The sequence below is a fragment of the Streptomyces sp. SM11 genome, from assembly GCF_002910905.1.
Lineage (GTDB): Bacteria > Actinomycetota > Actinomycetes > Streptomycetales > Streptomycetaceae > Streptomyces.
The window spans coordinates 1-47,458 of record NZ_NEUE01000162.1 but is presented as its reverse complement, the minus strand read 5'-3'; the positions used below and the strand labels follow the sequence as shown (position 1 = coordinate 47,458).

At 69.4% G+C, this 47,458-nt stretch carries 44 protein-coding genes, 1 tRNA gene, 4 pseudogenes and 2 riboswitches; of the genes and pseudogenes, 31 read left to right on the top strand and 18 right to left on the bottom strand.

Annotated elements, in window-relative coordinates; genetic code table 11:
* Nucleotides 1-187, bottom strand: a pseudogene (locus B9S58_RS14515) (hypothetical protein); the annotation flags it as partial.
* Nucleotides 188-611: 424 nt separating this feature from the next.
* On the opposite strand from B9S58_RS14515, the gene B9S58_RS14510 reads away from it, so the two are divergent.
* Nucleotides 612-3,014, top strand: a complete 2,403-nt coding sequence (locus B9S58_RS14510; RefSeq protein ID WP_103532522.1) for an immune inhibitor A domain-containing protein — start codon at nt 612-614, stop codon at nt 3,012-3,014.
* 124 nt (nt 3,015-3,138) lie between these two features.
* Nucleotides 3,139-3,543, top strand: coding sequence for a hypothetical protein (locus B9S58_RS14505; RefSeq protein WP_103532521.1), 405 nt, complete (start codon nt 3,139-3,141; stop codon nt 3,541-3,543).
* A gap of 22 nt (nt 3,544-3,565) precedes the next feature.
* On the opposite strand, the gene B9S58_RS14500 is transcribed toward B9S58_RS14505, so the two are convergent.
* Both B9S58_RS14500 and B9S58_RS14495 read right to left on the bottom strand, forming a co-directional pair.
* Nucleotides 3,566-4,156, bottom strand: coding sequence for an isochorismatase family protein (locus tag B9S58_RS14500; protein WP_103532520.1), 591 nt, complete (start codon nt 4,154-4,156; stop codon nt 3,566-3,568).
* 238 nt (nt 4,157-4,394) lie between these two features.
* Nucleotides 4,395-5,723 carry a nicotinate phosphoribosyltransferase gene (locus B9S58_RS14495; protein WP_103532519.1) on the bottom strand — a complete coding sequence of 443 codons (1,329 nt, stop codon included), beginning with the start codon at nt 5,721-5,723 and terminating at the stop codon, nt 4,395-4,397.
* A gap of 79 nt (nt 5,724-5,802) precedes the next feature.
* Here B9S58_RS14495 and clpS point away from each other — a divergent pair, with 79 nt between their 5' ends.
* The 9 genes from clpS to B9S58_RS14450 all read left to right on the top strand — a co-directional run bounded on the left by clpS (nt 5,803) and on the right by B9S58_RS14450 (nt 12,087).
* On the top strand, nt 5,803-6,120 hold the full coding sequence (gene clpS / locus B9S58_RS14490) for an ATP-dependent Clp protease adapter ClpS (RefSeq protein ID WP_103532518.1): 318 nt from the start codon (nt 5,803-5,805) through the stop codon (nt 6,118-6,120).
* Between the two features lie 64 nt (nt 6,121-6,184).
* On the top strand, nt 6,185-6,796 hold the full coding sequence (locus B9S58_RS14485) for a DUF2017 domain-containing protein (RefSeq protein ID WP_103532517.1): 612 nt from the start codon (nt 6,185-6,187) through the stop codon (nt 6,794-6,796).
* 215 nt (nt 6,797-7,011) lie between these two features.
* On the top strand, nt 7,012-7,434 hold the full coding sequence (locus tag B9S58_RS14480; RefSeq protein ID WP_103532516.1) for a Mov34/MPN/PAD-1 family protein: 423 nt from the start codon (nt 7,012-7,014) through the stop codon (nt 7,432-7,434).
* A gap of 77 nt (nt 7,435-7,511) precedes the next feature.
* A riboswitch (cobalamin riboswitch) is annotated at nt 7,512-7,630 on the top strand.
* A gap of 58 nt (nt 7,631-7,688) precedes the next feature.
* Complete coding sequence (locus tag B9S58_RS14475; RefSeq protein WP_103532515.1) at nt 7,689-8,687, top strand: ABC transporter substrate-binding protein; 999 nt, start codon at nt 7,689-7,691, stop codon at nt 8,685-8,687.
* On the top strand, nt 8,684-9,724 hold the full coding sequence (locus B9S58_RS14470; RefSeq protein ID WP_103532514.1) for an iron ABC transporter permease: 1,041 nt from the start codon (nt 8,684-8,686) through the stop codon (nt 9,722-9,724). Before B9S58_RS14475 ends, B9S58_RS14470 begins: the two co-directional genes overlap by 4 nt.
* A 31-nt stretch (nt 9,725-9,755) precedes the next feature.
* A complete protein-coding gene (locus B9S58_RS14465; protein ID WP_103532513.1) occupies nt 9,756-10,553 on the top strand; it encodes an ABC transporter ATP-binding protein in 798 nt (265 codons plus the stop codon).
* A gap of 69 nt (nt 10,554-10,622) precedes the next feature.
* Nucleotides 10,623-10,751 (top strand): putative leader peptide, encoded by a 129-nt coding sequence (locus tag B9S58_RS39070; RefSeq protein ID WP_018958487.1) that lies wholly within the window; start codon nt 10,623-10,625, stop codon nt 10,749-10,751.
* Between the two features lie 98 nt (nt 10,752-10,849).
* On the top strand, nt 10,850-11,137 hold the full coding sequence (locus tag B9S58_RS14455) for a MoaD/ThiS family protein (RefSeq protein ID WP_103532511.1): 288 nt from the start codon (nt 10,850-10,852) through the stop codon (nt 11,135-11,137).
* Nucleotides 11,137-12,087: a PLP-dependent cysteine synthase family protein gene (locus tag B9S58_RS14450; RefSeq protein WP_097870012.1), complete on the top strand. Its 951-nt coding sequence runs from the start codon at nt 11,137-11,139 to the stop codon at nt 12,085-12,087. The genes B9S58_RS14455 and B9S58_RS14450 overlap by 1 nt, the downstream gene beginning before the upstream one ends.
* A 138-nt stretch (nt 12,088-12,225) precedes the next feature.
* Here the strand turns inward: B9S58_RS14450 and B9S58_RS14445 are convergent, their stop codons facing one another.
* Nucleotides 12,226-12,747 carry a type II toxin-antitoxin system PemK/MazF family toxin gene (locus B9S58_RS14445; RefSeq protein WP_103532510.1) on the bottom strand — a complete coding sequence of 174 codons (522 nt, stop codon included), beginning with the start codon at nt 12,745-12,747 and terminating at the stop codon, nt 12,226-12,228.
* 206 nt (nt 12,748-12,953) lie between these two features.
* On the opposite strand from B9S58_RS14445, the gene B9S58_RS14440 reads away from it, so the two are divergent.
* A complete protein-coding gene (locus B9S58_RS14440; protein WP_103532509.1) occupies nt 12,954-13,706 on the top strand; it encodes an MBL fold metallo-hydrolase in 753 nt (250 codons plus the stop codon).
* A 289-nt stretch (nt 13,707-13,995) separates the two neighbouring features.
* Here B9S58_RS14440 and B9S58_RS14435 read toward each other — a convergent pair whose 3' ends face one another.
* Nucleotides 13,996-15,258 carry a PTS transporter subunit EIIC gene (locus tag B9S58_RS14435; protein WP_103532508.1) on the bottom strand — a complete coding sequence of 421 codons (1,263 nt, stop codon included), beginning with the start codon at nt 15,256-15,258 and terminating at the stop codon, nt 13,996-13,998.
* Between the two features lie 279 nt (nt 15,259-15,537).
* Nucleotides 15,538-16,797, bottom strand: a complete 1,260-nt coding sequence (locus B9S58_RS14430; protein WP_103532507.1) for a PTS transporter subunit EIIC — start codon at nt 16,795-16,797, stop codon at nt 15,538-15,540.
* Nucleotides 16,798-16,960: 163 nt separating this feature from the next.
* On the opposite strand from B9S58_RS14430, the gene B9S58_RS14425 reads away from it, so the two are divergent.
* The 4 genes from B9S58_RS14425 to rdgB all read left to right on the top strand — a co-directional run bounded on the left by B9S58_RS14425 (nt 16,961) and on the right by rdgB (nt 19,325).
* Nucleotides 16,961-17,251, top strand: a complete 291-nt coding sequence (locus B9S58_RS14425) for a PTS glucose/sucrose transporter subunit IIB (protein ID WP_258044502.1) — start codon at nt 16,961-16,963, stop codon at nt 17,249-17,251.
* A gap of 147 nt (nt 17,252-17,398) precedes the next feature.
* Nucleotides 17,399-18,136: a ribonuclease PH gene (gene rph, locus B9S58_RS14420; RefSeq protein ID WP_103532505.1), complete on the top strand. Its 738-nt coding sequence runs from the start codon at nt 17,399-17,401 to the stop codon at nt 18,134-18,136.
* Between the two features lie 123 nt (nt 18,137-18,259).
* On the top strand, nt 18,260-18,649 hold the full coding sequence (locus tag B9S58_RS14415) for a hypothetical protein (protein ID WP_103532504.1): 390 nt from the start codon (nt 18,260-18,262) through the stop codon (nt 18,647-18,649).
* A gap of 73 nt (nt 18,650-18,722) precedes the next feature.
* A complete protein-coding gene (gene rdgB, locus B9S58_RS14410; protein WP_103532503.1) occupies nt 18,723-19,325 on the top strand; it encodes an RdgB/HAM1 family non-canonical purine NTP pyrophosphatase in 603 nt (200 codons plus the stop codon).
* A 49-nt stretch (nt 19,326-19,374) separates the two neighbouring features.
* Here the strand turns inward: rdgB and B9S58_RS14405 are convergent.
* The 5 genes from B9S58_RS14405 to bcp all read right to left on the bottom strand — a co-directional run bounded on the left by B9S58_RS14405 (nt 19,375) and on the right by bcp (nt 23,101).
* Nucleotides 19,375-19,458, bottom strand: a tRNA-Leu gene (locus B9S58_RS14405).
* 62 nt (nt 19,459-19,520) lie between these two features.
* On the bottom strand, nt 19,521-20,183 hold the full coding sequence (locus B9S58_RS14400; RefSeq protein ID WP_103532502.1) for an HNH endonuclease: 663 nt from the start codon (nt 20,181-20,183) through the stop codon (nt 19,521-19,523).
* Nucleotides 20,180-20,839 carry an HNH endonuclease signature motif containing protein gene (locus B9S58_RS14395; RefSeq protein WP_103532501.1) on the bottom strand — a complete coding sequence of 220 codons (660 nt, stop codon included), beginning with the start codon at nt 20,837-20,839 and terminating at the stop codon, nt 20,180-20,182. The genes B9S58_RS14400 and B9S58_RS14395 overlap by 4 nt, the downstream gene beginning before the upstream one ends.
* Before the next feature lie 116 nt (nt 20,840-20,955).
* Nucleotides 20,956-22,452: a glycine betaine/L-proline transporter ProP gene (gene proP / locus B9S58_RS14390; RefSeq protein ID WP_103532500.1), complete on the bottom strand. Its 1,497-nt coding sequence runs from the start codon at nt 22,450-22,452 to the stop codon at nt 20,956-20,958.
* 181 nt (nt 22,453-22,633) lie between these two features.
* Nucleotides 22,634-23,101, bottom strand: a complete 468-nt coding sequence (bcp, locus tag B9S58_RS14385) for a thioredoxin-dependent thiol peroxidase (protein ID WP_103532499.1) — start codon at nt 23,099-23,101, stop codon at nt 22,634-22,636.
* Nucleotides 23,102-23,243: 142 nt separating this feature from the next.
* Here bcp and B9S58_RS14380 point away from each other — a divergent pair, with 142 nt between their 5' ends.
* The 3 genes from B9S58_RS14380 to B9S58_RS14370 all read left to right on the top strand — a co-directional run bounded on the left by B9S58_RS14380 (nt 23,244) and on the right by B9S58_RS14370 (nt 24,493).
* Nucleotides 23,244-23,561: a DUF3618 domain-containing protein gene (locus B9S58_RS14380; protein WP_103532498.1), complete on the top strand. Its 318-nt coding sequence runs from the start codon at nt 23,244-23,246 to the stop codon at nt 23,559-23,561.
* Between the two features lie 82 nt (nt 23,562-23,643).
* Nucleotides 23,644-24,018 carry a co-chaperone GroES gene (locus B9S58_RS14375; RefSeq protein ID WP_007450657.1) on the top strand — a complete coding sequence of 125 codons (375 nt, stop codon included), beginning with the start codon at nt 23,644-23,646 and terminating at the stop codon, nt 24,016-24,018.
* Between the two features lie 58 nt (nt 24,019-24,076).
* Nucleotides 24,077-24,135, top strand: a riboswitch (guanidine-III (ykkC-III) riboswitch).
* A gap of 37 nt (nt 24,136-24,172) precedes the next feature.
* The gene (locus tag B9S58_RS14370) at nt 24,173-24,493 is read left to right on the top strand and encodes a multidrug efflux SMR transporter (protein WP_018488630.1); all 321 of its coding nucleotides are present in this window, start codon (nt 24,173-24,175) and stop codon (nt 24,491-24,493) included.
* Between the two features lie 21 nt (nt 24,494-24,514).
* Here B9S58_RS14370 and B9S58_RS14365 read toward each other — a convergent pair whose 3' ends face one another.
* A complete protein-coding gene (locus B9S58_RS14365) occupies nt 24,515-26,860 on the bottom strand; it encodes a transglycosylase domain-containing protein (protein ID WP_103532497.1) in 2,346 nt (781 codons plus the stop codon).
* Between the two features lie 187 nt (nt 26,861-27,047).
* Here B9S58_RS14365 and B9S58_RS14360 point away from each other — a divergent pair, with 187 nt between their 5' ends.
* The 4 genes from B9S58_RS14360 to B9S58_RS14345 all read left to right on the top strand — a co-directional run bounded on the left by B9S58_RS14360 (nt 27,048) and on the right by B9S58_RS14345 (nt 30,617).
* Nucleotides 27,048-27,848, top strand: coding sequence for an ABC-2 family transporter protein (locus B9S58_RS14360; protein WP_103532496.1), 801 nt, complete (start codon nt 27,048-27,050; stop codon nt 27,846-27,848).
* Entirely contained in the window at nt 27,841-28,725 is an 885-nt protein-coding gene (locus tag B9S58_RS14355; RefSeq protein WP_103532495.1) for an ABC transporter permease, read from the top strand. Before B9S58_RS14360 ends, B9S58_RS14355 begins: the two co-directional genes overlap by 8 nt.
* A gap of 17 nt (nt 28,726-28,742) precedes the next feature.
* The gene (locus tag B9S58_RS14350) at nt 28,743-29,762 is read left to right on the top strand and encodes an ATP-binding cassette domain-containing protein (RefSeq protein ID WP_258044499.1); all 1,020 of its coding nucleotides are present in this window, start codon (nt 28,743-28,745) and stop codon (nt 29,760-29,762) included.
* A gap of 135 nt (nt 29,763-29,897) precedes the next feature.
* Nucleotides 29,898-30,617: a DUF1707 domain-containing protein gene (locus B9S58_RS14345; protein ID WP_103532493.1), complete on the top strand. Its 720-nt coding sequence runs from the start codon at nt 29,898-29,900 to the stop codon at nt 30,615-30,617.
* A gap of 97 nt (nt 30,618-30,714) precedes the next feature.
* Here the strand turns inward: B9S58_RS14345 and B9S58_RS14340 are convergent, their stop codons facing one another.
* A complete protein-coding gene (locus B9S58_RS14340; RefSeq protein WP_103532492.1) occupies nt 30,715-31,728 on the bottom strand; it encodes an SGNH/GDSL hydrolase family protein in 1,014 nt (337 codons plus the stop codon).
* Between the two features lie 142 nt (nt 31,729-31,870).
* On the opposite strand from B9S58_RS14340, the gene B9S58_RS14335 reads away from it, so the two are divergent.
* On the top strand, nt 31,871-33,361 hold the full coding sequence (locus tag B9S58_RS14335) for a DUF445 domain-containing protein (RefSeq protein WP_374935676.1): 1,491 nt from the start codon (nt 31,871-31,873) through the stop codon (nt 33,359-33,361).
* A 285-nt stretch (nt 33,362-33,646) separates the two neighbouring features.
* Here the strand turns inward: B9S58_RS14335 and B9S58_RS14330 are convergent, their stop codons facing one another.
* Nucleotides 33,647-33,949: a hypothetical protein gene (locus B9S58_RS14330; protein ID WP_103532523.1), complete on the bottom strand. Its 303-nt coding sequence runs from the start codon at nt 33,947-33,949 to the stop codon at nt 33,647-33,649.
* 136 nt (nt 33,950-34,085) lie between these two features.
* Here B9S58_RS14330 and B9S58_RS14325 point away from each other — a divergent pair, with 136 nt between their 5' ends.
* Together B9S58_RS14325 and B9S58_RS14320 are read left to right on the top strand one after the other, a co-directional pair.
* Nucleotides 34,086-34,913, top strand: a complete 828-nt coding sequence (locus tag B9S58_RS14325; RefSeq protein WP_103532490.1) for an alpha/beta fold hydrolase — start codon at nt 34,086-34,088, stop codon at nt 34,911-34,913.
* Between the two features lie 217 nt (nt 34,914-35,130).
* Nucleotides 35,131-35,640, top strand: a pseudogene (locus B9S58_RS14320) (hypothetical protein).
* Nucleotides 35,641-35,918: 278 nt separating this feature from the next.
* On the opposite strand, the gene B9S58_RS14315 reads toward B9S58_RS14320, so the two are convergent.
* Nucleotides 35,919-36,407, bottom strand: a complete 489-nt coding sequence (locus B9S58_RS14315; protein WP_103532489.1) for an Ig-like domain-containing protein — start codon at nt 36,405-36,407, stop codon at nt 35,919-35,921.
* Nucleotides 36,408-36,611: 204 nt separating this feature from the next.
* Here B9S58_RS14315 and B9S58_RS14310 point away from each other — a divergent pair, with 204 nt between their 5' ends.
* Entirely contained in the window at nt 36,612-37,616 is a 1,005-nt protein-coding gene (locus B9S58_RS14310; RefSeq protein ID WP_103532488.1) for a phosphotransferase, read from the top strand.
* A gap of 234 nt (nt 37,617-37,850) precedes the next feature.
* Complete coding sequence (locus tag B9S58_RS14305; RefSeq protein ID WP_181009309.1) at nt 37,851-38,966, top strand: hypothetical protein; 1,116 nt, start codon at nt 37,851-37,853, stop codon at nt 38,964-38,966.
* On the opposite strand, the gene B9S58_RS14300 is transcribed toward B9S58_RS14305, so the two are convergent.
* A complete protein-coding gene (locus B9S58_RS14300) occupies nt 38,883-39,836 on the bottom strand; it encodes an endonuclease/exonuclease/phosphatase family protein (protein ID WP_103532487.1) in 954 nt (317 codons plus the stop codon). The genes B9S58_RS14305 and B9S58_RS14300 overlap by 84 nt on opposite strands.
* Nucleotides 39,837-40,063: 227 nt before the next feature.
* On the opposite strand from B9S58_RS14300, the pseudogene B9S58_RS14295 reads away from it, so the two are divergent.
* The 3 genes and pseudogenes from B9S58_RS14295 to B9S58_RS14275 all read left to right on the top strand — a co-directional run.
* Nucleotides 40,064-40,753 (top strand): annotated as a pseudogene (locus tag B9S58_RS14295) (DUF4157 domain-containing protein); the annotation flags it as partial.
* 1,557 nt (nt 40,754-42,310) lie between these two features.
* Complete coding sequence (locus tag B9S58_RS14280) at nt 42,311-43,174, top strand: helix-turn-helix transcriptional regulator (RefSeq protein WP_103532485.1); 864 nt, start codon at nt 42,311-42,313, stop codon at nt 43,172-43,174.
* Nucleotides 43,175-43,184: 10 nt separating this feature from the next.
* Entirely contained in the window at nt 43,185-43,391 is a 207-nt protein-coding gene (locus B9S58_RS14275) for a DUF397 domain-containing protein (RefSeq protein WP_103532484.1), read from the top strand.
* A 312-nt stretch (nt 43,392-43,703) separates the two neighbouring features.
* On the opposite strand, the pseudogene B9S58_RS14270 reads toward B9S58_RS14275, so the two are convergent.
* Nucleotides 43,704-46,409, bottom strand: a pseudogene (locus B9S58_RS14270) (DUF3427 domain-containing protein); the annotation flags it as partial.
* A gap of 21 nt (nt 46,410-46,430) precedes the next feature.
* Nucleotides 46,431-47,458, bottom strand: a 1,028-nt coding sequence (locus B9S58_RS14265; RefSeq protein WP_103532483.1) for an IS630 family transposase, incomplete at its 5' end; no start/stop codon positions are given.

The window sequence follows — 47,458 nt, the reverse complement described above, 5'->3', positions numbered from 1 at the left end:
CCTCCGCCGCGCGGTGGCGGGGGCCGGGCAGCCGTACGGCGACCAGCAGGCCGAGGGCCAGCGCGGCCGTGCCGACGGCGGCCACGCCGATGCCGGACTCCGTGCGGAACAGCAGCAGCAGGGCGAGCGTCGCTGCGACGACGGTGGCCGAACCGTAGGCGAACTGTGCGGCAGTCGGACGCGGCATGGCGGTTTCCGTCCTCGGGACGTCGGGTGGGCGGGGCGGTCGGCACGGTTGATGGCGCCGAACGACCCTACGACGGTGGATGCCCGACCCGGACCGGCAGTAAGCGTGACCTAACCCACGGTACCGGTGCACAGGGGGCGCACGGAGTCACGTCTCTCATCAACCGGACAGGTGGGCGCGCCTGTTGAAGCGCGCAGGCGGCCTGGTCCGGGTCGCCTGCGTTCTTTTACCGTTCCTATGCGCTCCACATACCGTCCGCATACCGGAAGAACGCTCCGCATAGTGCACTTGGTCTGTTCAAGTCAAGGTCTGTCTTTTCTCTCATAACTCCGATCGAATGTCGTCACTTGTGACGCGTTCACGCGCACGGCCCACTACTCACCCCCCTGGCCGCTGCGCGGACGCCCGGGGAGGACTGCATCAAGTGACCAATCAGAGACAGGCACTTCGGACCGCCGCTGTTGTCGTGGCCATGGCTGCGACCGCCGCGACGGCGTCGACCTTCGCCACGGCTCAGGCGCATGACAACACATCAGGTTCCGGTGTCTCCACCGTCGACCGCCGTGACCCGGCGCCGGCCAAGGGGCATGTGGAGCACAACCTGGAGGGCCCCTTCAGCGAGCGGCAGGCCGCCCAGCGCGAGGCCGCGCTGGAGGAGGTGCTGTCCGGGGACAAGAAGGTGGCGAACCGGGGCGGCTCCAAGGTCGTCAAGCTCGACAACAAGAAGTACGTGGAGCTCGGCCGGGAGAAGACCGACAAGATCTTCACCATCCTGCTGGAGTTCGGCGACCAGGTCGACGACACCACGATGTTCGACCCGGACGGCGACGGCCCCAAGCCGCCGGTCAAGAAGTACGGCGGCGCCCCCGGTCCGGCGCACAACGAGATCGCCGAGCCGGACCCGGAGAAGGACAACAGCACCGCCTGGCAGGACGACTACAACCGGAAGCACTTCCAGGAGCTCTACTTCGGCGAGGGCAAGGGCGTCAACTCGCTCAAGACCTACTACGAGAAGACCTCCTCGGGCCGCTACTCGGTCGAGGGTGAGGTCTCCGACTGGGTGAAGGTCCCCTACAACGAGGCCCGTTACGGCTCCAACTACTGCGGCCAGTCCAACTGCGCCAACGTGTGGGACGCGGTGCGCGACGGCGTGAACGCCTGGGTCGCCGACCAGCAGGCCAAGGGCCGCACCGACGCCGAGATCAAGGCGAACCTGGCCGAGTACGACCAGTGGGACCGCTACGACTTCGACGGCGACGGCAACTTCAACGAGCCCGACGGCTACATCGACCACTTCCAGCTGGTGCACGCCGGCGAGGACGAGTCGGCCGGCGGCGGCGCCGAGGGCACCAACGCCATCTGGGCGCACCGCTGGTACGCGTACGGCACCGACGCCGGTGCGACCGGCCCCTCGGACAACAAGGCCGGTGGCGCCCAGATCGGCGACACGGGCATCTGGGTCGGCGACTACACCGTCCAGCCCGAGAACGGCGGACTGGGCGTCTTCGCCCACGAGTACGCCCACGACCTCGGTCTGCCGGACCTGTACGACACCTCCGGCGGCGGCGAGAACTCCGTCGGCTTCTGGTCCCTGATGTCGGCGGGCTCCTGGCTCGGCACCGGCGAGGGTGAGATCGGCAACCTGCCGGGCGACATGACCTCGTGGGACAAGCTCCAGCTGGGCTGGCTCGACTACGACACGGCCAAGGCGGGCAAGACCTCGCTGCACAAGCTGGGTGTCTCGGCGTACAACACCAAGAACCCGCAGGCGCTCGTCGTCGAGCTGCCGGAGAAGGCCGTCACCACCACCGTCGTCAAGCCCGCCGAGGGTGCGAAGCAGTGGTGGAGCGACATGGGCGACGACCTGTCGAACACCCTGACCCGCTCGGTGGACCTGACCGGCAAGTCCAAGGCCACGCTGGACCTTTCGGGCTGGTACGACATCGAGGCCGACTACGACTACCTCTACACCGAGGTGTCCGACAACGGCGGCAGCAGCTGGACCGCGCTCGACGGCACCGCCGACGGCAAGGCCCTCCCGCGCGACGCCAGTGACAAGCCCGCCCTGACCGACGTCTCGGGCGACCACAAGGAGCTCTCCTTCTCCCTGGACGCCTACGCGGGCAAGAAGATCGACCTCCGCTTCCGCTACCAGACGGACGGCGGCGTGAGTGGCAAGGGCTTCACGGCCGACGAGATCACCATCACGGCCGACGGCGCCACGCTCTTCTCGGACAACGCCGAGGGCGACGACAACGGCTGGACCGCGAAGGGCTTCTCGCGGGTCGGCGAGTCCTTCACCCAGGACTACCCGCAGTACTACATCGCGGAGAACCGCCAGTACGTGTCGTACGACAAGACCCTGAAGGTCGGCCCGTACAACTTCGGCTTCTCCGGCACCCGTCCGGACTGGGTCGAGCACTACGCGTACCAGACGGGTCTGCTGATCTGGCTCTGGGACACCTCCCAGAAGGACAACAACACCTCCGTCCACCCGGGCCAGGGTCTGATCCTGCCGATCGACGCGCACGCCAAGCCGCTCAAGTGGAAGGACGGCTCGCTCCTGCGCAACAAGATCCAGCCGTTCGACGCGCCGTTCAGCTGGTACCCGAACAAGGGCTTCACGCTGCACAACGCGGACGTTCCGCTCCGGATCAAGCCCGCGCTGGGCAAGCCGGTCTTCGACGACCGCAGGGGCACCTACTGGTACAAGGAGAACCCCACGGGCAGTGTCAAGGTTTCTGACACGAACACCCGCATCTCCATCCTGCACGAGCCCCGCAACGGCTCGACGATGAGGGTACTGGTCAGCCCCTCGGGCCGCTGATCAAGTAAAACCGCAGGTAAAACCATGATCGGCCGCCGCCCCCTAGCGGGCGGCGGCCGATCGTGTTTAGGTGCGTCTTGTCCACATCCTTATTGACACGACGTCTCACGGGGGAGCGCGGAGCATGGCAGGCGGAGGTTTCTGCAGGTTGCCGAACGGCACGGTGGTGGTCGCCCTGACCCTGACCAGACCGGCCGACGGAACAGGTCCCCGCGGCGGCACGGGAGCCGGGCCCGGAGCCCCGGTACGGGTTCTGGTGCACGCGGCGAACCGGGCGCGCGCCCTGACCAGGCTGCGCAACCTGGGGCTGCGCGCGGTCTACCTGCGCGGCAACGACCGGCCGCCCACGCCGGACGAGATCACGGCGGTGCTGCACCATCCGGACGGTCTGCTGTGGCGGGCCGCCCCGCAGGCGGAACCGGCCGGCCTGTCGGGCCTCGCACCCCAGTCGTGCCAGGAGCTGTGGCACCCGATCAGGGCCCTGCTGGGCTCCGCCGGGTACGCCGGCCCGGCCCGCCCGGCCGCTTAGGGGGTGTCCGGATCCGGTGGGGTCACGGCGCGACGACCGGCGTTCCGGAGAGCTTCACGCCCGCCGTACGCAGCTCCGCCAGGGCCCGTTCCGTGGTCGCCCCGGACACCCCCGCGGTCAGGTCGAGCAGTACGTGCGTGACGAAGCCCTCACGGGCCGCGTCCAGCGCGGTGGCCCGTACACAGTGGTCGGTGGCGATGCCGACCACGTCGACCTCGGTGACCTCGCGGTCGCGCAGCCACCGGGCGAGGCCGGTGCCGTTCTCGTCGGAGCCCTCGAACCCGCTGTAAGCGGCGGAGTACGCCCCCTTGTCGAACACCGAGTCGATCGCGCCGGAGGCGACGGCGGGCGCGAAGTTCGGGTGGAAGCCGACGCCCTCCGTACCGGCGACGCAGTGCACCGGCCAGGAGTGCTCGAAGTCCGGGTTGGGCGAGAAGTGGTCGCCCGGGTCGATGTGGTGGTCGCGGGTGGCCACGACATGGCGGTAGCCGGGCTGGGCGTCGCCGATCAGGTCGGTGATGGCGGCGGCGACATCGGCACCGCCCGCCACCGCGAGGCTGCCGCCCTCGCAGAAGTCGTTCTGGACGTCCACGACGATCAATGCGCGGTGCATGGCGGGTGTCCTTCGGTGGGGGCGGGAGCGGATGGAGCGGGATTGGAGCGGGAGCGCGGAGCGCGGAGCGGGGTGGGGGCCGGAGCGGAAGGGGGATGCCGGGGGTGCCCGGGTGTGTCCGCGGGTTCGAGCCTAGGCACTGGACCGCCACAATCAAGCCCGTCCGCCGAAACCCCCGGTTGCGGACCCGGCCGGTCCGGATCCCGGGGCGGCCGCCGCCGGGCCGCCCCGGCCGCTCTCAGGCGTACTCGGTCGGGATCACCGGCTCGCCCCGCGACAGCTGGAACGCCGACATCGGCAGCCCCGCGCGCGCGGCCACGTGCCGCTCCCGGGCGGCCTCCAGCGGCTCGCGGGCGACCACCTCGCCGCCCCGCACCAGCTCCACCAGCAGCGGCCGGCCTGCCGGCTCCGCGGGCGCGGGGCCGGTGCCGATCACCTCGGCCTCGGCGACCCCGTGCTCGTCGGTCCGGCGGGCGGCCCACTTGCGACCGCCCTTCGACGACTTCGCGCCGAGCGACTTCTTGGCCACCGGTACCAGCGGAGCGTCCGGCTCCGCCGTGCCGGCGCGGGCCACCAGCTTGTAGACCATCGAGCAGGAGGGGTGCCCGCTCCCGGTGACCAGCTGGGTGCCGACCCCGTACGCGTCCACCGGCGCGGCGGCCAGCGAGGCGATGGCGTACTCGTCCAGGTCCGAGGTCACCACGATCTTCGTGCCCGTCGCCCCCAGCTCGTCCAGCTGCTGCCGCACCCGGTGCGCGACCAGGAGCAGGTCCCCGGAGTCGATCCGTACGGCGCCGAGCTCGGGACCCGCGATGTCGACGGCCGCCCGGACCGCCTCGGTCACGTCGTACGTGTCGACCAGCAGTGTCGTGCCCCGGCCCAGCGAGTCCACCTGCGCCCGGAACGCGTCGCGCTCGCAGTCGTGCAGCAGGGTGAAGGAGTGCGCGCTGGTGCCGACGGTGGGGATCGCCCAGCGGAAGCCGGCCGCCAGGTCGGAGGTGGCGTCGAAGCCGCCGACGTACGCGGCGCGGGCCGAGGCGACCGCGGAGAGCTCGTGGGTGCGGCGCGCGCCCATCTCGATCAGCCTGCGGCCCCCGGCGGCGGCCGACATCCGCGAGGCGGCGGCGGCGATGGCGGAGTCGTGGTTGAGGATGGAGAGGATCACCGTCTCCAGCAGCACGCACTCGGCGAAGGACCCCTCCACCCGCAGGATCGGGGAGCCCGGGAAGTAGACCTCGCCCTCCGGATAGCCCCAGATGTCACCGCTGAAGCGGTAGTCGGCCAGCCATTCGAGGGTCGGCTCGTCCACGATGTCCTGCTGGCGCAGGAAGCCGATCATCTCGTCGTCGAAGTGGAAGTTCTCCACCGCGTCCAGCACCCGCCCGGTGCCCGCGACGACTCCGTAGCGCCGCCCCTCGGGCAGCCGGCGGGTGAACGCCTCGAAGACCGAGCGCCGGTCGGCGGTGCCGGCCTTGAGGGCCGCCTGCACCATGGTCAGCTCGTACTGGTCGGTGAAGAGCGCCGTCGACGGAACGCCGACCCGTCGCCCGAGGTCCGCTGAGTTCATGGCCGAGATGCTACCCCCTATTCGTCAAAGTGACGAGATGTGGGGTCCGTTTGTGCGCCGGGCCCGCCCGGGTGGCAGCATGGGACGGGTGAGCGTTGCTACCCCCGTAGAGATCGAACGTCCCGATTCGGCCGAGGAGACCTTCGCGGTCCCCGAGCCGGACGTCCCGTGGGTGACGCTCGTCCACAATGACCCGGTCAATCTCATGAGCTACGTGACCTATGTCTTCCAGGCCTACTTCGGCTACCCGAAGGACAAGGCCCACAAGCTCATGATGGACGTGCACCAGAAGGGCCGCGCCGTCGTCTCCAGCGGGAGCCGCGAGGAGATGGAGCGCGACGTCCAGGCCATGCACGGCTACGGGCTGTGGGCCACCCTCACCCAGGACCGCAACTAGAACCGCCCGGGCGGCTCCCCCGCCGTACCGCCCCCGCCCCGTTCGACCCACCATCGGAGAATCCATGGCCGGCCACTTCGAGGCCACCCCAGGCGGCGGCGCTGCCGTCGCGCTCGACGAGGTCGAGATCTCCATCCTGCGCTCCCTCGTCGTCCAGCTGCTCGAACTGATCGGCCCCGGCGACCAGCCCGCCGACGGCGAGGACCCGCTCGCCGCCCTCTTCGCCGAGGGCCCCAGCAAGCCGCCCTCCGACCCGGCGCTCGCCCGGCTCTTCCCCGACGCCTACGGCGGCCCCGACCGGCCCGCCGAGGGCGGAAAGCCGGAGGACGAGCTGCGCGAGCTGTCCGCCGAGTTCCGCCGCTTCACCGAGAACGACCTGCGCTCCGGCAAGCGCGAGGACGCCGTCACCGTCGTCCGTACCCTGGACGCGCTCGCGCCCGCCGGGGACGGCGGCGCCGTCCTCACCCTCACCGGCGACGAGTGCCGCAGCTGGCTCCGCTCCCTCAACGACCTGCGCCTGACCATCGGCACCCGGCTGGAGGTCTCCGACGAGGACGAGGGCGAGGAGGGCTCGCTCTACCGGCTCCCCGACGCCGATCCGCGCAAGCCCATGGTGATGGCCTACCTCTGGCTCGGCGCGCTCCAGGAAACGCTCGTCGAGACGCTGATGCCGTAACCGCACCGGGAGCGGGCCGTCTCCCCGCCTGCGCCGGATCGAGCGCCATCCGTTCGCTCAAGGGACGCTCGGATCCGCGGGCGGCTCCCCGCGTACCACCCACCGGCAGGGGGCCGCCTGCCGCAGACCGACCGGCAATGGGGGGTGCGGCGTCGCGGGGCCGGGCACGCACATCTGCCGCCCTCCCCGTCACCGGTCGGTCTTATCCTGGCGCCATGCTGACCATCACCCAGACGCTCTACGACCAGATCGTCGCCCACTCCCGCGCCGACCACCCAGACGAGGCGTGCGGAGTGGTCGCGGGCCCGGCCGGGACGGACCGCCCCGAGCGCTTCATCCCGATGCTCAACGCCGCCCGCTCGCCCACGTTCTACGAGTTCGACTCCGCCGACCTCCTCAAGCTCTACCGCGAGATGGACGACCGCGACGAGGAGCCCGTGATCGTCTACCACTCGCACACGGCGACCGAGGCCTACCCCTCCCGCACCGACATCACCTACGCCAACGAACCCGGCGCCCACTACGTCCTCGTCTCCACCGCCGACACCGACGGCGCGGGCCCCTTCCAGTTCCGCTCGTACCACATCGTGGACGGCGTGATCACCGAGGAAGACGTGCAGGTCGTCCAGGCGTACTGAGCAGCAGCGTCCGGCCGCCCCGCAGGACCCCCGCACGGGTCTGGCACACTGCCCCCAGAACCGATCAAGGCAGCGGGAACCAGGAAGCCGGTGCGAATCCGGCACGGTCCCGCCACTGTGACCGGGCCCCCTCCCACGCGGACGACTCCTCGACGGACGAACCCGCACCGGAGGGCGGCCCGGAAGCCAGGAACTGGCCCGCTGCCTTCCCGCATCGACCAGGGGACGCGGAAATCCCCCGGAGAGGCCCCGCCATGTCCCGGCGCACCCCCGCGCTCATAGCCGCCGCCGTGCTGCTCCCGCTCGCCCTCACCGCCTGCTCCACCCCACCGGACGGCGACGCCGCCACCGGGGACAAGGCCGCGGCGAAGAACGAGGGATTCCCCTACACCGTCAAGAACTGCGGTGTCACCACCACGTACCAGGCCCCGCCGAAGCGCGTGGTCACCATGAACCAGCACGTCACCGAGATCATGCTGGAACTGGGCCTGGCGAAGTCCCTCGTCGGCACCGCCTACCTCGACGACCAGGTCCTGCCGAAGTACGCGAAGGACTACGCCTCCGTCCCGGTCATCGCCAAGGAGTACCCCTCCTACGAGCAGGTCCTCGCCACCGACCCCGACTTCGTCTACGGCGGCTACAGCAGCGCCTTCGCCGCCGGCGACGGCCGCAGCCGCGAAGCGCTGAAGAAGTCCGGCATCGAGACCCGGCTCAACGCCGAGAGCTGCACCGAGGGCGACCAGCCCATGGACACCCTCTACGAGGAGGTCCGCGCGGTCGGCCGCACCTTCGGCGTCCCCGACCGCGCCGAGGCCTGGATCAAGCAGGCCAAGGCCGACAACGCCGCCACCGCGAAGAAGCTCGCCGGCCTGAAGCCCGTCTCCGTCTTCGTCTACGACAGCGGCGACAAGACCGCCTTCACCGCGGGCGGCGAGGGCATCGGCAACGAACTGATCGAGCGGGCCGGCGGCACCAACGTCTTCGCCGACCTCGACAAGCCCTTCGGCGACGCCTCCTGGGAGAACGTCGTCGCCCGGGGGCCCGAAGCCATCGTGATCTACGACTACGGCTCCACCACCGTCGAACAGAAGAAGAAGCGCCTCCTCACCGACCCGGCCCTCGCCGACGTCCCCGCCATCAAGAACAAGCGCTTCGCGGTCATGCCGCTCTCCGACGCGGTCCTCGGCGTCCGCGTCCCCGCCGCCGTCGACAAGCTCGCGGCCCAGCTCCACCCGGCGGCCACCACCCCGTGACCTGCCGCACCCCCGCACCGCGGCGGCCGCTCCGCTACACCCTGGTGCTCGGCGTCCTCGCCGCGCTCCTCGCCGCCGCCGTGCTCGCAGCCCTCGCCCTCGGCTCCGTCCGCATCCCGCCCGGCCAGGTCCTCGACATCCTGACCGGGCGGGCGGACGCGAGCCCCTTCCGCACGATCGTCCTGGACGTCCGGCTGCCCCGCGTGCTGCTCGGCATCGTCGTCGGCGCCGGACTCGCCGTCATCGGCACCGTCCTCCAGGCCCTCGTACGCAACCAGCTCGCCGACCCGTTCCTCCTCGGCGTCTCCTCCGGAGCCTCCACCGGCGCGGTCCTCGTGATCGTCCTCGGCATCGGAGCCACCCTCGCCACCACCGTCACGATCCCCGCCGCCGCCTTCGCCGGCGCGCTGCTCTCGCTGCTGCTCGTCTACTCCCTGGCGCGCGGCGGGGGCGGCCTCACCACCGGCCGGCTCGTCCTCGCCGGGATCGCCGTCTCCTACATCCTCTCCGCCCTCACCAGCCTGATCCTGGTCACCTCCGCCCGCGCCGACCACCTCCAGGAAGTCCTCTACTGGACCCTCGGCGGCCTCGGCGCGGCCCGCTGGGACATGCTCGCCCTCCCCACGGTCACCCTGGTCATCGGCACCGCCGTCCTCCTCACCCTGGCCCGGCCGCTCGACCTGCTCCTGGTGGGGGAGGAGGGCGCCACCGTCCTCGGCCTCGACACCGCCCGCTTCCGGGCCGCCGTCTTCGTCCTCGCCTCCCTCATGACCGGGGCGCTCGTCGCGTACAGCGGGGCGATCGGCTTCGTCGGCCTGATGGTCCCGCACATGGCCCGGATGGCCGTCGGCGCCGCGCACCGCGCGCTGCTCCCGGTCGTCGCCCTCGGCGGCGCGGTGTTCCTGGTCCTCGCCGACCTGGCAGCCCGGACACTCGCCGCCCCGCAGGACATCCCCGTCGGCGTCCTCACGGCCCTGACCGGCGGCCCTTTCTTCCTCTGGATGCTGCGCCGCAGGCCCGAAGGAGCCCCCGCATGACGACCGCACCCTTCCCCGAGAGGGCCCGCCCGTGACCACCCTGCGCACCGAGGGCCTCTCGTACGGCATCGGCGAGGGCCGCCACCTCGTCGACGCCGTCGATCTCACCGCCGCCGACGGTGAGACCGTCGGCCTCGTCGGCCCCAACGGCAGCGGCAAGACCACCCTCCTGCGCTGCGTCTACGGCACCCTGCGCCCCACCCACGGCCGTGTCCTCCTCGACGGCGACGACCTCGCCACCCTCCCCGTGAAGGCCCGCGCCCAGCGCATCGCCACCGTTCCGCAGGACGGCCACGCCGGTTTCGAGCTCACCGTCGGCCAGGTCGTCGCGATGGGCCGCGCCCCGCACAAGCGGTTCTGGGAACCCGACACCGCCGCCGACACCGCCCTGGTCGCCGACGCCCTCTCCCGGGTCGGCATCGCCGCGCTCGAACCCCGTACGTTCGCCTCCCTCTCCGGCGGCGAACGCCAGCGCGCCCTGGTCGCCCGTGCCCTGGTCCAGCAGCCCTCGCTCGTCGTCCTGGACGAGCCGACCAACCACCTGGACATCCGCTACCAGCTGGAGATCCTCTCCCTGGTCCGCGACCTCGGCACCACCAACCTCCTCGCCCTGCACGACCTCAACCTCGCCGCGTACTACTGCGACCGCCTCTACGTCCTCAAGGACGGCCGCGTCGTCGCCTCCGGCACCCCGGAAGAGGTCCTCACGGCCGAACTGCTGGGCGAGGTGTACGGCGTCGCCGCCGAAGTCAGTACCCATCCGAAGACCGGCGCACCCACGGTCGTCTACCTGCCGGAAGGGCTCACGCGTCCCGCGCTGTCCACATAGCGATCGCTCACCATCCAGAATGTGGGATGCCCCTCGGGTTTCCGCACAGGGAATCGATACGATGCCCGCATGGTTCCCCATGACGTGAGCAACAAGACGCCGGGCACGCTGCTCGTCGCGCGGCTGCACGTCGACCTGTGCAGGCTCGCCAGCGCGATCTGTCCCGCCCGCAGCCTGCCCGTGAGCCGCCCGGCCTGAGCCGCGGTCCGCGCGCCCACCCACACCCACCACCCCCTGCGCGGGGGCAGAAACGCGCGCCCCACGCCACCTCTCCGCATTCGACAGGAGCCCACGCCATGGCCATCGAGGTCCGCATCCCGACCATCCTCCGCACCTACACCGACGGCGCGAAGGCCGTCGAAGGCAACGGGGCCACCGTCGCCGACCTCTTCGCCGACCTGGAGAGCCGCCACACCGGCATCCGCGAGCGACTCGTCGACGGCGCGAACGGCGAACAGCTCCGCCGCTTCGTGAACGTCTACCTCAACGACGAGGACGTCCGCTTCCTCGACGGCATCAGCACCAAGCTCAGCGACGGCGACAACGTCACGATCCTCCCGGCCGTCGCCGGCGGCATGCGCTGATGCGGTACGACTCCCCGCTGGCGGCCGTGGGGAACACCCCCCTCGTCCGCCTCCCGCGACTGTCCCCGTCCGAGGACGTCCGTATCTGGGCCAAGCTGGAGGACCGCAACCCCACCGGCTCGATCAAGGACCGCCCGGCGCTCCACATGGTCGAACAGGCCGAGAAGGACGGCCGGCTGACACCCGGCTGCACCATCCTGGAGCCCACCAGCGGCAACACCGGCATCTCGCTCGCCATGGCGGCCAAGCTCAAGGGCTACCGCATCGTCTGCGTCATGCCGGAGAACACCTCCCAGGAACGGCGCGACCTGCTCGCCATGTGGGGAGCCGAGATCATCTCCTCCCCGGCCGCAGGCGGCTCCAACACCGCCGTCCGCGTCGCGAAGGAGCTGTCGGCCGAGCACCCGGACTGGGTGATGCTCTACCAGTACGGCAACCCGGACAACGCGGGCGCCCACTACGCCACCACCGGACCCGAGATCCTCACCGACCTCCCGTCCATCACCCACTTCGTGGCGGGCCTCGGCACCACCGGCACCCTCATGGGCGTCGGCCGCTACCTCCGCGAGAACCGCCCCGGCATCCGGATCGTCGCCGCCGAACCGCGCTACGACGACCTCGTCTACGGCCTCCGCAACCTCGACGAGGGCTTCGTCCCCGAGCTCTACGACGCCTCGGTCCTCACCACCCGCTTCTCCGTGGGCTCCGCCGACGCGGTCACCCGCACCCGCGAACTCCTCCAGCAGGAGGGCATCTTCGCCGGCGTCTCCACCGGCGCCGCGCTCCACGCGGCGATAGGCGTGGGCAACAAGGCGGTCAAGGCGGGGGAGAGCGCCGACATCGTCTTCGTCGTCGCGGACGGCGGCTGGAAGTACCTGTCGACGGGCGTCTACACGGCGGAGACCACGGAAGCGGCGATCGAAACGCTTCAGGGCCAGCTCTGGGCGTGAGCTTGCCCAGCCAGTCCGGCGTTCGAGGACATCCTTTCCAGCCTGGCCGGGCGCACGCTCAAGCCCGGTCCGGGCAACCCAGCCGGTCCGGCGCTTGAGGAGCGGGGCCCGGGGCAGCGCCCCGAAAGGGCCCCGCCCTCACCCCGCCCCCAACCCCCGCACCCGCTCCCAAACCCCCGGATCCACCGCCCCCACCCGCCGCCGGAACCCGGCGACCCGCACCTCCCGCAGCTCATCCGTCTCCAGGAAACTCTGCCGCCCCCGCTGATCCCCCACCGTCCCCGGGGGCAGCGCGATCACCCCGGGCCGCTCCTCGTGATGCTTGCTGGTGATCTTGGCGACGAGCGCCGTGCGCCCCCGGCCCCGCCCCCGTACCGAGATCACCAGACACGGCCGGTCCTTCGACCCGGGCCCGTCCTCGTACGGCACATCGGCCCACCACACCTCACCCGCCCGCGGCGTACGCCCGTCCCCAGGCCCTTCCGGGCCCGAAGGCCGCGACGGGCGAGACGGGCGGGACGGCGGCCGGGACGACCCCACCGGCTGCCGGGGCCGCCGCGAGCGGGGCCCGCGGTCCGAGCGCCCCCGCCCGTCCACCACCGCGGCGACGAGCGCGAGCAGAACCACGGCGACCAGCGCCACCCACCAGAACGTGTCCATCCACCGACCGTACCGGTGGGCGCGCTTCCATCGAACCGGTGACAGAGCAGGTGAGTTCCCCCACAACGGAGGGCAGCGGAGGAGCGACGCGGAGTTTCGCGCCTTACGCTCGACAAACCGCAGAACCCGTCCCGCAGGAACCGTACGAAGCTCCGGCGGAATCGCACGAACCCTCCCCGTTCCCACGTCTCGGAGGTTCACGCTCCATGAAGCTCACCGTCGTCGGCTGCTCCGGCTCGTTCCCGTCCACGGGTTCGGCATGCTCGAGCTACCTCGTAGAGGCCGACGGCTTCCGGCTGCTCCTCGACATGGGCAACGGCGCCCTCGGCGAGCTGCAGCGCCACGTCGGTCTCTACGACCTCGACGCGATCTTCCTCAGCCATCTGCACGCCGACCACTGCATCGACATGTGCGCGTATTTCGTCGTGCGCTACTACCGGCACGACGGCGCCCGCCCCGTCCCCCTCCCGGTCTACGGCCCCGGGGGCACCGAGCAGCGGCTGACCGCCGCCCACGGCGACACCCCCTCCGACCGGGCGATGAGCGAGGTCTTCGACTTCCACACCCTCTCGTCGGGAGCCTTCGAGATCGGCCCCTTCTCGGTCCGTACGGCGAAGCTCCGCCACCCCGTCGACACCTTCGGCATCCGGGTGGAGCACGGCGGCTCCGCCCTCGCCTACTCCGGCGACACGGGGACCTGCGATGCGCTGGAGGACCTCGCCCGGGACGCGGACCTGTTCCTCTGCGAGGCGTCGTTCGTCGACGGCAAGGAAGACATCCCCGACCTGCACCTCAACGGCCGAGAGGCCGGCGAGGCGGCGGCCCGCGCCGGAGCGCGCCGGCTCGTCCTCACCCACATCCCGCCGTGGACCGACGCCGACCGCAACGCCGCCGACGCCCGTGCGGTCTACCCGGGTCCGGTCGAACTGGCCGCCCCGGGAGCGGTGTACGAGTTCTGAGAGCAGGCCGCCGAGCCGTGGCCCGCGCTGCGAGACTCCCGGGATGATCACGATCAGACCCGCCCGGCAGGGCGATCTCGACGGCTTCCTGGCACTGGCGTCCCAGGTCGACCGGAGGGGGCGGTTCCCGCCAGATCTACCGCCTGCCCGTACCCGTATCCGTACGCCAGGTGTGACGCGACCTGCGGCAGGTACGACGAAGCCCCCGCCCCCGAAAGACATCTTCGGGAAACGGGGGCCGCGTCGTACGGGCGTGGCGGAGGCTTGGACCCACCGGCAATGGGGGGCCTTACTTCGCCTCGGCCTTCTGCAGCTCGGCGAGCTCCTCGTCCGACTCCCGGCCCGGGGTCGGGAGGTTGAACTTGGTGATCGCGAAGCGGAAGACCACGTAGTAGATCACCGCGAAGCAGAGGCCGACCAGGACCAGCATCCAGGGCTTCGACGCGATGCCGAGGTTCAGCAGGAAGTCGACCAGGCCGGCCGAGAAGCCGAAGCCGTCCTTCATGCCGAGCGCCCAGGTCAGAGCCATCGACACACCGGTCAGCACCGCGTGGATCGCGTACAGCACCGGGGCGATGAACATGAACGTGAACTCGATCGGCTCGGTCACACCGGTGACGAACGAGGTGAGCGCGAGGGAGAACATCATGCCGCCGACGACCTTGCGGCGCTCCGGGCGGGCACAGTGGACGATCGCGAGGCAGGCCGCCGGGAGGGCGAACATCATGATCGGGAAGAAGCCGGTCATGAACTGTCCGGCGTTCGGGTCACCGGCCAGGAAGCGGGCGATGTCACCGTGGGCGCCGTCGTACTCGCCGGCCTGGAACCACGGGAAGGAGTTCAGCAGGTGGTGCATGCCGACCGGGATCAGCGCACGGTTGGCGACACCGAAGATGCCCGCGCCGACCGCGCCGGAGCCGACCAGCCACTCGCCGAAGTTGTGCAGACCGGCGCCGAGGACCGGCCAGATCAGACCGAAGACGATACCGATGACCAGACCCGCGAAGGCGGAGAGGATCGGGACCAGGCGGCGGCCGCTGAAGAAGCCGGCCCAGTCGGGCAGCTTCGTCCGGTAGAACTTCTGGTACAGCAGGGCCACGACTATGCCCATGACGACACCGCCGAGGACACCGGCGTTGACGGGGGCGTCGACCATCACGATCTTGTCGTCGACCACGGTGGCGACCTTGGGCAGGTTGCCGTCCGTGAAGGTGGCGAGCACCTTCTGGAAGACGAGGTAGCCGGTGACGGCGGCCAGGGCCGTCGAGCCGTCCGACTTCTTCGCGAAGCCGATGGCGATACCGACGGCGAACAGCAGCGCCATGTTGTCGAGGATGGCGCCACCGCCCGCGGCCATGTAGCCGGCCAGCTTCGTGATGAAGGTCGGGAACGAGTCGCGGCCCAGCATGTCGCCGTTGCCGAGGCGGACCAGGAGTGCGGCGGCCGGCAGCACGGCGACCGGCAGCATGAGGCTGCGGCCGATGCGTTGCATGACGGCCATCACGCCGGCGCCCTTCTTCTTGGCCGCGGGTGCGGTCTCAGCCGTGGTCATCAACTTCCTCCATGGGACACGGTGCCGCCCAGATGGTGGATGCGGGGAGGCGGCGACTCGGCAGACGGCGGCAGACAGCCGTGGTCTGGACCACTCAGTGGTGTAGACCAGTTTTAGCACGGTGAGGGTTAGATAAGGAACCTGCAATTCCCTACTTATTCGCAGTAGCAGATCCGGCACGTTCGGTGACATGCTGAAGGCCCCCGGACCGATGGTCCGAGGGCCTTGCGCGAGCCCGGTGCGGCGGGCCCGGAAGCCCCGCCGTCCTGCTGCTCCCCGCTACTTGGTGAGGTCCTTCTCGATCTCCTTCTCGATCTCCTCCGGTTCACGCCCCGGTGTCTTGAGGTCGAACTTGGTGATCGCGAAGCGGAAGACCACGTAGTAGATCACCGCGAAGCACGCGCCGATCGGGATGATCAGCCAGGGTTTCGTATCCAGATGCCAGTTGACGACGTAGTCGATCAACCCGGCCGAGAAGCTGAATCCCGCATGCACTCCGAGCAGCCAGGTGATGCCCATCGAGGCCCCGGTGAGCACCGCGTGCACGCCGTACAGCAGCGGTGCGACGAACATGAACGAGAACTCGATCGGCTCGGTCACACCGGTGACGAACGAGGTCAGTGCCACCGAGACCATCAGGCCCGCCACTTCCTTGCGGCGCTCGGGCCGCGCGGTGTGGGTGATGGCCAGGGCCGCGGCGGGCAGCCCGAACATCATGATCGGGAAGAAGCCCGAGGTGAACTGGCCGGCCGTCGGGTCCTCGGCGAAGAACCGGGAGATGTCCCCCTGGACGGTCGCGCCGTCGGCCCCGGTGAACTCACCCGCCTGGAACCAGAAGAACGTGTTCAGGAACTGATGCATGCCGATCGGGATCAGCAGCCGGTTTGCGAAACCGAAGATCGCCGCGCCCCACGAGCCGAGATCGATCAGCTGCTTGGAGAACCAGGTCAGTCCGTCACCCACCGGCTGCCACAGCAGCCCGAACAGGACGCCGAGGATCACGCAGAGGAACGCCATCAGGATCGGCACCAGGCGCCGGCCGTTGAAGAAGCCGAGCCAGTCCACCAGCTTGGTCCGGTGGAACCGCTGCCAGACCACGGCGGTCAGCAGGCCGATGAGGATGCCGCCGAGGACGCCGGGGTTCTGCGGTTCCCCGTCCGGCGTCTCCTCCGTCACGGTGCCGTCCATCGGGAAGGCGGTCAGTACGCCGCGGTAGACCAGGAAGCCCACCACGGCCGCCAGCGCGGTGGAGCCGTCCGCCTTCTTCGCGAAACCGATCGCGACCCCGATACAGAACAGCAGCGGCAGACCGAGTTGGCCGTCGAGGATCGCGGTGCCGCCGTTGAGCAGTACCTTGGAGGTCTTGTCCCAGAACGCGCCGTCGAGGTAGGAACTGAACAGGTTGCCGAGGCTGACGAGCAGACCGGCGGCGGGAAGGACGGCCACCGGGAGCTGAAGACTCCGCCCGACCTTCTGCAGGCCCTGGACCGGTCCGTTCCACCATTTTTGCTGCGGTGCCGCAGCGGCGCTCGAACTCATGGGCGTCCTCCCGGAACACTTCACGTTTGGCGGTCGTTGCAAACTGGTGTAGACCAGTTGCGTCACGGTCCGGGGTCCGTCCCGAAGGCAGGGCGCCGGTGATCGTCATCTTTCGGGATTGTCCGGTTGCCTGCCCGTGAAGTTGGGCCAACCGTGCGTTACCGTGACGAAACGGACCCGCAGCGGGCGGCCGTCTGCGCGCGAAACCAGGGAGAAGGACATGGCCACCAAGGCTGAGAAGATCGTCGCCGGGCTCGGCGGTATCGACAACATCGACGAGATCGAAGGCTGCATCACCCGCCTTCGCACCGAGGTCCACGACGCCAGCAAGGTCGACGAAGCCGCCCTCAAGGCCGCCGGCGCCCACGGCGTCGTCAAGATGGGCACCGCGATCCAGGTCGTCATCGGCACCGACGCGGACCCCATCGCCGCCGACATCGAAGACATGATGTGACCGGCTGACCCCACGCCGGACACGGCACGGCCCCGTCCACCGGTGGACGGGGCCGTGCCGTGCCCGGACGGCTCCGGGTACGCGGCCCACCACGGCGCCCACCGCACCCGAACGGAGCCACCCCCGCCAGCGGATAAGGTCGGACCCATGTCTCGCATCGACGGCCGCACCCCCGAACAGCTCCGCCCCGTCACCATCGAACGCGGCTGGAGCAAGCACGCCGAGGGCTCAGTCCTCATCTCCTTCGGCGACACCAAAGTCTTCTGCACCGCCTCCGTCACCGAAGGCGTCCCGCGCTGGCGCAAGGGCAGCGGCGAAGGCTGGGTCACCGCCGAGTACTCCATGCTGCCCCGCTCCACCAACACCCGCGGCGACCGCGAAGCCGTCCGCGGCAAGATCGGCGGACGCACCCACGAGATCAGCCGCCTGATCGGCCGCTCCCTGCGCGCCGTCATCGACTACAAGGCACTCGGCGAGAACACCATCGTCCTGGACTGCGACGTCCTCCAGGCCGACGGCGGCACCCGTACCGCCGCCATCACCGGCGCCTACGTCGCCCTCGCCGACGCCGTCACCTGGGCCCAGGGCAAGAAGATCGTCAAGGCCGGCCGCAAGCCGCTCACCGACACCGTCGCCGCCATCAGCGTCGGCATCGTCGACGGCACCCCGCTCCTCGACCTCTGCTACGAGGAGGACGTCCGCGCCGAGACCGACATGAACGTCGTCTGCACCGGCGACGGCCGCTTCGTCGAGGTCCAGGGCACCGCCGAGGGCGCACCCTTCGACCGCAAGGAACTCGGCGCCCTCCTCGACCTCGCCACCGCCGGCTGCGTCGACCTCGCCGCACTCCAGCTCGACGCACTCGCCAGCACCCAGGACGCTTAGCGACCCACCCTCCCCGGGTAAAGAAGCAACCAAATACGCACCACACAGCGTCGTTACGGATACGGACGCACGGGTCGAACCGTGCGTCCGTCCACGTATCGACCCCCGGGGAGGGACCGCACCATGGCTTCGCGCCGCCACCAACGCCTCGCACTCGCCACCGCCGCCACCCTGCTGACGCTGACCACGGCCGTGGGCTGCGCCGGCCTCGACAAGGCGCTCGACTGCGTCCGCACCGCCGACGCCATCGCCACCAGCGTCGGCAACCTCCAGCAGGCGGTCTCCAACGCCTCCGAGGACGTCACCCAGGCCTCCGAGTCGCTGGACGAGATCGACCGCGAGCTGAAGAAGCTCGACGACACCACGGACGACGCCGACCTCTCCAAGGCCGTCGACGACCTCCAGGCCGGCGTCACCAGCGTCCGCAGGTCCATCGAGGGCGGCGACGCCACCCCCGACATCACCCCGGTGACGGACGCGGCGACGGAGATCGGCAAGGTCTGCAGCCCGTAGTACGCGGGCGCGGGGTGAGCCGGAGGCGCGACCGGCCCACCCCGCCCGACACCCCTGCGGCGATAATCGCCCCATGAAGCGCCTGATCCTCGCTACCCGCAACGCCGGGAAAATCACCGAACTCCACGCCATCCTCGCCGACGCGGGACTCGACCTCGACCTCGTCGGCGCGGACGCGTACCCCGACATCCCCGACGTCAGGGAAACCGGCGTCACCTTCGCCGAGAACGCGCTCCTCAAGGCCCACGCCCTGGCCCGCGCCACCGGCCTCCCCGCCGTCGCCGACGACTCCGGCCTCTGCGTGGACGTCCTCGGCGGCGCCCCCGGCATCCTCTCGGCCCGCTGGTCCGGCACCCACGGCGACGACCAGGCCAACCTGAACCTGCTCCTGGCCCAGCTCGGCGACATCGCCGACGAACACCGCGGCGCCCACTTCGCCTGCGCCGCGGCCCTGGCCCTCCCCGACGGCACGGAACGCGTGGTCGAGGGCCACCTGAAAGGCACCCTGCGCCACACCCCGTCCGGTACGAACGGCTTCGGCTACGACCCGATCCTCCAGCCGGAGGGGGAGACCCGCACGTGCGCGGAGCTGACCCCGGCGGAGAAGAACGCGATCAGCCACCGGGGGAAGGCGTTCCGGGCGTTGGTGCCGGTGGTGGGGGAGTTGGTGGGGTGAGGAGTGGAGAAAGGGCCGTCCCGATCGGGACGGCCCTTTCTCGTGGGCGTGCGGCCGGTGGGATTCGAACCCACACAGGATTTCTCCCAGATGCCCCTAAAACACCCGCCGATACCAGTTTGGCCACGGCCGCGCAGCAGATCTCAGCTTACTGCCCTCTGCGATGGGAGTGTGGGGGGTATGCGGGAGAGAGTCTCAGGGCTTCGCGACGCCGCCTCCTCTGCACCAGGTGCGGGTCACCGCATGGCAGTTCGGGCACAGGAGCTGGAGATTCTCCCTGCGGTCGTCGCTCCAGTCACCGTTGATGTGATCTACCTCCAGCGTCATGGGTCTGCCCATCCAGACAGCGGGGGTTCCGCACCCGGCGCACTCCTCCGCGAGGCCGACTTCCCGGAGCGCCCGGCGCAACAGCGCCGTTTTCGTGCGGCGTCTGCCCTCGTGTTTCACCAGGATCTGTTCAGCGGTCCTGAGAGAGGTGGGCCCGGCGTGCCCTCGCTGGTGTCCTTGCCCCAGAAAGTGCGAGGTGGTGAGTCCGTCTGCGGCGATCCACGTGCGTAAGTGCTGCCGTTGGCTTGTGGTGTCCGCCCGGCCCAGTCGCCTGAGGGTGTCTGCGATGGAAACGGCAGCGGCGACGACCTCTGCGAGTTCTGCGGTGGAGGGGCGATCTCCGGCTCTGCGGTAGGCGCGCCGTGAAAAGTGGGACACGTCGATCCCGAAATGCTTGAAGCGAGCGAACAGGTAGCGGCTGAGCCTGCCGTAGGGGCGGGTACCCAGAAAGGCAATGACCTCTTCGATGTCGGCGCACTGGCGGGCTGCCTCGGCCAGCCGCTCCCGTGTGTAGCCACTGCGGGGGCTCATCGGGCCTCACCCCGGGCCGGGATGCGACGCCCCTTGCCACGGCCGCGATACGTGTCGGTCGTCGAGTGGCAGTTGGGGCAGAGAAGCCGAAGGTTCTGTGGTTGATTGTTCCGCCAGTTGCCGTCGATGTGATCGACCTCAAGTGGCAGCGGCCGGTCCCGCCATGTCCGCCCTGTGCCGCAGAGGGCGCACCGTTCGGTGGCGCCCAGCGCGATCATGGCCCGCTTGAGCTGCTCGCCGGGTATGCGGCGTGCGAGGTTCTGACTCTGGTCGACCAGCAGTTCCTCCGGACGCCGACGACGTACGGCGCCGGTCCTCGCCGGTGCCGAGAAGTGCGACGTGTCGATCCCCAGAGCCTTCACGCGGCGGCTGATGTGGGTGTGCTGGCCGCCGACCACCTCAAGCCCGAGGCGCCGCAGCACTTCGCACATGGTGGTCGAAGACGCGACCGCCGCCTGAAGCACTTCCTCCGTCCAGCGCACGCCTTCTCTCTCGAAGTGGCGAGTGTCCACGCCGAGTTTCCGCATGCGATCGAGCAGGTACCGCCGCGTCGAACTCTTCGGATCCACCCCCAGTTTCGTCAGCGCCTCCGAGAGTGTCCGCGACGACAAGGCCGCCTCTGCCAGCCGCTCACGCGTGTACGGGCTGTTCCCCATGCAGTTCCCCCTCCGTCTCCGGCCGCCCGTTCGCAGCCTCGTACGGAGTAACGAACCGTTTATCGGATGGTCACGTCCGAAATCCGGATGGGGCACACAAGCCTGAAGGGAGCGGCTCAGAACTTCGGCTCCGGCGCCTGCGCCTGCACCAGTTCCGCCGCCTCCTCCTCCGTCTCGACCGACGGCGGGGAGCCGATCAGCGGCTTCTGGGCGGTCTCCTTCATGCAGGCGACCGCGATCACGCCGACCAGGGCCGCCGCCATCGCGTAGTACGCGGGCATCAGGTTGGAGCCGGTCCAGCTGATCAGGGCCGTGATCACCAGCGGGGTCGTGCCGCCGAAGAGCGACGCGGAGAGGTTGTAGCCGACCGACAGGGACCCGTAGCGGACGTTCGTCGGGAACAGGGCCGGCAGCGCCGCCGACATCGTGCCGAGCATGCAGACCAGGGAGAGGCCCAGCAGCAGCATGCCGACCGTGATCGGGAGGATGCCGTCCACCCGGATGAGGAGGAACGCCGGGAGCGAGAGGAGGAGGAAGCCCAGCATCCCGGTCATCAGCAGCGGCTTGCGGCCGAAGTGGTCGGAGGCCCTGCCGATCTGGCTGATGATCGTCATCAGGAACAGCATCACCGCCAGCAGGATCAGCAGGCCGTGCGTCTCGCTGTAGCCGAGCTCGTCGGAGAGGTACGTCGGCATGTACGACAGCAGCATGTAGTCGGTGATGTTGTACGCCCCGACCAGGCAGATGCAGAGGATCAGCGTCCGCCAGTGCTGCCGGAAGATCTTCGCGAGGTCGCCCTTGGCCGTGGACTCGACGCCGTCCGCCGCCTCGCTCGCGTGCGCGGTGCCGCCCTCCAGTTTCTGGAAGGCCGGGGTCTCGTCCAGGCGCAGTCGCAGGTAGAGGCCGACCAGGCCGAGCGGGCCCGCGACGAGGAACGGGATCCTCCACCCCCAGGTTTCCATCTGCGCGTCGGTCAGGAGGGCGTACAGGGCCGTTACGAGGCCCGCCGCGCCGACGTAGCCGGCCAGGGTGCCGAACTCCAGGAAGCTGCCGAAGAAGCCGCGCCGCTTGTCGGGGGCGTACTCGGCGATGAACGTCGAGGCGCCGCCGTACTCGCCGCCCGTGGAGAAGCCCTGGAGCATCCGGAAGAAGATCAGCAGGACCGCGGCCCAGACGCCGATCGTGTCGTGCGAGGGGATCAGGCCGATCGCGAAGGTGCCGACCGCCATCAGGATCATCGTCAGCGCGAGGACCTTCTTGCGGCCGACCTTGTCGCCCATCGGGCCGAAGAACATGCCGCCGAGCGGCCGTACGAGGAAGGCCACCGCGAAGGTCGCGAACGAGGAGAGGAGCTGGGTGGTTTCGTTCCCGGACGGGAAGAACACCTGTCCGATCGTCACGGCCAGGTAGGAGTAGATCCCGAAGTCGAACCACTCCATGGCGTTACCCAGCGAGGCGGCCTTCACGGCCCGCTTGACCGCGGCGTCGTCCGTGACCGTGATGTCCGTCCGGCGCAGCCGGGGATTCCGCCGTTTTCGGATGGCCCGGAAGAGCGTGGGGTGGCGTTTGACCGCTGCGGGGTCGGCCGCCTGGTGGGGGTCGGGGGCCGCCATGGCTGGGTCCTTTCCTCGGAGTGTCTATCCAGGAAAGGCTTCTGCGCAGTCATGGCGGTCGCAAACCGACTTCGTGGGCCGATGCGATCTCCCTCACAGGATCTTGACACGTTCTCCGGCCGGTCGCCGGTCGGAATCGTGTGGGGGCGCCCGGGGCCGGAGCCCGGGCGCCGGGTGGGTGTCAGATGCCCAGATCTCTGATGATCTTCGCTACATGGCCGGTCGCCTTCACGTTGTAGAACGCGTGCTCGACCTTGCCGTCCTCGTCGACGACGACGGTGGAACGGATCACGCCCGTCACCACTTTGCCGTAGAGCTTCTTCTCGCCGAAGGCGCCGTACGCCTCCAGAGTTTCCTTGGCCGGGTCGCCCACCAGGGTGACCTTGAGGTTCTCCGTGTCGCGGAACTTCGCGAGCTTCTCCGGCTTGTCGGGGGAGACGCCGATGACGTCGTACCCGGCGCTCGCCAGGAGGTCGAGGTTGTCCGTGAAGTCGCAGGCCTGCTTGGTGCATCCGGGGGTTAGAGCGGCCGGGTAGAAGTACACGATGACCTTGCGGCCCTTGTGGTCCGCGAGCGACACCTCGTTGCCGTCGGCGGCGGGAAGGGTGAAGGCGGGAGCGGTGTCGCCGGGCTTCAGTCGCTCGCTCATGTGGTTCTCCTCGGGTGGTGCGCGGGTCGGACGGGTCCGAGGGTAATAGGGGTGCCGCCGGGTGCGCGGGGGTTCGAGCTGACAGACTGTCGACGAAGGCCCAGACGAAGGTTTACCGGACGACGACCACGGAGGCGGCGCAGTGTCGGATGCCAGGACCCCTGCGCAGATCGAGGCGGACATCATCAGCAGGCGCGAGCAGCTCGCTGTGGTGCTCGACGAGATCGGGGTGCGGGTACACCCGAAGACGATCATCACGGACGCCAAGGCGAAGGCGGCCGAGTCCGTGGACCGGACGGCCGGCCGTGCTTTCGTCGCGGTGAACCGTTCGGTGTCGCAGGTGAAGGCGCGGTTCGTCGCGGAGGACGGTTCTCCGCGGCTGGAGCGGGTGATTCCCGCGGCGTTGCTGGTGGTCGGCGTGGTGGGGCTGCTCACCGTGTCCAGGCGCCGCCGTACGTGACCGGGGCGGTGACCGGTCCGCGTCCGGAGGTGTTCCGCACCCGGAGGCGGACGGTCCCGGGTCCGGCAGGTAGGTTGCGGGCGTGAGCGACAACACCCACGAGGGCCATCGCGGCGCCACCGGCTCCGCCGACGACGACAAGCTGCCCATCCGGATGCTGCACGACCGGGTGCTGGTGCGGAACGACGCGTCCGAGGGCGAGCGGCGTTCCGGCGGCGGCATCCTGATCCCGGCGACGGCCGCGGTGGGCCGGCGCCTGGCCTGGGCCGTCGTCGTCGCGGTCGGGCAGAACGTGCGGACGGTGGAGCCCGGTGACCGGGTGCTGTACGACCCCGAGGACCGTGCCGAGGTCGAGGTGCGTGGCGTGGCGTACGTCCTGATGCGGGAGCGTGATCTGCACGCGGTGGCCGCCGACCGGTTCGAGGGTTCGGTGGATTCGACCGGGCTGTATCTGTAGGACCGATGGCTGTTCAGGGCCTGGTGACCGGTGTCACCAGGCCCTTTCCCCGTTTTTTGCTACGGTGGGACCACCCCGACGAGACGCGCCGTACCGGGCCTGCAAAGACGACGCACCCGTTCTGTTCACGTGGTTGTCGTCGGAGGTGCCAGTCATGGCGTGGGTTCTGTTGATCATTGCCGGTCTGCTCGAAGTGGGCTGGTCGATCGGGATGAAGTACACCGAGGGGTTCACGCGGCTGTGGCCGAGCGTGTTCACCGGCCTCGGGATCGTGGCGAGCATGGTGCTGCTGTCGCATGCGGCGAAGACGCTGCCGATCGGTACGGCGTACGGCGTGTGGGTCGGTATCGGCGCGGCCGGTGCGGCGATCCTGGGCATGGTCGTGCTGAACGAGCCGGTGACCGCCGCCCGGATCTTCTTCGTCTGTCTGCTGCTGGTGGCCGTGGTCGGGCTGAAGGCGACCTCCGGGCACTGAGGTCGTGGGGCCGGAGGTCGGTCACACCGGTCGGTCGCCGGGGAAGCCGGGGCCGCGGGCACCCTCGGTGAAGCCCCCGTCGCCCCCTCCGCTTTCGCCCCCTCCGCTTTCGTCTCCTCCGCCGGTGTCTCCGGTGCTCCCTGTTTCTCCTGAGCCGCCGGTGGCACCGGTGTCTCCGCTTGTTCCGGTTGTTCCCCCGCCGCCGGCGTCCGTCCCGTCGGTCGTTCCGTCGGTGGGTGTGGTGGTGGGGCCGGACGAGGAGGACGGGTCCGTGCTCCCGTCGGGGTTCTCGTCGACCAGGGGTTCGTCCTCCTCGTCGGAGCCCGGGGCCGTCTCCAGGTCGAACTCCTTGGCCGGGGAGGAGCGCAGCGCCGCTTCCGTATAGGCGGCCCAGGTCTCGGCGGGGGCGCCGCCGCCGTTGACGCGGGGCAGGCCGAGGGCTCCGTACAGCGGGGTCTGGGCGCCGGTGTCCGGGTTCTGGCCCATTACGGCGACGACGGTCACGAGGTCCGGGGTGTATCCGGCGAACCAGGCGGCCCGGTCCTCCTCCGCGGTGCCGGTCTTGCCCACGGCGGGGCGGCCCACCGCCTGGGCCGCCGTGCCGGTGCCGCCCTCCACGACGCTGCGCAGCACGGCGGTGGTGGTGTCGGCGGCCTCGCGGCTGACGGCCTGGTCGGTCGTGCGCTCGGGCAGCTCGACCTCCGTACCGTCCTTGGTGATCGTGCCGACGAGGACGTGACGGCCGTGCCGGCCGTGGTCGGCGAGGGTGGCGTACGCCTCGGCCATGTCCAGGACGCTGGCGTTGGCGGGGCCGAGCGCGATGGAGGGGGAGGCGGTGAGGTCGGGGGTGTCGGTGGGGATGCCGAGGGCGACCGCGGTGTCCCGGACCTTCTGGGGGCCGACGTCCTGGGCCATCTGTGCGTAGACGGAGTTGACGGACTTGTCGGTGGCGGTCCGCACGGTGATGTCGCCGTAGTCGACGTCGTCCTCGTTGGCGGGGGCGTAGCCGGTGGGGCCCTGTGGGCCGACGACCATGCGTTTGTCGGTGCCGTCGTAGACGGTGTTGGGCGTGATGCGCCGGCCGTCCTGCGTGGTGGAGTCGTTGACGAGGGCGGAGGTGAGGACGAACGGTTTGAAGACGGAGCCGACCTGGTAGTCGCGGCGGGTCACGTTGCTGACGTACTGCTTCGTGTAGTCGATGCCGCCGTACAGGGCGACGACCTCGCCGGTGTCGGGGACGATCGAGGCCCCGCCGACGCGGACGTTGCGGTCGGCCTCGCGGTCGGCGCTGGTCCTGGCCGTCACGTTGGTGTCGACGGCCTTGACGAAGGCGTTCTGCTTGGCCTTGTCGAGCGTGGTGGTGATGCGGTAGCCGCCGGTGGCGAGGGTCTTCTCGTCGAGGATGCCGCGCCGGTCCAGGTAGTCCTCGACGGCCTTCACGATGTAGCCGCGCTGGCCGGAGAGCCCGGTCGACGGTTTGGCTTCGCCGGGGGTGGGGAACTGTGTCGTCGCCCGTTCGGCGGCGTCGAGCCAGTCCTCCTTGACCATGCCGTCCAGAACGTAGTTCCAGCGGTGCAGGGCGGCGGGTTTGTTGTCGGGTCGGGCGGCGACGTCGTAGGCGCTGGGGGCGTTGAGGAGGGAGGCGAGGTACGCGCCCTCGGAGGTGGTGAGGTCCTCGACGTTCTTGCTGTAGTACGCCTGGGCGGCGGCCTGGATTCCGTAGGCGTTGCGCCCGAAGTAGCTGGTGTTGAGGTACCCCTCCAAGATCTGGTCCTTGGTCTCCTCACGGTTGAGCTTGACCGCGATGAAGAACTCCTTGGCCTTGCGCAGGACGGTCCGTTCCTGGCCGAGGTAGTAGTTCTTCACGTACTGCTGGGTGATCGTCGAGCCGCCCTGTTTGCCCTTGCCGGTGACGGTGTTCCAGCCGGCCCGGACCATCGCCTTCACGTCCACGGCGTGTTCGGAGTAGAAGTCCCGGTCCTCGGCGGCCAGCACCGCGTGCTGGACGGACACCGGGACCTGGGAGAGCCTGACCTTCTGGCGGTTCACGTCGCCGTCACGGGCGATGACGCTGCCGTCGTTGTAGAGGTAGACGTTGGACTGGGCGGTGGCCGCGGTGTTGGCGGCGGGGATGTCGACGAACTGGTATCCGGCGAAGAACCCGCCGATGAGGAGGAGGCCCAGGCCCAGCACGGTGCCCAGGGTCATCCGCCAGGTGGGGATGGCGCGCCGCCACCCGGTGCGCCGGGCCCGCTGCTTCTTCCCGTTCTTCCCGTTCTTCCCGGGTGGTTCCCCCCGGTCGCCGCCGGGTTCGGCCGCCGCGCCCGAGGGGTCGCGGGGGGCCCAGTGCTGTGACTCGTCGCTCATGTCCGTGGGGCTCCTCGGGCGTGGTCAGTTCTCCCATAGTGCCCGTTTTGCCGGTAAACCTATGGTTCTCTCCGGTTCGTTCCTTCTTCCGGTCGCCCTCTAATGCGTTCGCGGTGGCCGTCACGTGTGCACTAAGCTCGTGCGCTTTGGTGTCGGGAGCCGGTGGAGGCGGGGGAGAGGGGACGGCGTGCGGCTCTATGCGGTGGTGGCGGGGGGTGCGTTCCGGCGCTATGCCACCTACCGGACGGCTACGGCCGCGGGGGTGTTCACCAACACGGTCTTCGGTTTCATCATGGCGTACACCTACACCGCCCTGTGGGACGCGCGTCCGCAGCTCGGCGGCTACGACACGTCCCAGGCGCTGACCTACGTCTGGCTCGGGCAGGCTCTGCTGATGGCCTGCGCCATGATGGGCGGCGGTTTCGAGGACGAGCTGACGGAGCGGATCCGGACGGGTGACATCGCCGTCGATCTGTACCGTCCCGCCGATCTCCAGCTGTGGTGGCTGGCGGGGGACCTGGGCCGGGCGGCGTTCCATCTGCTGGGCCGGGGGATCGTACCGATGCTCGTGGGGGCGCTCGCCTTCGATCTGGCGATCCCCACCTCGCTGTGGACCTGGCCGGCCTTCTTCGTCTCGGTGTTCCTTGGCGTGGTGGTGAGTTTCGCGGTGCGCTATCTGGTCGCGCTGTCGACGTTCTGGCTGATGGACGGGGCGGGCGCGATGCAGATCGTGTCGCTGGCCGGGCTGTTCTTCTCCGGGATGCTGCTGCCGCTCAATCTGTTCCCCGGGCTGCTCGGCGAGGTGGCGCGGGCACTGCCGTGGTCCTCGCTGCTCCAGGTCCCGGCCGATGTGTTCCTCGGCAAGCACACGGGGTGGGGGCTGGTGGAGGCGTACGCGTTCCAGGGCGGCTGGGCGGTGGCGCTGCTGCTGGCGGGCCGGCTGTTGCAGACGGCGGCGACCAGGAGGGTGGTGGTGCAGGGTGGCTGACACGTTGGTGGTGCGGACCGGCGGGGAACAGGCCCCGGAACCGGGTGGTTTCGCGTTCGAGGAGCGGCCCCGGCTGCTGGAGGGCGTCCGGGCGTACGGGCTGATCATGGCGATGTGGGTGCGCTCGACGATGGCGTACCGGGCCTCGTTCGCCATGACGGCGTTCGGGAACCTCGCGGTGACGGCCTTCGACTTCGTGACGATCCTGCTGATGTTCTCGCACGTCGACGCGCTGGGCGGCTACTCGCTGCCGGAGATCGCCCTGCTGTACGGGGTGTCGGCCACCGCGTTCGGGCTGAGCGACCTGCTGCTGGGTTCGATGGACCGGGTGGGCCGCCGGATCCGGGACGGGACACTCGACACCCTGCTGGTGCGGCCGGTGCCGGTGCTGGCGCAGGTCGCGGCGGACCGGTTCGCGCTGCGCCGGCTGGGGCGGATCACGCAGGGGCTGCTGGTGCTCGGCTACGCGCTCGTCTCGCTGGACATCGCGTGGACGCCGTTGAAGGTGCTGATGCTGCCGATGATGGTGGTGAGCGGGGCGGCGATCTTCGGGGCGGTCTTCATCGCGGGGGCGGCGTTCCAGTTCGTGGCGCAGGACGCCTCGGAGGTGCAGAACTCCTTCACGTACGGCGGGACGACGCTGCTCCAGTACCCGCCCACGATCTTCGCGAAGGACCTCGTGCGCGGGGTGACGTTCGTGGTGCCGCTGGCCTTCGTCAGCTGGCTTCCCGCGCTGTACGTGCTCGGCCGGGAGTATCCGGTCGGCCTTCCGCAGTGGGTGGCGTTCCTGCCGCCGCTGGTGGCGGCAGCCTGCTGGGCGGCGGCGGGCCTCGCGTGGCGGGCGGGGCTGCGGACGTACCGGAGCACGGGCAGTTGAGGAAACGGGAGTCGGACATGTCGGATGGGTTTACGCAGGAGGATACGGGCATGGGCGACGGCGGCTTCATCTCCCTCGACGGCGTCGAGAAGGTCTTCCAGGTCCGCCGCCGGACCGGCCTGCTGCGCCGCGTGCGCCGCGAGGTGCGGGCGGTGGACGGGATCAGCTTCCGGGTCGCTCGGGGCGAGATGGTCGGCTACATCGGACCGAACGGGGCCGGGAAGTCGACGACGATCAAGATGCTGACGGGCATCCTCACTCCGAGCGGCGGCCGGCTGCGCGTCGCGGGCATCGATCCTTCGCGCGAACGTACGCGCCTGGCGCACCGTATCGGCGTGGTCTTCGGCCAGCGGACGACGCTCTGGTGGGACCTGCCGCTGCGCGACTCGTACCGGCTGATGCACCGCATGTACCGCATCCCCGACCGGCGTTACCGGGAGAACCTGGACCGCTGCACCGAACTCCTCGACCTGGGCGACCTGTTGGACGTCCCCGTACGGCAGCTCTCGCTGGGGCAGCGGATGCGCGGCGACATCGCGGCGGCGCTGCTGCACGATCCGGAGGTGCTGTACCTGGACGAGCCGACGATCGGTCTGGATGTGATCTCCAAGGCCAAGGTGCGGCAGTTCCTGAAGGAGTTGAACGCCGAGCTCGGGACGACGGTCCTGCTGACGACGCACGACCTCACCGACATCGAGCAGCTGTGCGGTCGGGTGATGGTGATCGACCACGGCCGTCTGATGTACGACGGTTCGCCGGCGGGCCTCCACGAGGTGGGGGAGAGCCGGCGCATGCTGGTGGTGGACCTGGAGAGCGAACTCCCTCCGATCGTGCTGGAGCCGCGGGGGGCGGAAGGGGGACCGGCCGTGCGGGCGGTGAAGGTGGAGGGCCCGCGCCAGTGGCTGGAGTTCCCCGCCGCCGCTTCGGCGGCCCCGCTGGTGGCGCGGATCGCCGCGGACTACCCGCTGGTCGACCTGTCGGTGCGGGAGCCGGACATCGAGGACGTGATCGCGAGGATGTACGAGTCCGCGCCGTGACGGGCGTGACAGGCGCGGCGGGCCCTCTCCCCGGGACCCTCCCGGGGCGGCGCGCGCAGGTCGTGGGCCTGCAGGTCTGTGCCGGGAACGGCTGCGTTCAATAGGCTGCGCGGTATGACAAGTGAACGTCCTGAAATGCGTGCCTCCGATGCCGAGCGTGAGCGGATCGCGGAACTGCTGCGCGAGGCCGTGGCCGAGGGCCGACTGGATATGGACGAGTTCGACCAGCGCCTCGAAACGACTTACAAGGCCCGTACGCACGGGGAGTTGGAGCCGCTCGTCCAGGATCTTCCGGCACCGGGATCGGCGGTCGCTCCGGTGGGCTCGTCCGCGCCCGCCCCGCTGCGGGGCTCCGCCGCGAACTGGCCCGCGAGGATCGGCGGCAACGCCACCTCGAAGGGGGCGTTCGCCCTGTGGGGCGGCTTCAACCGGAAGGGCCGCTGGACGGTGGGCCGGATGTTCACCGCGTTCGCGATGTGGGGCGGCGGTGAGATCGATCTGCGCGAGGCGAACTTCGAGGGACGCGAGACCGTCATCCGCTGCGTCACCATCATGGGCGGCATCCATGTGACCGCGCCGCCGGAACTGAACGTCGATGTCAGAGGTATCGGCATCATGGGCGGCTTCGGGGAGGGCTCCAACGAGGAGGGCGAGCCGGCCCCGGACGCCCCTTACGTGCGGATCACCGGCTTCGCCCTGATGGGCGGCGTCGGTGTGGACCGCAAGCGGACGAAGGCGGAGCGCCGTCGGCTGAAGGAGGGGAAGGAGGCGAAGGAGGCGGAGCTGGAGGCGCGCCGCCGGCGCGGGCTGGAGGGCCCGGACAGCGGGGCGGCCGGCGGCCGCAAGGAGCTCTGAGGGGCCGGCCGCGAGGAACTCCGAGGGGCCGGGCCGGGGCGGTGCGGGGCGCGGCCTCCTGCCCTCGCCGGTACGTACGTGTGCCTCCTCAGCCTCCTCACAGCGCGTCGGAACGGGGCGTGCGGGCCCGGTCCAGGGACGTCAGGTCCAGCCGGTCGCCGAGCGCGCGGTACCCGTCGTCGTTGAGGTGCAGGTGGTCGCCGGAGTCGTACGGGGCGAGGATCCGGTTCGGCGCGGCGGGGTCGCGTACCGCCGCGTCGAAGTCGACGTACGTGTCGAAGACCGTGCCCGCCCGGATCTGCTCGTTGACCGCATGCCGTACGGCGTCGCGCTCGGGCGTCCAGGTGCGGAAGCCCTCGAACGGGGTCAGCGTCGCGCCGACGACCGTGAGTCCGCGGGCGTGCGCCCGGTCGGTGAGGGCGCGCAGGCCGTCCACGATGCGCTGGGGGTCGGTTTCCTGGGGGGACTGCTGCAGGTCGTTGATGCCGAGCGCCACGACGACGGTCCGGGCTCCGGCGACCGACAGGGCGTCGCGGTCGAGCCGGTCGGTGCCCGACGGGCCTCCGGTGCCGCGGCCGATGCCCGCGACCCGGTTGCCCGAGATGCCCGCGTTGGCGACTCCGTACCGGCCGCCCAGCCGGTCGGCGAGGACGTCGGGCCAGCGGGCGTTGGCGTCGGTGGTGGAGCCGCTGCCCGCGGTCAGGGAGTCCCCGAAGGCGACGACCGCGCCGAGCGCCTGCTCGCTGCGGACGTCCACGGCGGTCAGATAGCGCCAGTGGGTGGTGCTCCAGGTGCCGCGTTCGTCGATCAGGTACGAGGTCTGGTGGGTGCGGGGGTGGTAGGTGACGGGTCCGCCCGCCTGCGGGGTGCGGAAGCTGACCTGGAGGTCGGAGTCGGGGGCGACGGGCACCACGACCGGGTCGCTGATGACCCGTCCGCCCGAGGCGGCGGGGTCGACCGGGTTACGGGCGGCCGCCTGGGTCTCGGCGGGCGGGAGCGGTGCCGACCGGGGGCCGGAGAGCAGCGTCGTGCCGAAGGCGAGGGCGGTGGCGAGCACGGCGGTGCCCGCCATCAGGGCGATGAGCAGGGCATACCCCTGGCGCCTGGGCATGTGCGGTGGTTCTCCTTGTGATGATCGTGCTGGTCCCATGATGCGACAGGCCGTCGGGAACTCGACGTGCGGCCCGGGAGTAGGGGAGGTAGGGACAATGCGTACGTCACGGGGGCGAGGCGTACGCGGACGGGTGGAGCGGATGGAACGGACCGGATCCGGCGAGCAGGGGCAGGACGAGGACGGGGGCGGGGACGCGGTGCGGAAGTCGGAGCAGTCGCAGGAGCCGTCGCGGGAACCCTCGGAGCGGACGGTGGAGCTGGAGGCCGGCCCCGGGCCGGGAGCGGGGCCGGAGCCGGGGCAGGGCCCGGGAGCGGAGCGGATCCCCGGGGGATCCGGGATGCCGCCGCGCGCCGCGGGCCCGCTGGCCTCGTTCGCGTACACCGCCGCCGACGAGGAGAAGCAGCGCGGCGTACGGCGCATGAAACTCACGGCCACCGGCCTCCTTCTGCTCGTCGCGGTCGTCTACGTCCTGGCCACCTGGGCGAAGAACTCAGGTGTGGGGGGCTGGCCGGGCTACGTCGCGGCGGCTGCCGAGGCGGGGATGGTGGGTGCGCTGGCGGACTGGTTCGCCGTCACGGCGCTCTTCCGGCGCCCGCTCGGCCTGCCGATTCCGCATACAGCCATCATCCCGAACAAGAAGGATCAGTTGGGACAGTCCCTCGGTTCCTTCGTCGGAGAGAACTTTCTCTCCGGAGACGTCATTCGTGACCGGATTCACGGTCTGGGGGTCGGCCGGAGGCTCGGAGTGTGGCTCGCGGAGCCGGCCCACGCCGACCGGGTCACCGCCGAGCTGGCGACGGCCCTGCGCGGTGCGCTGACGGTCCTCCGGGACTCCGACGTGCAGGCGGTGGTCGGCGAGGCCATCACCCGGCGCGCGGACGCGGCGGAGGTCGGCCCGAGCCTCGGCAAGATGCTGGAGAAGGTCGTCACGGACGGCGGCCACCGCAAGGTCGTCGACCTCGTCTGCGTACGGGCGCACGACTGGCTGGTGGAGCACGGCGACTCGGTGATGAACGCGGTGCAGGGCGGGGCCCCCGGCTGGACCCCGCGGTTCGTGGACAAGCGGGTGGGGGAGCGGGTCTACAAGGAACTGCTGCGGTTCGTCACGGAGATGCGGGACATGCCGGAGCACCCGGCGCGCGGCTCCATCGACACGTTCCTGAACGACTTCGCGGCCGACCTCCAGAGCGACGCCGACACCCGGGCCCGCGTGGAGCGGCTGAAGTCGGAGATCCTGGGCCGCGGCGAGGTCCAGGACGTCATCGCCTCGGCCTGGTCCTCCGTCCGCACGATGATCCTCTCGGCGGCGGAGGACGAGCGCAGCGAACTGCGGCTGCGGGCACGCGCCTCGCTGATGTCGCTGGGAGCGCGGCTGGCGAGCGACGAGCGGCTCCAGGGCAAGCTGGACGGCTGGCTGGAGGACGCGGCGGTGTACGTCGTGACGACGTACCGCGCGGAGATCACCTCGCTGATCAGCGAGACGGTCGCGAGCTGGGACGCGGACCAGACCTCGAAGAAGATCGAGGCGCACATCGGCCGCGACCTCCAGTTCATCCGGATCAACGGCACGGTGGTCGGCGCGCTGGCGGGCCTGGCGATCTACACGGTGTCGCACGCGCTGAGCGGCTGAGTCGCACGTACGCGCCGGGCGGCGTGCCCCGTCGGCGTGCCCCCGCCGGCCGGGAGGCGGGCTCCTCGGCGCCGCTCCGGGTGCGTAACCGTCCTGTCGTACGGGTACGCACCCGGCTCACGCGGGGGAGTTGCCCGGTAGTACGGGCGGGGCGCGGCGGGTGTTCACGCCCGCGCCGGATTCTTTTCCGGGCGGGCCGGGGCGGGGCGTGCCGACTCGCCCCGGCGTACGCCGGGCCCGGGGCCCGCGAGAACGGATCGGGCCCGCGTGAACGGATCGGCGCCCTCAGGCAGCCCGGCGGGTGACGGCCCAGGACGCGGCGGCCACCCCGCCCGCGACGGCGAACACGGCGGGCCAGGCGCCGACCTTCTTGGCGAGCGGGTGCGATCCGGCGAAGGCTGCGACGTAGGCGACCGTCAGTCCGGCGGCGGCACGCGGCCCGGCCTGGCGGTTCCACTCGTACGCGGCGAGGGAACCGGCGGCGGCGAGCGCGACGCCGCCGAGCGGTCGCTTCCGGGTCCACCGGGCGACGCCGTAGCCCCCGATGAGCCCGCCCGCCGCCACTGCCGCTGCCGGAACCTTCGCCATCGTCGTCACCATCGTTTCCTGTAAGCCGTCGGTATACCTGTGGTTGGCTCTTCAAGCCCGAGGCTAGCGTTCGGGGCGACGGTGCCGCCGGGCGGGACGGCAGTGCGGGGAAGCGACGGGGAGACGGGGGTTCCGGGTGGCAGCGGTCACGACCACGGTGACGGTCGAGGACGGCGGAGGAGCAGCGGGCGGGGCCGGTCCCGTACGCCTCTTCTGCACCGACCACGGCGGCGACGGCCCGCCCCTGCTCCTGCTGCACGGGCTGGCAGGCCACTGCGGCGAGTGGGAGGCGCTGGCGGCCAGGTTCGCGCCCACGCACCGGGTGGTCGCCTTCGACGCCCGGGGCAGCGGGGCGAGCACCCGCCGCCCCGGGGACGTGACGCGGGTGGCGCACGTCCGCGACGTCCTCGCCGTCGCGAGCCGGTTCGGTCTGGCCGGGGCGGACACGGTGCTGGTCGGCCAGTCGATGGGCGGCCTCACCGCGCTGCTGACGGCGGCGACCCACCCGGAGGCGTGCCGTGCGCTGGTCCTGATCGAGGCGGGCCCGGCGGGCCCGAGTCCGGAGCTACCGGAACAGATAGGCGGCTGGCTCGACTCCTGGCCGGTGCCGTTTCCGGACGCGGAGGCGGCCGAGGCGTTCTTCGGCGGCGGGCCGGCGGGCCGCGCCTGGGCGGCCGGTCTCGCACCGGGCCCCGGCGGTCTGTACCCCCGCGTCGACCGGGACGTGATGGTGGCCACCGTCCAGGAGAACGCGCAGCGGCACCACTGGGACGACTGGGACCGGGTGCGCTGCCCGGTGCTGGTGGTGCGGGGCGAGAACGGTGCGATGAAGCCGGACGAGGCGGACCGGATGAGGGCCCGGCACCCCGCGACGCGGATCGGCGTCATCCCGGGCGCGGGCCACGACGCCCACCTGGACAACCCGGCCGCGGTGTACGGGGAGATGGCGGCCTTCCTGGCGTGAGCCCCGGCGGAGCCCCGGCGGAGGGCTGGCGGAGGGCTGGCGGAGGACCGGTGCAGGCCGGCGGAGGACCGGTGCAGGGCCGGTGTATGGTCTGGACCCTTCGTACGAGGGGGGCCTCATGACGTTCCGTAACGCTGCCCGCACGACCACCGTCACAGGTGCCGGTACCGACGCGCACCATCCGGTCCGGGCCGGGCTGCGCTCGGCCGCACTCGCCGTGGTCGTGGCCGCCGCACTGGTGTCCTGCACCCAGGCGTCGAGCGGCGGCGGCCCCGGCGCGGACGTCCCGAGCAGGTCGGCGGACGCGGCTGCGGACCTGGCCCGGAGCGCCGAGGGCGGCGAGAACGCCGAGAACGCGGACCGGGCCGAGCGGGAGGCCGGCGAGGCGGAGGACACCGCCGTCCCCTCACCCGCCCCCGCCCGGGTCCGTGACGCCTTCGCGACGCTCCAGGCGACGCTCGACGACACGTGCACCCCCGGTGCGGGCGACTGCGCCTAATTCCTCGGCCGGGTCACCCGGGAACTCACCGAGCTGGACGAGGCGATGCGGGCGGACGACAAGGGCCCCGGCCACTTCAAGCAGCCGCTCGCCGACATGAAGGTCCTGTTCGACAAGCTGGGCGACGACCGGTCCGAGGTGCATCTGGAGAAGTACTTCTCCGCGATCGTCGGCACCCGTGACGGCATCAACACCTGGATGCAGGACCACCCCGACGACTACCGCTGACCCCCGGACCGGCGGGGGCCGGCCCGTCGACCCGGGCCCGGCGGCCCCGGCCTCGACCTCGGCCTCGCGTCGGAGCGGTCCGGCCGTGACCCGGTGCTCGCGCGACGCTCACTCGCAGCCGATGCCGTCCCCGGCGCGGTCGAGGTGCCGCGTCCGTAGCCGGGATCCCAGGCCCGGACGCGCGCGGCGTCTCAGTTCTCGTAGTACGTCGCCTTCGCCTTCGCCTTCGCCTTCGCCTTCGCCGTCGGCGCGGGCTTCGAGGCGGAGGCCGGGGCCGGTTAGGAGTCGGGCGCGGAGACGGTGATGCGGACGACGGCCGTGGCGGCGGGGACGTCGGTGCCCTTCACGAGGACCCGGTAGGTGAACTCGTCCTCACCGGCGTACCCGTCCCTGGCGGTGTAGGTGACCGTGACCCCGGACAGCGTGGCGGTCCCGTGGTCCGGCTCGGCGTCGATGCTCAGGGCCAGCTCGGCGGGGTCGTAGGCGGCGAGCAGTCCCGCCCCGACCCCGCTCTCCAGGGTGACGGAGTCGTTGTCGAGAACGTCCACGTCCAGGCTGTTGTCCGCGTCCACGCCCTGCTCGTCGTCCATGAGCGCCAGCGTCCGTTCCACGGAGGACGACGGACCGGCCTTCCCGCCCCGGCCGTCCGTGCTGCCGCTGTCGTCCCCGCACCCCGTCAGGATCAGGGCGAGCGCGCCCGCTCCGGCCGACACCCGTATCCGGAGGACCTCGCGCCTCGGCCGCCGTGACTGCTTCCTCGTCTGCATGTGTCGCCCCCAAGGCCGAACGCTGTGCGGTGGAGCAGCCGATGTTCGCAGTGCACCCGGGCGCACATCAGGGCCAGGCGGGAAGCGAAGCGGAATTGTGATGAGAGCGTGTACAAAGCGTGCAGGGGGGGGCGGGAGAGGGCGGGGAGAAGCCAGTGGAGAAGGTGTGGTGTGGAGGCGCGGAAGGCCGCTACGGTGTCCCGCATGGGGGACCGTCCGTCCGACATCGACGAGGCCGCGCTGGCCTCCGTCCTCGGGGCCTGGGACATCGAGGACGTCGTGCTCACCCACGCTCCGGTGGGCTTCGGGGACCACCACTGGGTCGCAGCCGGGGCCGACGGCCGGCGGACCTTCGTCACGGTCGCGGACCTGGCGCACAAGCCGTACTGCGGACCTGACACGGCCACGGCCTGGACGGGCCTGAGCCGCGCCATCTACACGGCGGCCACACTGGGCTCCGAGCTCAACGCCCAGCACGGGGGAACGGTGTTGGTGGCCCCGCTGCGCACCGGGACGGGCGAGACTCTGCTCCGCCTCACCGGCCGGTACGCCGTGAGCGTCTTCCCGTACGTGGACGCGCCGGCCGGCCGCTTCGGCCAGGTGCTGGACTCCTGGGCGCGCCGCGCACTGGTGGAGCGGCTGGCCCAACTGCACGGCACGAGACCTCCCTTGGGGGCACCGGCCCACCACCCGGCCCTGCCGGACCGCCCGTTGCTCGATGTGGCGCTGGCCGGTCCGCCGCGCTTCCGGGCGGAGTCGGGCCCGTACGCGCAAAGGTGCGACGCCCTGCTCGCCGCCAACGGCGCGGCGCTACGTGCCACGTTGGAGCACTTCGACAGCGGTACGGCACGGCTCACGTCCGCCGCGTCGACCGCCGCCATCGTGGTCACCCACGGCGAATCCCATCCCGGCAACGTCCTGGATCCCGGCGGGCGAACCTTCCTGACCGACTGGGACACCGTCGCCCTCGCACCGCCCGAGCGTGACCTCTGGCTGGCCACCGACGATCCGGCGGACCTGTCCCGCTACGCCGAACTCACCGGCCACCACCCGGACCCCGCCCTGCTCGCGTACTACGAACTCCGCTGGGCCCTGGACGACATCACGGCCGCGCTGGAGGTCTTCGGCGCTCCGCACCCGGACACGGCCGACACCCGCCAGACCTGGGAAGGCCTGGTCGACGCGGTGGGCGCGCTGACGGGCGGCTGACGCGCCCCGGGCGCGTGCGGTCAGCGTCTGCCGGCGGTGTTCAACGACGCACGACGGCGGTCTGGTTGGGGGCAATGGGCGAACAGATCTTCGATGTGGCGATGGGCCGGAACGGTGCGATACGGTGACGAGGACATCACGCTCTGTGCGCACGCATGCGCAAAGGGCGGCCCCCGGAGGTGCGTCAACACCCACCCGAGGGCCTCACACTCCCAGTGGTAGGAGCCACTAGAAATGCTGCGTCATGTTATCGCGCCCCCTGCGGGCTGGACCAAGGCCCCGCACACACTCGTACGCGACCGGCGGATGAACAGCGATGCGAAGGTCCTCCTCCTGTACGTCCAGGGCCTGCCCGCCACCGCCACCGACCGCCCCCTCAGTGAACTGGCACGGAAGCTGGACATGAAGGGCCTCCCGTACCAACGGGCCAAGAAGCAACTGGTGGAGCACGGTTACGTCCACGAGTGGCGGTCCCAGGGCGACGGCGGCCGCTGGCGGACGGACCAGCTGTTCACGAACACGCCGCTGACGAGCGCGGAGGCGAGGATCGTACGAGCGGCACTGGAGCCGGACGGCGGCCGTCCGCCGGAGTTCGTGGCCGCTCCTCCGCCGCCGAGTACGCGGTATCCGACGGTCGGCGGGCCGACCCCCCGGACGGCCGGTGGCTATGAACCGGAGGAAGACCACAGTGAAAAGACCACTCCCCACCCACCCTCCGGAGCGGAACGACCGCAGAAGCGGGTGGCGGTCCCGGAACCCGACCCCCTCGAAGCGGCCCCGGCCCCCCACCCCGCCAGCCAACTGGCCAAGGCCGAACGGCTGCTGCTGTCCCTGCGCCACACCCGCCGCGACCTGCTGCTGGGGGTCCGGGAGGCCCGTGCGCTGGCGGTGGAGGCCGTGAAGTGGCTGGAGGGCGGCCTGCCGGAAGGGGACCTGCGGCAGGCGCTCCTGGCCGACCCTCCCGAGAGCGGGGTGCGTTCGGCGGTCGGCTTCCTGCGCCATCGCCTGATCCGGAAATGCCCGGTGACCCCGCTTCCGGCACCGCCTCCCGCGCCGCCCGTCAGGGAGCTGATCGCCTGCGCGGGCCCGGGCGAGGAACACCTCTTCCGTCCGCTGGGCGGCGAGACGGAGTGCGTGGACTGCCGCCGGGCGGCGGCGTACGCGAGCTGGATGGTCGACACGGACACGTACGACTTCCCCGAGGACATGACCTGGCGGCAACGCGTGGCGGCGGTACGGAAGGCCGACGCGCTCCGGGCCGCGCACTCATCCCAGGGCGACGCGGGCGACGACGGGCAGATGGTCGCTGCCGGTGACGGGCAGGGTGCGGATGTGGCCCACGGTGGCTGAGCGGGCCATGACCTGATCGATCCGCACCAGCGGGAAGGCGGCCGGGAAGCTGAAGGCGAACCCGCGCTCGGCGACGTCCAACCGTGAGGTGAGAGGGCTCAGCCCCCGGTCCTCCACGGCCCCGTTGAGGTCCCCGAGCAGAATCACCGTATCGACCGGCTCGCCGTCGAGGGCGCGCCCCAGCAGCTCGGCGCTCTCGTCCCGCGAGGCGGAAGCGAGCCCACCCGCCCCGACCCGGACGGAGGGCAGATGGGCGACGTACGCCGCGACCTCCCCGTACGGCGAGTGGACCACGGCACGCACCCCGCGACTCCACCCGTCCGCGATGGCCGGGGGCTTGATGTCCACCAACCACTCGCCACTGAGCGGGTACTTGGACCAGAGCCCGACCGTGCCCCGGACGACGTGGTGCGGATAGTCCGGGGCGAGAGCCTTCTCGTACACCGCCAGCTGCGGGACCACCAGCTCCTCCAGCGCGACGAGGTCGGCCCCGGCCTCGATCAGGGCACGTGCGGTACCCGCCGGATCACGGTTCTCATCACTGACGTTGTGCTGCACGACGACGAGCTCCTGCCCGCCGGCCTCTTCGGCGGGCAGCAACAGCCCGCCGAAGAGGTGCACCCAGACCCCCACGGGCAGCAGCAGGGCCACCAGCGCGACGGCGGACCGCCGGACCAGGACGCCGATCAACAGCACGACGACGAGGACTCCGGCCCAGGGCAGGAAGGACTCCAGCAGACTCCCGACCCTTCCCGGCCGGTTGGGCACGACCCGATGGAACGCCAGCACCCCGGCCACGACCACGGCGAGCGCGGCGACCCCCCGCCCCCGTCGGCCGCCTCCCGCGCCCGGCGCAACCGGCGTCGCCATCGATGCCCCCCCAGGTCCTGCCCGCTCCGCCATGTCTTCCCGCCCGCTCGGTCCGCTTCCCGCTTCCCGCCTCACAAGACGAATGACCAGGGGAATCAGGTTCCGGTCTCCACACCGCGGCTACCGGCGCCCGTCCGGCCACTCAACTGTGCCCTCTAGTACCTGGAACCGGAGCCGTGCCCCGTATATGCAGGAAGAGTCACGTTCTTAGCGATGAAGAGGCTCCCATGCGCAGTCAGGATGGTCCCGGAAAGTCCAACGAGGAGCACAAGCGTGCCCCGGCCCGCGCGGCTGCGGCCGCAGGCGGAATAACCGGTCACCGGGCTCCTTGCCAGGCAGAGCACGATCGGCAATGCGGCTGTCGTCCAGATGCTGCAGACCGCCGGTCACCTGCCTGCCCAGGACCAGCACAGTCAGGGCGACGGCTGCGGTCACCAGCGGACCGAACAGCCCCCTGTGCAGCGCTCGGCCGTCCCGGACGTCCTGCGCGCGGCCGGCCGGCCGATGGACAGCGCCACCCGCACCGACATGGAAGCCCGGCTCGGCGCGGACTTCTCCGACGTCCGCATCCACAACGACGCCGCAGCCAAGGCATCGGCTGCCGAGGTCGGCGCCCGCGCCTACACCTCCGGCCACCATGTCGTCATCGGCGCCGGCGGAGGTGACAGGCACACCCTCGCCCACGAACTCACCCACGTCATCCAGCAACGCCGAGGCCCCGTCGCCGGAACCGACAACGGCCCGGAACCGACAACGGCACAGGACTGAAGGTCTCCGACCCCTCCGACCGCTTCGAACGCGAAGCCGAAGCCAACGCTACGCGGGCGCTGTCCCGCCCAGCAGCCGGGCCGACCCCAGCCGGGCACGACGCTCCCTCCGCCACGGCCGCACATTCCGAGGGAGCGGTGGTCCAGCGCTTCATGGCGCCTTCCACCGGCGAAAACGCCACTGCCGAATGGAGGCAAGCCGCCGTAACGTATGCCGCTGCCAACAAAGTAGCAATCCTGACAGCGTACACGCGCATGGTGCGAGGAATAGATCCGGCTGAAGACGTCCCTCAAGCAGCCATGACGAGAATCCTGAAGCAGCTTGGCCTTGTTGCCGCTTGGCGTGAAGTGCATACCGCTGGAGCTAATGCGGGGCCAGAGATCGATGAGTCGCTCAACTTGATGGTGAGGAAACTCAACATCATGGAAGAAGAGTGTGCGACGGCGACCAAGGCGGGAGAGCTTGACTACGCCAACCCCTTGTCGGGAAGTGTCGTCGGCACCGAGTTCACATTCACGGACAACAGGCTCAACGGAGTGGAGGGAGGTCGACCCCTTGTCGTTGATATCTCGGGACTGACCGGACAGGCTGACGCAGATGCCGGATCCACGATCGGCTACGCAAGAACCAAGATGACCGAGTGGGAGAGTCCCTTCGGTGCTGATGTCGCGGAGATACGGTCTCCGCACCGTCGTGCTCCTGGCCCCGCCCGGCTGCCGACCGTCCATGGAGACAGCCGGGCAGGAGTCTGCGGCCCCTACGTGGTGGGCCTGTTTGCGCCTACGCCAACGGCGTCATCGCTCGAACCACACCGCCGCGACGATCGACGAGCCGATAGCGGCAAGGCAGACGACGTAGGCGATCTGGCGGGCGCGTTCACTCATGGGCGTCAGCCTTCGGAAGGGACGGAGCGAGTCCGCTAGGTACCGCGCACGGCTCAGCGCGCTCGGCCGTAGCCGCCTTGTGGGTAGGCCGAGGCCGAACGGGGAGCGGAGGGCGAGTCGCAACCGACATATGCGAGTGCTCTGTTGGCTGCTGCATCATGACAATGAGCTTCCGCAGCACGTGTGCCTGAGCACGGACGTAGGCGTAGACCTCGTGGGACAAGGCGGTCGGACATGGCGGGTTGTCAACGAGGTGGATCGCTTCGAGCCGGAAGCTACGGTCGGCGAAGGACATATCTGCTTCCACGGCGAAGATTTCGACCGCAAAGGCGATGATCAACTCGCGCAGCGAAGAAGCGGCCTCGTTCAGTGCCGAGCGGGTGGTCGTGCCCAACTTGAATGCCAGGACTCGGCGTACAGCGAGCTCTGCGTGGATCACTTCCAGAGGCGGCCTTTCAGTCGTCGTATTGCCAGCCACCTCTTGCGGACTGTTGATCGGGGGGTGAGTCATCACGACCTCCTGTGCCCAGGCGCGTAGCGCATTGGATGTCCACGCATAGGCGGCGGACCCACTTGCGGGCCACCCATGCGACGTCGCGGCGCAGCGGGTTGCGACCCGTCACCAAGCGCCTATAGCCGCTCAGTTCAGGTCAGCTGGCTGCTGCCGTCGCTCAACAGACTGCACCCAAACGACGACTGGGCGCAACATGAGTAAGCTCAACGTTGAGATTTCGTGAGAGTTGGAAAGCTCAACAGGCATATGACGAGGTCTGATCAGCCTCATGCGGCACACTGGTCCGCGGCGAAGGAAGGGAATGACGGGTGGCACATCCGGAACCGAAGGTGCGAAAGAAGAGGCTGGGGTCTGAACTGCGCCGACTCCGGGAGGAGTCCGGCGTCAGCCTTCAGCAGGCCGGCGAGACCATCGACGGCGACAAGACGAAGATGAGTCGTATCGAGAACGGCAGGCAGGGGCTGCGGCCCCTGGAGCTGAAGACTCTCCTCGACATGTACCAGGTCGATCTGCCTATGAGGGAGGCGCTGCTTGCCCTTCAGCGGCAGAGCAAGCAGAAGGGCTGGTGGTCGCAGCACTCGGACAAGCTCAAGCCGGACTTCCAGGAGCGGCTCACGCTGGAGTCTGACGCCGTCCGGATCTACGCCTACCAAAGTGTCGTGGTTCCCGGCTTGCTTCAGATCGATGCGTACGCCGAGGCAGTCATCCGAGGTACGGGGAGCAAGCGGATGACCGACGAGGAGGTGCGGACGCTCGTCGATCTTCGTCTTGCTCGGCAGGCGATCTTTGATCGAGATGATGCGCCTCAGTACCTCTGCATACTGGACGAGTCGGTGCTTCATCGTCAGGTAGGAGGCCCTGCCGTGACCGCTGCACAGCTACGGAACCTCGTCGAGGCGTCTGACCGCCCTGGCATCGCAGTACAAGTGATCCCGTACGCGCAGGGCGCCTACGTAGGCATGGATGGTCCGTTCACCGTGTACTCGTACCCGGACCCGATGGAGCTGGACGTGGTCGGCCTCGACAATCTCGATGGCGGCCTGTACCTCGAAGAGACTGGGGCTGTAGAGAACTACCGCAGTGCCTTTGACCAGCTACGTGCAGCCGCTCTATCTTCGCGACAGTCCATGGATGTGATCTCACGCGTTGCGCGGGATCTTGATAACGAGTAAGAGGCTCACGATGATGCGGCACGATCTCCCGACCGAAGCATGGATCAAGTCGTCCTACAGTGGCGACACCCAAGGCCAGTGTGTCGAGTTCCAGGCGGTGCCGGACGGAGGTGTCGCGGTGGGTGACTCCAAGGACCGCAACCGTGGAGCCGTCGTTTTCCCGTCTGCTGCGTGGGGGGAATTTGTGGCTGGAGTAAAGAGCGGCTGCGGAATCTAAGATCAGAGCGTCAGCCGCCCGGCTCTGGGCGGCTGACGCGCCAGAACCTGACAGGCGCTTACTTGCTATTCAAGACTTTGTCAACATGCTTGAACCAAGTGAGTGTCTGTTGAACAGTGCTTAGCTCCGACCGTGGGTTAATTTGAACCTGCATCTTGCCACTGGCACTAGTGTGCGCGATTTCCCCTCGCGCAGTTGCCTAGCTCTCTGTTGCGTTAAGGCAGGTGGTTTCGAACCCCTCTCTAGTGACTCCGAGTGGAAGTAGGATCCTCGGCAGGGTCCTTTCCTTTATCTGCTTTTCTGCATTCAGGTCTAAGCTGTCGCGACCGCTGAGTAGGTCCATACGTCAGCTGGCATCTGCTGGGTGAGCTTCCATGTGATTCCCATGGGCTTGCTACCCGAGTGCTCAATATATTCAGCGGTACCCAATAGCATCCAGGGCTGGGGTCCACCGATGTCCGTCTTTTTGTAGCGGCGAACGAAGAGAAGCACACTGGTGCCCTTTTCGCTGTGTTCCTGGTAGCGGAGACCTGTGGGAGAGCTCTCCGAGGTCTGGTTCTGTGACTCCCAGTGAAACAAGGAGTCATTGAGGGCGTAGTCCTTGTATCGGGTTTCGGGTGAGAAGTCTTTCTCATCCTTCTCCAGAGTGACGAACAGAGCGTCGGCCTGGATGCTCTCGCACCACTTCACGCCCTCGCGAAAGTGGCCGGGTTTGAAGCCGTCTACGGCAGCCTGACCCAGCGCAGGGAGGATCTCCTCGCGGCTGTACGAAGCATGCACGGTCAGCGGGATGCTGGCGTGCATCCCGAGAAGCGGGATCGGCACGTGGTCAGCTTGCTCCAGGACGTGAACGAGTACCTGACGAAGCTCGTCGCGGAACGCTCGCTGGGGGCGGAGCGTGTCCAAGCCTGCTTGGTAGCTCAGGTATTCCCCTCCTAGTGGCCAGAGAGAGAAGAAGAACATGCGAGCGTACCCTTGCTCCTGCTCGCTGAGATCTTCGTAGGCAGGAGCGTCATCGGCTAGGAGCTTGCTGTAGGCAGCAACGCGCAGTGGGTCGTCTACATGAAGGAACGCCGGTACCCGTTTCAGGAGAGCCAACTCGCCCTCAGGGCCTGTCGGGTCTAGAAGCTTGGCCCGGCGCAACAGGCCAGTCCAAGAATTTCCGTTGCCGCGGTACAGCTCCTTGAGCTCCCGGCCGCTATCCCGAAGGAAGTCCGCAAGTCGCGGCTCCGCGTAAGCAGCCACCTCTCGCGCCAACTGCGCTACGTTGACCGCGATCTGTGCACGGATGTTGTCAATGATCAGCTCCTTGGCCTTCGACTCAAGGATGATCTGACAGCCGGAAGGTAGGCGTGGGAAATCCTGCTCGACATTGCTGAGCAGGCGGTTGCGAGTCAGGTTGGTCAGGGCGCGGAACTGCTCCTCGAAGCGAAACTCCTTACGGTGCTGACCGATGAAGTCCAGGACGGTAAGGACTGCCTTGTCTTCTGTACGCCGCAGCCCGCGGCCCAACTGCTGCAAGAAGACTGTGGCGCTGGAGGTCGGGCGGAGGAGGAGCAAGGTGTCAACGTCGGGAATATCGAGGCCCTCGTTGAAGAGGTCGACGGAAAAGATGACTTGTAGATGTCCGGTACGCAAGTCATCGAGTGCGGCCTTGCGTTCTTGACGTGAGGTGTCGCCAGAGAGTGCAACCGCGTTGAGTCCTGCTCGTCGGAAGAAGTCAGCCATGAAGTGGGCGTGTGCGACGGATACGCAAAACCCTAGGGCCTTCATAGAGCCTGGGTCTGTGACCTTGTCCTTCACTGCCTGCGCGACGAGTCGTGCGCGGGCTTCATTGCCAGTGAAGAGATTACTCAAGGCTGTCGAATCGTAGGCGCCACGTTTCCATGCGATGGCGCTCATGTCCGTGTTATCTGTGATCCCAAAGTAGTGAAATGGGCTGAGGAGTTCGTTCTCCAGAGCTTCCCATAGCCGCATTTCGGCGGCGATCCGCCCGTCGAAGAACTCATCTTGAATGTTCAGTCCATCCATGCGCTCCGGAGTAGCCGTGAGACCAAGGAGCTCGTGTGGCCTGAAATGGTCCAAGATCTTGCGGTACGTAGGTGACGTGCCGTGATGGAACTCGTCGATCACGATCACGTCGAATTGATCTGGGGAGAATCTTCCTAGTGCTTGCGAAGTGAGTGACTGGACGCTGGCGAACACATGGGTCCAGCGGTCGGGGTTCTCGTCAGCGAAGAGCAACTCACCGAAGTTCGCATCGACGAGGACGTTCTGATAGACGCGCAAGGACTGCTCAAGGATCTCCTTGCGATGAGCCACGAAGAGTAGACGAGGATCACGGCCGAGCGTTTGGCGTAGGTGATTGTAATCCAGGGCCGCCATAACGGTCTTACCGGTCCCAGTGGCGGCGACAAGGAGGTTCTGGTGCCGGTCATGCACAGTGCGCTCGACTTGGAGCCGTTCCAGCATGTCCCGCTGGTGCGGGTACGGGCGAACTTCAAGGCCGGACAACGTGATGCTTCGGTCCCCAGGGCGGGTGCTGCTGCCTGCATGCGACAAGGCGTCGTCGAGTCGCTGCGCGTCCTTGTCAGGGTCGTACGGCTCGAACGCAGGATCACTCCAATAGGCATCGAAGGTCGCTTCGAACTTGCGGATCACTGATGGTGTCGCGATCGAAGACAGACGGACGTTCCATTCGAGTCCGTCGAGGAGCGCCGCCTTGGATAGGTTGGAGCTGCCGACGTATGCCGTGTCGAAACCGCTGGAGCGCCGGAAAAGCCATGCCTTGGCGTGCAGCCGAGTGGAGCGGAGTTCGTAGTTGACCTTTACCTCGGCGCCGAAGTCTTGCACTAGGCGGTCTAGTGCCCGCCGTTCGGTAGCGCCAATGTAGGTCGTCGTGAGGACACGGATCGGGATACCGCGCTCGCGCGCAGACGTTAGGGATTTTTCTAGGATGCGTAGACCGTGCCACTTGACGAACGCGCAGAGGAGATCGACACGATCAGCGGTAGCTAGTGTCTCGTGATCCTGATCGTGTCAGTTTGAGTTGTTATTAACGAGTTTCTTCATGTTGGTCTGGACGACGCGGACCTTCGCGAGGATCTCTTCGGCGGACGCGGTCCAGGTGAAGGGATTCGCGTCCTCGTTCCAGGAGTTGATGTAGTCGCGGATCTGCTTGACCAGGACGTTGACGCTGGAGAACGTGCCCCGGCGAATGGACTGCCGAGTCAGGATCCCGAACCAGATCTCGATCTGGTTCAACCATGAGGAACCGATGGGAGTGAAGTGGAAGCGGATGTGGGGGTTCTTCTCCAGCCATGCCTTCACCTCCGGCGTGGTGTGCGTGGACAGGTTGTCCAGGACGACATGGATCTCCTTGCCGGCGTGCGGCTTGGTCGCCTTCTTCAGGAAGGCGAGGAAGCTTGCCCCGTTCCGGCTCGGCCTGCACTCGCCGGTCACCTCACCGGTATGGACATTGAGGGCGGCGAACAGATTGGTGGTGCCGTGCCGTACGTAGTCGTGGGTGCGCTTCTCGCCCGCGCCGAAGGTGACCGGCAGTACCGGCTGGGTTCGGTCCAGCGCCTGTATCTGCGTCTTCTCGTCAATGGACAGCACCACCGCGCCGCCGGGCGGGGCCAGGTACAGGCCGACGACATCGGCGACCTTGTCCGCGAATGCGGGGTCCTTCGAGATCTTGAAGGTGCCGTTCCGGTGCGGCTTGAGGTTCTCCTCCCGCCAGATGCGGGCGACGTAGTGCCAGGACACCGAGATGCCCTCGCGCCGCTTCATGTGATTGACCAGCGTCCGCGTGGACCAGTGGGACAGCCCCGATTCCGTCGGCGGGGTTGTCTTCGTCAATGCGATCACCCGGGCCCGAGTGGTCGCGGGGACCTGATCGCGTCCGCCGCCGGGTTTCCGGGAAGCCAGTTGGGCAATCCCGCCCACGAGGTAACGGGCCTTGGCGCGGTCCACCGTATTCGGTGCGACTCCTGCGAGTTCGGCGATGTCCTTGCGTCGCCGCCCCTCGGCCGTCCACAGCACCAGGCGGGCCCGCAGAGCGGCAT

What these genes read in the sequence shown, in the direction of transcription:
- B9S58_RS14335 (WP_374935676.1), top strand. Translation starts at nt 31,871, where the DNA reads ATGGAACGGACCGGATCCGGCGAGCAGGGGCAGGACGAGGACGGGGGC.
- rph (WP_103532505.1), top strand. Translation starts at nt 17,399, where the DNA reads ATGTCTCGCATCGACGGCCGCACCCCCGAACAGCTCCGCCCCGTCACC.
- B9S58_RS14365 (WP_103532497.1), bottom strand. Translation starts at nt 26,860, where the DNA reads ATGAGCGACGAGTCACAGCACTGGGCCCCCCGCGACCCCTCGGGCGCG.
- B9S58_RS14350 (WP_258044499.1), top strand. Translation starts at nt 28,743, where the DNA reads ATGTCGGATGGGTTTACGCAGGAGGATACGGGCATGGGCGACGGCGGC.
- B9S58_RS14370 (WP_018488630.1), top strand. Translation starts at nt 24,173, where the DNA reads ATGGCGTGGGTTCTGTTGATCATTGCCGGTCTGCTCGAAGTGGGCTGG.
- B9S58_RS14435 (WP_103532508.1), bottom strand. Translation starts at nt 15,258, where the DNA reads ATGACCACGGCTGAGACCGCACCCGCGGCCAAGAAGAAGGGCGCCGGC.
- B9S58_RS39070 (WP_018958487.1), top strand. Translation starts at nt 10,623, where the DNA reads ATGGTTCCCCATGACGTGAGCAACAAGACGCCGGGCACGCTGCTCGTC.
- B9S58_RS14430 (WP_103532507.1), bottom strand. Translation starts at nt 16,797, where the DNA reads ATGAGTTCGAGCGCCGCTGCGGCACCGCAGCAAAAATGGTGGAACGGA.
- B9S58_RS14445 (WP_103532510.1), bottom strand. Translation starts at nt 12,747, where the DNA reads ATGGACACGTTCTGGTGGGTGGCGCTGGTCGCCGTGGTTCTGCTCGCG.
- B9S58_RS14505 (WP_103532521.1), top strand. Translation starts at nt 3,139, where the DNA reads ATGGCAGGCGGAGGTTTCTGCAGGTTGCCGAACGGCACGGTGGTGGTC.
- B9S58_RS14440 (WP_103532509.1), top strand. Translation starts at nt 12,954, where the DNA reads ATGAAGCTCACCGTCGTCGGCTGCTCCGGCTCGTTCCCGTCCACGGGT.
- B9S58_RS14455 (WP_103532511.1), top strand. Translation starts at nt 10,850, where the DNA reads ATGGCCATCGAGGTCCGCATCCCGACCATCCTCCGCACCTACACCGAC.
- B9S58_RS14485 (WP_103532517.1), top strand. Translation starts at nt 6,185, where the DNA reads ATGGCCGGCCACTTCGAGGCCACCCCAGGCGGCGGCGCTGCCGTCGCG.
- B9S58_RS14330 (WP_103532523.1), bottom strand. Translation starts at nt 33,949, where the DNA reads ATGGCGAAGGTTCCGGCAGCGGCAGTGGCGGCGGGCGGGCTCATCGGG.
- B9S58_RS14500 (WP_103532520.1), bottom strand. Translation starts at nt 4,156, where the DNA reads ATGCACCGCGCATTGATCGTCGTGGACGTCCAGAACGACTTCTGCGAG.
- B9S58_RS14475 (WP_103532515.1), top strand. Translation starts at nt 7,689, where the DNA reads ATGTCCCGGCGCACCCCCGCGCTCATAGCCGCCGCCGTGCTGCTCCCG.
- B9S58_RS14495 (WP_103532519.1), bottom strand. Translation starts at nt 5,723, where the DNA reads ATGAACTCAGCGGACCTCGGGCGACGGGTCGGCGTTCCGTCGACGGCG.
- B9S58_RS14400 (WP_103532502.1), bottom strand. Translation starts at nt 20,183, where the DNA reads ATGAGCCCCCGCAGTGGCTACACACGGGAGCGGCTGGCCGAGGCAGCC.
- B9S58_RS14315 (WP_103532489.1), bottom strand. Translation starts at nt 36,407, where the DNA reads ATGCAGACGAGGAAGCAGTCACGGCGGCCGAGGCGCGAGGTCCTCCGG.
- proP (WP_103532500.1), bottom strand. Translation starts at nt 22,452, where the DNA reads ATGGCGGCCCCCGACCCCCACCAGGCGGCCGACCCCGCAGCGGTCAAA.
- B9S58_RS14310 (WP_103532488.1), top strand. Translation starts at nt 36,612, where the DNA reads ATGGGGGACCGTCCGTCCGACATCGACGAGGCCGCGCTGGCCTCCGTC.
- B9S58_RS14275 (WP_103532484.1), top strand. Translation starts at nt 43,185, where the DNA reads ATGATGCGGCACGATCTCCCGACCGAAGCATGGATCAAGTCGTCCTAC.
- B9S58_RS14415 (WP_103532504.1), top strand. Translation starts at nt 18,260, where the DNA reads ATGGCTTCGCGCCGCCACCAACGCCTCGCACTCGCCACCGCCGCCACC.
- B9S58_RS14340 (WP_103532492.1), bottom strand. Translation starts at nt 31,728, where the DNA reads ATGCCCAGGCGCCAGGGGTATGCCCTGCTCATCGCCCTGATGGCGGGC.
- bcp (WP_103532499.1), bottom strand. Translation starts at nt 23,101, where the DNA reads ATGAGCGAGCGACTGAAGCCCGGCGACACCGCTCCCGCCTTCACCCTT.
- B9S58_RS14345 (WP_103532493.1), top strand. Translation starts at nt 29,898, where the DNA reads ATGCGTGCCTCCGATGCCGAGCGTGAGCGGATCGCGGAACTGCTGCGC.
- clpS (WP_103532518.1), top strand. Translation starts at nt 5,803, where the DNA reads ATGGGACGGGTGAGCGTTGCTACCCCCGTAGAGATCGAACGTCCCGAT.
- B9S58_RS14300 (WP_103532487.1), bottom strand. Translation starts at nt 39,836, where the DNA reads ATGGCGACGCCGGTTGCGCCGGGCGCGGGAGGCGGCCGACGGGGGCGG.
- B9S58_RS14305 (WP_181009309.1), top strand. Translation starts at nt 37,851, where the DNA reads ATGCTGCGTCATGTTATCGCGCCCCCTGCGGGCTGGACCAAGGCCCCG.
- B9S58_RS14395 (WP_103532501.1), bottom strand. Translation starts at nt 20,839, where the DNA reads ATGGGGAACAGCCCGTACACGCGTGAGCGGCTGGCAGAGGCGGCCTTG.
- B9S58_RS14450 (WP_097870012.1), top strand. Translation starts at nt 11,137, where the DNA reads ATGCGGTACGACTCCCCGCTGGCGGCCGTGGGGAACACCCCCCTCGTC.
- rdgB (WP_103532503.1), top strand. Translation starts at nt 18,723, where the DNA reads ATGAAGCGCCTGATCCTCGCTACCCGCAACGCCGGGAAAATCACCGAA.
- B9S58_RS14480 (WP_103532516.1), top strand. Translation starts at nt 7,012, where the DNA reads ATGCTGACCATCACCCAGACGCTCTACGACCAGATCGTCGCCCACTCC.